Genomic DNA, 56547 nt, shown 5'->3' with positions numbered 1-56547 from the left:
AACAGGAACGAGTGCAGGTCGAAGGGCGCCATGACCAACTGCTTCAACGGTGGCAGCCGGTTCTGATTGGCCAGATGGTCAAAGACGAGATCCATGTCCGCCGTCAGGTCCGCATCCGCCGTCAGATAGCTTAGATCGGTGTAGAGCCGGGCCGTGCGTGGGTTGTAATTGCCAGTGGACAGGTGCCCGTAGCGCCGCAGGCGCCCTCCTTCGCGGCGCGTCACCAAGAGCATCTTGGCATGGGTCTTCAAGCCCACGACGCCATACACCACCTGCGCGCCGATGGACTCCAGCGCTTCGGCCCAGTTGATGTTGGCCTCCTCGTCAAAGCGTGCCTTCAGTTCCACGACTGCCGTCACCTCCTTGCCGCGACGCACCGCCTCACGCAGGAGCTCCATGAGTTCCGAATCCGAGCCCGTGCGATAGATAGTTTGCTTGATGGCCAGCACCTGCGGATCGTTGACCGCTTCGCGCAGGAATGCCAGCACTCCGTCAAAACTCTCGAAAGGCTGGTGGATGAGCAGGTCTCTGCGGCGCAGCTCCGCCATGATGGAGCTGGAGCGCGGCAATTGCACTGGCCATGCCGCGCTCCACGCAGGGAACAGCAAGGCTGGCACATTAATCAGTTCCACCATCTGCACCAACCGCACCAAGTTGACGGGGCCATGCACCCGATACAGCGCCGCGGCAGGCAGAGCGAACTGGGATTGCAGGAATTCGGCCAGAAATCGCGAGCAACCGGAAGAAACCTCCAGGCGCACCGCTTGACCGAAGTGCCGCTGCTGCAGTCCCTGCCGCAGGGCGGTGCGCAGGTTGCGCACGTCTTCCTCATCCACAGCGAGGTCCGAGTGACGGGTGACGCGGAACTGCGAAAATTCGTACACCTCGCGGCCCGGAAACAGGTCCGCCAGGTGCGTGCGGATGATGCTGGAGAGGCTGACGAACTGCATGCCCGTGGGCGCCACATGTGCGGGCAGGCGCATGATGCGCGGCAATACGCGCGGCACTTTGACAATGGCGATCTCGTTTTCACGCCCGAAGGCATCGCTGCCGCGCAGGCGCACGATGAAGTTCAGGGATTTGTTCGCCACTTGGGGAAATGGGTGCGCCGGATCCAACCCCACCGGAATGAGCAGCGGGCGCACATCGCGCTGGAAATACTCACGCACCCACCGCCGCTGCGCCGCCGTGCGCTCGCCATGCGAGACCATGCGTATGCCCTGCGCGGCAAACGCGGGAATCAGCGAATGGTTGTACAGGGCGTATTGCCGCTCGACCAGATCGTGGGCTTTGCGTGCCAGCGCCTCAAACGAATGCAGGCTGTAGCCTTGCTTGGCTTCACCACCGTCCGCCGCGGCAAGATGGGCAGCGGCACGTACTTCGAAGAACTCATCAAGGTTGGAAGAAACGATGCACAGGTAGCGCAACCGCTCCAGCAGCGGCACGTCTTCCCGCATCGCCCAGTCCAGCACCCGTTCATTGAAAGCGAGAATGCTGTGGTCACGGTCCAGCAACGGCACGCCACCCACGGGAACCGGCAGAGCGGCGGCGGCCCCCTTCTTTTCCACGCCGGTATCCGGTTCCTCGTCGATCTGGCGAGAGACAGCGGACGGAGTCACGGAAGAGGACATGGGAGCACACAGAAGAAGAAGTGACTGCCAGTATTCGCCATGCCAATGACAAATTCATGACATTGACTTGTTTCTGTCATGCGTTGCTCGGGATACCTTTCCGAAGGCGTACTCGTCAATGTCCCAGGAAGTGCTTCCGGTAGCGAGGGGGCAGATCCACCAGGCGCATCAGCATGGGCAGGTCGGCGGTGTTGAAATCCGGGTCCCAGGCAGGCGCTCCCAGAATCTTGGCACCCAGGCGCAAATAGCCCTTGATCAACGCTGGCGGCTCCACATCCATGCTGCTGTCCAGGTGCTCGACAGGCAGCGGCAAGCGGGGCAAGACATGGTATTCGATGGGCGCGAGATGCGTCTGGCGCAATTGGTGCCAGATGCTGGCGGCCACGTCGCCCGTGACAATGCCGCCGTGCAGCATCGGGATGCTGGCGCAGCCGATCATCGTGTCCAGCCGGTTGCGGGCCATGAAGTCCGCCAGTGCGCCCCACAGCGCAAGAATGACGCCACCATGGCGATGGTCGGGGTGAACGCAACTGCGGCCCAGTTCCACCATGCGCTCACGCAGGCCGCGCAGGCGCGTTAGGTCGAACTCAGTATCGCTATACGTGCTGCCCACGCGCTGGGCCTGCGCAGGCGTCAAGACCCGGTAGGTGCCGATCACTTGCCGCGACTGCGTGTCGCGCACCAGCAGATGCTCACAGTAGTCGTCAAAGAGGTCCACATCATGGCCGGGCAGCGCGGTCTGCAGACGTGCACCCATTTCCGAAGCGAAGACATCGAATCTCAACCGCTGCGCTTCGCGGACTTCATCGAGATGCCGCGCCCAGGCCACCTCCACACCGCCGTGCGGCGCTGCACCGTGGCCCACACCTTCCGCGCTGCGTGGGCGGTGAAGTGACCCCCTGGGAAGGGTCACGGGGCTCAAGGGCATGGTGGGGTTCGGCAAGTCGCTCATTGGGCACTCCTGATGTCGCAAGGACCACGCGTGCCTGCCCGAAGATGCCGGAGCACCGCATTCCTTGGACATGACTGTGCATACGGCCCGTGACGGCGCGGTGTCGCCTTCGTGGCGACTTTGTGTCATGGGACTAACCCTGCCAAAAAGAGATGGCCGAAAACGCCCCGCCGCGAATACAATTTGCTACAAATCAGGATTTCCAACGTCACCATCTTCGGACTGCTGTCCATGTCGCATCCGTCCACCGCCCTGGCGCAGGACCCAGGGCAGGTTTCTCCCGGGGCGATGCAGCGCGTCCTGCGCGAACAGCAGACCTTGCTGGACAGCGCGGGTGTTGGGATCGTGTTCATTCGCAACCGCGCTTTGGTGCGGTGCAACCAGCGCTGCGCCGAGATCTTCGGGCTACCCTCGCCCGAAGACGCGATTGGCCGAAGCAGCGAAGCCCTGCACCCAAGCCGGGGAGCGTTCCGCGAACTCGGCCGCGCCGCTTATCCGACCCTCGCGCGCGGTCAGGCGTATCGCACGGAGCGCCAGCTGAAACGCTGCGACGGCCAACTGTTCTGGGCGCACCTCACCGGGCGATTGATCAACTCCCGGGACAGCCGCGAAGGGTCCATCTGGATCATCGACGACATCGACGAGCAAAAGCGTGCTCAGGCGCAGTTGCAGGCGGCCTTGTGGGAAAAGCAGGTGCTGTTCGACAGTGCCATGGTGGGCATCGTCTTCCTGCAAGAGCGGCGCATGACACGGTGCAACCGCCATTTCGAGCAGATCCTGGGGTACGGCCCGGGCGAACTGGCAGGGTCCTCGTCGCGGCGGTGGTATTTGAGCGACGAAGACTGGCACGAAGCCGGGGTGCGCTGCTATGCGCCGCTGGTGCAGGGACAGGCCTTCGAAGGCCAGATGGTCTTGCGCACCCGCGATGGGCGCGCTATTGAATGTGAGGTACGCAGCAAGGCCGTCGATCCGTCGAATGTCGCGCAGGGCTCCATCTGGATCGTGATGGATGTGAGCGAGCGATTGCGCATTCAGAGGCAGCTCGCGGGCATGCATGGCGCACTGGAGCAGCAAGTGCGCGACCGCACGCGCGAGTTGCAGGAGACAGTGGGCAACCTGCACCGCGAGATCCAGGACCGTCAACGCGACCAGGAACGCATCTATTGGATGGCGCACTACGACGCGCTCACCGAACTGCCCAACCGCGTCCTTCTGGCCGAGCGCGGTCAGGACGCGATCCGCCAGGCGCAAGAGTCCGGTGCGCCCCTGGCCGTGATGTTCCTGGACTTGGACAACTTCAAGCACGTGAACGACTCGCTGGGCCATCGCATCGGCGATGCACTGTTGGTGGAAATCGCACAGCGCCTGCGCACCACGGTGCGGCAAAGGGACACCGTGGCGCGTCTAGGGGGTGACGAGTTCGTGCTCCTGCTGCCCGGCGCCAACGCGCAAGGCGCCGCGCGGGTTGCGGCCAAGATGCAGGAAGCAGCCCTGCAGCCGGTGCACATCCAGCACCATGAATTGTCGCTGGCCCTGTCCATGGGGATTGCGCTCTTTCCTGAGCATGGGAGCGATTTCGAGACCCTGATCCAGTCGGCCGATACCGCGATGTACCGCGCCAAGGCGGACGGACGCAATAGCTTCCGGTTCTTCACGCCCACGATGCAGGCGCAGTCGGCCCGAGCGCTGCAATTGACCAACGCGCTGCGGCGGGCTCTGGAGCGCAACCAGTTGTCGCTGCATTACCAACCCCAGGTGTCCATCGCGACGGGCCGGGTCTGCGGCGTGGAGGCGCTGCTGCGCTGGCATCACCCAGAACTGGGCGCGGTATCGCCGGCAGAATTTATTCCGGTGGCAGAAGACACTGGGCAAATCCTGCCCATTGGCGAGTGGGTGCTGCGCACGGCGCTGGCGCAGTTGCGCACCTGGCATAACCAGGGACTTCCGGCCCTGACGATGGCAGTGAATCTGTCCGCCGTGCAGTTCCGCCAGCCGCAGTTGCTGGAGCTGGTGGACCGGCTTCTCGCCGAGTACGGAGTGCAGCCCCACCTGCTGGAGCTGGAGCTGACCGAGAACGTGGCCGTCGCGGACCCCCACGCCGCGATCGCGACGATGGACCAGCTCCACGCCAAAGGCGTGCGCCTGTCGATGGATGACTTTGGTACCGGCTATTCGTCGCTGAGCCATCTCAAGCGATTCCAGATCTACCGGCTGAAGATCGACCAGTCCTTCGTGCGCGACCTGGACCATGACGGCAACGACCGCGCCATCGTCAGCGCCATCATCCGCATGGCGCAGGCGCTGGGCATGCGCACCACGGCCGAGGGGGTAGAAACCGCCCATCAGCTGACGTTCCTGCGCGAACAGGGCTGTGATGAAGCCCAGGGTTTCTATTTCAGCCGGCCCCTGGGGGCCCCGCATCTGCAGCAGTATCTGCTGCAGCGCCCAGCCTGAATGAACAGTCAAAAGTGCCTGTAGCGCCCGTCTATCAAGCGCAAGCAGCTACAGTACCAATAGCAAATCAACCCGCACGCGCCGCGTCTGCCATGCGTTGTGCGCAGCGGTTCGCCTGCTCGGCCTCACGTGCCTCCACCATCACGCGCAACAGTGGCTCCGTGCCGCTGGCGCGTACCAGCACGCGGCCATGGGCGCCCAATTCGGCCTCTGCGTCGCGGATGGCATCCGCGAGCACAGGGTTGGTTTTCCAGTCCTGTCCCGGGTTCAAGCGTACGTTGAGCAACACCTGGGGAAACAACGGCACGTCCGCGAGCAGCTGTGCCAGCGTTTTGCCGCTGCGCACGCACGCCTGCAACACCTGCAACGCGCTGATCAGGCCATCGCCCGTGGTGTGCCGGTCCAGCGCGAGCAGGTGGCCCGAGCCCTCCCCGCCCAACAGCCAATGCTGGCGCTGGAGTTCTTCCAGCACATAGCGGTCCCCCACCTTGGCGCGCATGAATTTCACGCCGCGCCGCTGCAGGGCCTCTTCCACGGCCATGTTGGTCATCAAGGTGCCGACTACGCCGGGCACATGCTCGTCGCGCGCCAGCCGGGCGGCAACCATCACGTAGAGCAGTTCGTCACCGTTGAAAAGCCGCCCCGCCGCATCCACCATTTGCACGCGGTCCGCGTCGCCGTCCAGCGCAATGCCGTAGTCAGCATGGTTGGCACGCACGGCCCGCACCAGCGCGTCCGGATGCGTGGCGCCCACTTGATGGTTGATGTTGAGTCCATCGGGCGCGCACCCGATCGCCAGGACCTCGGCCCCCAGTTCATGGAACACCTTGGGCGCGATGTGATAAGCCGCGCCATGTGCGGCATCCACGACGATCTTCAGGCCCCGCAGCGTGAGGTCGTTGGCAAAAGTGCTCTTGCAGAATTCGATGTAACGGCCGGCGGCGTCATCCAGCCGTCGCGTCTTGCCCAGCGATGCGGAATCGGCCCACACGGGCGGTTGCTCCAGGGCGGCTTCCACCTCTTCTTCCCATGCGTCGGGCAGCTTGGTGCCTTGCGCACTGAAGAACTTGATGCCGTTGTCGGGGTAGGGATTGTGGCTGGCGCTGATGACCACGCCCAGGCTCGCACGCTGGGCACGCGTGAGGTAGGCCACGCCCGGCGTGGGCAGCGGCCCCAGCAGCACGACATCCACACCCGCCGAGTTGAAGCCCGATTCCAGCGCGCTTTCCAGCATGTAGCCGGAGATGCGCGTGTCCTTGCCGATGAGCACCGTGGGACGCTCCTGCGTGCGGCGCAGCACACGCCCTACCGCATGTGCCAAGCGCAGCGCGAAGTCGGGGGTGATGGGCGACTGCCCCACCGTGCCGCGGATGCCATCGGTGCCGAAATACTTGCGGGTCATGAAATTCCTTGATTACTGGGAAATGGCGGCGCCGGTGTCCTGCTGCCGCATCGCGCTCCACACCGCCAGCGCCGCCACGGTCTCGCGTACGTCATGCACACGCACCACCCGCGCACCGCGCTCCACGGCAAGCACGGCCGCGGCAACGCTTGGTGCCATGCGTTCGTGCACAGGCAGGCCAGTGACGGAACCGATGGACGATTTGCGCGACCAGCCGGCCAGCAACGGGTAGCCCAAGGCCAGGAGCTCGGGCTGGCGGGCCAGCAGGGTGAAATTTTGCTCGACTGTCTTGCCGAACCCAATGCCATAGTCGAGTACGATGCGGGCCTTTTCCACGCCCAGCGCTTGCAGTTCCTGCGCTGAGCGCTCCAAAAAATAGAGCACTGACGGCACCACATCTTCCTCCATGGGCGTGGCCTGCATGGTCTGCGGGTCCCGGTGCATATGCATCAGGCACACGCCGCAGCGCGGATGGGCGGCGACGATCCCGGCCGCCCCTGGCTGGCGCAGCGCCCAGATGTCGTTGACGATGTCCGCCCCCAGGTCCAGCACCGCCTGCATGACCTGGGGCTTGTAGGTGTCGACCGAGACCGGCACCCCCAGGCGCACCGCCTCCGCCACCAGCGGCACGACGCGGGCCAGCTCTTGCTCCAGCGGCACCGCCGGGCTACCCGGGCGCGTGGATTCGCCGCCGATGTCCAGGATATCCGCGCCATCCTTGATCAGCTGCTCGCAGTGCCGCAACGCTCCCCGCGTATCGACATGCCGGCCGCCGTCTGAGAAGGAATCTGGGGTGACGTTGACGATCCCCATGACCTGGGGACGCGTGAGGTCCACGTCGAAACGTGTGGTTTGCCAGCGCATGCGTGAGTGAGTGAGAGCCGTGAAATACAGAAAACGGGGCGCGAGGCCCCGTTGTTCATGCCAAACCGCTGTCAGGCGGCGGAGGGCGCCGGGTCCGGCTTGACGGCCGGAGTGCCGCCGCTGGAACCATCACCACCCGAAGGAGGGGTGCGCGGCGTCCAGTCCTTGGGCGGGCGAGGCGCCCGGCCGGCCATGATGTCGTCCAACTGCTCGGCGTCGATGGTTTCCCACTCCAGCATGGCCTTCGCCATGGCGTGCATCTTGTCCTGGTTCTCTTCGATCAGGCGGCGTGCCAATCCGTACTGCTCGTCGATGATGCGACGCACCTCGGCATCCACCTTCTGCATGGTTTCTTCGGAGATGTTGGTGGTCTTGGTCACCGAACGGCCCAGGAACACCTCGCCTTCGTTTTCCGCGTACACCATGGGCCCCAGGGCCTCGCTCATGCCGTAGCGCATCACCATGTCGCGCGCGATGGACGTGGCGCGTTCGAAGTCATTGCTGGCGCCCGTGGTCATCTGGTTCATGAACACTTCTTCGGCAATGCGCCCGCCGAACAGCATGGCGATCTGGTTCAGCATGTACTCCTTGTCGTAGGAGTAGCGGTCCTTCTCGGGCAGGCTCATGGTCACGCCCAGCGCGCGGCCGCGCGGAATGATGGTGACCTTGTGCACCGGGTCGCACTTCGGCAGCAACTTGCCGATCAGCGCATGGCCTGCTTCGTGGTAGGCCGTGTTGCGGCGCTCTTCCTCGGGCATGACCATGGTCTTGCGCTCGGGGCCCATGATGATCTTGTCCTTGGCCTTCTCGAAGTCCTGCATCTCCACGGTGCGCGCATTGCGCCGTGCAGCCATCAACGCTGCTTCGTTGCACAGGTTGGCCAAATCTGCGCCGGACATGCCAGGCGTTCCGCGCGCGATGATGGCGGGGTTCACGTCCTGACCCACCGGGATCTTGCGCATGTGCACGCCCAGGATCTGCTCGCGGCCGCGAATGTCGGGCAGCGTCACATAGACCTGGCGGTCGAAACGGCCGGGGCGCAGCAAGGCAGCGTCCAGGATGTCGGGACGGTTGGTCGCAGCCACGACGATCACGCCCAGGTTGGTCTCGAAGCCATCCATCTCGACCAGCATCTGGTTCAGCGTCTGCTCGCGCTCGTCATTGCCACCCCCCAGGCCGGCGCCGCGCTGGCGACCCACGGCATCGATCTCATCGATGAAGATGATGCAGGGGGCGTTCTTCTTCGCGTTCTCGAACATGTCGCGCACACGCGCCGCACCCACGCCGACGAACATTTCCACGAAGTCGGAGCCCGAGATGCTGAAGAACGGCACCTTGGCTTCACCCGCGATGGACTTGGCCAGCAGCGTCTTGCCGGTGCCGGGTGGGCCGACCAGCAACAAGCCGCGCGGAATGCGGCCGCCCAATTTCTGGAATTTCTGCGGGTCTTTCAGGAAGTCGACGACTTCCTTCACCTCTTCCTTGGCCTCGTCGCAGCCCGCCACGTCCGCGAAGGTGACGGTGTTGTTGTTCTCGTCCAGCATGCGCGCCTTCGATTTGCCGAAGCTGAACGCGCCGCCCTTGCCGCCGCCCTGCATCTGGCGCATGAAGTACACCCACACGCCGATCAGCAGCAGCATGGGGCCCCAGCTGACCAGCAGGGTCATGAGCAGCGAGCCTTCCTCGCGCGGTTTGACGTCGAACTTGACGTTGTTGTTGATCAGGTCGCCCACGAGGCCGCGGTCGAGGTAGGTGGCCGTGGTGCGGATGCGGCGGTCATCATTGGTGATCGCCACGATCTCGGTGCCGCCCTGCCCTTCCTGGATGGTCGCGCTCTTAATGCGGTTGCTGCGCACCTCTTCCAGGAATTCCGAATAGCCGATGGTTCCGGCGCCCGCGCCCGCACGGGTGTCAAATTGTTTGAACACCGTAAAGAGCACCATGGCAATGACCAGCCAGACGGCGACTTTTGAAAACCACTGATTGTTCAAGCGGAACTCCAGATTCAGAAGTGGGAGGCCGGCCACGACACTGTCATGGAAACGTCCTAACGCAATTGGGGTTCATTTTAGGCGTTTCAACCCGCCAGCACCGCCCATTAACCCCGGCACAGGCCATGGTCAAGGCGCTGCGGTCAACCTTGACGCTTGAGCCCCATGCCCACCAGAAAGGTCTCCGATGATTTGTCGCGCGAGGCCTTGGGCTTCATCGGCTTGACCACGCGAAAGGTGTCCTTGAAGAGTTGCACCAGTTGGGAGTAACCGCTGCCGTGGAACAGCTTCACAACCAGTGCCCCCTCAGGCTTCAGATGGTGCACGGCAAAGTCCACCGCCAGCTCGATCAGGTGCGCGATACGCACGGCATCCACCGACTCCACGCCCGACAGATTGGGAGCCATATCCGACACCACCACATCCACGGGCCGCCCTTGCACGGCCTCCTGCAAGCGTGCCAGCACCTCCTCCTCCCGAAAATCCCCCTGTAAAAAGGTGACGCCTTCAATCGGCTCCATCGGCAGGATGTCCAGCGCGATGATGACGCCGTTGAGTTGCCCCACGGCAGCCCCGTCGGGCGACAGCCGCCGGCGCACATACTGGCTCCAGGCCCCCGGAGACGACCCGAGATCCACCACCACATGGCCGGGCTTGATCAGCCCGAGCTGTTCGTCGATCTCCTTGAGTTTGTAGGCGGCGCGCGCACGGTAGCCCTCCTTCTGGGCGAGCTTGACGTAGGTGTCGTTGACATGGTCGTGGAGCCATGCCTTGTTCACCTTCTTGCTTTTGGTCTGGGCTTTCATGGATAGATCGGTGCGCCGCCCCGGATCGGGGGACAGCAGTATGCCGGCCATTGCCGGGGCGTTGAGATAATACGGGTATGCCTCAAATTCAACTGACTCCCGCCGAGCGCCGGGAACACCGCGCCAATTCCCACCATCTGGACCCCGTGGTCCTGATCGGTGGCGACGGACTTACGGCCGCCGTTCAAAAGGAGATCGATGCCGCACTCAAGGCCCATGGCCTCATCAAGGTGCGCGTCTTCAACGACGACCGCGCCGCACGCGAAGAGATGTATCAGCAACTGGCCGATGCGCTGAACGCCGCACCCATCCAGCATATCGGCAAGCTGCTGGTGCTGTGGCGGCCCATTCCTGCGAAAGAGAAAGCCATCGACGAAGACCGCATGCCCGGTCCCCGCGATGTGAAGGTACTCAAGTTCAGCAAGCGCGGCGGCCAGCGCCCCGAGGTCAAGCAACTGCGTGTGCTGGGTAACCAGCGTTTGACGCCTGGCGGGCAGATCAAGCGTGCCAAGCCCAAGCAGAAGTCGGTGAAAAAACGCCAGGCCGATTGACCCTAGATCCCATGAACGCACCGCAGCAGCACCAGCGCCACATCCTTTGCATGAAGTGGGGCACGAAATATGGCCCCGAGTACGTCAACCGTCTTTACGCCATGGTGCGCCGCCACCTGAGTGGCGAGTTCAACTTCGTCTGCCTCACGGACGACGATGCAGGCATACGCCCCGAGGTGCAGTGCCTGCCCATCCCGCCGCTGAATCTGCAGCTGGCACCCGGCCAGCGGGACGGCGCCTGGAAAAAGCTCACGACCTTCGAGGCCGACCTGCACGGCCTGCGCGGCACAGCGCTGTTCCTCGACCTCGACGTGGTGATCGTGGGCGGGCTGGATCCCTTCTTCGAGCAGCCGGGTGAATTTCTCATCATCCACGACTACCCCCGTTTCTGGCGCTTTGGCCAGCGGATCACGGGCAACTCCTCGGTCTACCGCTTTGAACTGGGCGCGCATGCCGATGTGCTGGCGTACTTCCGCACGCACATGGACGAGGTGCAGGCCAACTATCGCAACGAGCAGGCCTTTCTGTCACGCTTCCTGCATGCCCAGGGCAAGCTGTCGTACTGGCCTGAAGGCTGGTGCCCGAGCTTCAAGTACGACGGCATTCCCGCGTGGCCGAGCAACTACTGGCGCGAGCCCTTCGTGCCCGAAGGCGCACGCATCATGATCTTCCACGGCGAATGCAATCCGCCGGATGCGCTGGAGGGACGGCGCAACAAGCGCTTTCACCACATCCAGCCCGCACGCTGGGTGGCGCGCCACTGGCACGAATGACGAGGTCGCCCCGCCACGAAGCGGGGCGGACAAAAACAGTCAGCGCCGAGGCGCCGGTTAGGCCGTCGGAACGCCGTGCAACGGCCGGCCCGTCAATCGCGTGAGGATCGCCAAAGGGCTCGCTTCCCGGTCATACGCATGCGACGCGGGCAGGTGCAATGTCTGCTCCAGCATGTATTGGCCGGACATGACCGCATGCGTGGCCTGGTCCGAAAAGCACACCCATACCGAACCCGCCGGAAACGGCACCGTTTCCTGCGGACTGGTGCGCTGGTACTCCAAGTCGCCCTTCATGCCGTCGTGCAGTTGCAGCATCAGGTGGTCGTACTCGCTGCGAAAGGACTTGGTCACACGCAGCGCCTGCAGCACCTTGGCCTGCCACGCCGAATACGGCTTGGCGCGTGGCAGGAACTTACGCGCCATGGCTTCGAAGGGCTCACCCACGCGCCACACACGGGGCGCCCCGTCGGGGTTGACGTTGGCAAACACGCGCAGGATGCGTTCGCCATAGTTGGGACGCGAGGGGAACGCATCCACGTGCAGCCGCCGGTCGTCGGCCCGCCAGGATTGCTGGCGGCTTTCCACCTGCATCGGCCGGTAGCTGGTGGGGGCCAGTCGCAGCGCAGAGGTGTAATGCGGCAGCAGCGCCTCGATCAAGCCCAGCGCCTGCGCCCGAAAGCGCGTGATCATGGCCGTCAACTGCGCCTGGGTGGCGGCGTCGCCCACCGCGCCCTTCAGGCTGCCGTCGACATTCAGGCTGATGTTGCGCGCACCAGGGTCGCGGATGTCGGGCCGCAGCAGGGCGCGCTCGTCAGGCTGCACCTCGAAGGCGAGGTTGGGAAAGAACAGCACCTTGCCGCCCTCCAGCGCAGCGCGCCAGGCGTCGGTCCCCGGTACCGACCAATCACGGGATTCGATGCGTACGACCTGGGATTCCATGCTCGCTCACCCTCCTTGCCTGGCAGTTTTCCACAACGTGATGCCCGCGCAGAGCCATTGCACCAGATACATGGCACTGCCCACGCTGTGCCACAGCCGCAGGTTCTGGCGCGCCACGATGCGCGGCGCCACGCCATATTGCACCAGCAAGGCCAGCAGCAGGCCGAGGATCACAAAAACCATAGCTGCTCGCGCCCACTGCTCCTCGGTTTCCGCGTGTTTTCTTTTGGAAAGCACCAACAGACAAGCGCAACACGCTATCGAAATATAAGTCTGCGCCTCGAACAAACGGGCTGCCATCTGCCCCGCCACACTCGGCGTGGGCAGGTAGACGAACAGCATCGGCACGGCCACGAAGCCCATGGCCGAGAGGCTACCCCACCACAGGGCCGCAGCCAGCACGGGCAGGCGTTCGCGCATGGCGTGCACCCTCAGATGTAGCTGACGGCCACCACTTCGTAGCGCCGCACGCCCCCAGGCGCCTGCACCTCGGCCGTGTCGCCCTCTTCCTTGCCGATGAGCGCGCGCGCGATGGGGCTGGAAACATTGATCAGGCCGTGCTTCAAGTCGGCCTCGTCCTCGCCCACGATCTGGTACTTCACGGCGTCGCCCGTGTCCTCGTCCTCCAGTTCCACCGTGGCACCGAAGACCACGCGACCGCCGGCGTCCAGCGCCGAGGGGTCGATGATCTGGGCCGCCGACAGCTTGCCTTCGATCTCCATGATGCGGCCTTCGATGAAGCCCTGGCGGTCCTTGGCGGCTTCGTACTCGGCGTTCTCGCTGAGATCGCCCTGCGCGCGCGCCTCCGCAATGGCGCTGATCACGGCAGGCCGCTCGACGGTCTTGAGGCGGTGCAGTTCCTCCTTGAGTTTCTCTGCGCCGCGCTTGGTGATGGGAATGGTGGCCATGGGTCAGTCTCCAGATTCCAGATGCAAAAAGCAAACCGCCGCGCGTTGCCGCGCGGCGGTCTCACAAATCAAGGGCGATTATGCCGCGTTTGCCGCGGCGGTCATCCCCTAAAACCCGGTGCCGCGCTCAGGCTGCAGCCGCCAGGCGGGCGTGCAGTTCCTGCACCGAATACACGTCCAGATTGTCGAGGTGCTTCATGCCTTCCACGGCCGCCTCGGCGCCGAAGATGGTCGTGAAGGTGGTCACGCGCGCCAGCAGCGAGCTGGTGCGGATCGCGCGCGAATCGGCAATCGCGTTGCGGCGCTCCTCCACTGTGTTGATGACCATGGCGATCTCGTCGTTCTTGATCATGTCCACGATGTGCGGGCGGCCTTCGGTCACCTTGTTGACCACCTGCACCGGCACGCCGGCGGCCTCGATGGCCGCGGCCGTTCCCTTGGTGGCCAGCAGCTCGAAGCCCATGGCCGCCAGGTCGCGGGCAATCGCCACCGCGCGCTGCTTGTCGGCGTTCTTCACGGTGAGGAACACCTTGCCCGAGCGCGGCAGGCGCGTACCCGCACCCAGTTGGCTCTTGACGAAGGCCTCGCCAAAGGTCTTGCCCACGCCCATGACTTCGCCGGTGGACTTCATCTCGGGGCCCAGAATGGTGTCCACGCCCGGGAACTTGACGAAGGGGAACACGGCCTCCTTCACGCTGAAGTACGGCGGCGTGACTTCTTTGGTGATGCCCTGGCTGGCCAGGGTCTGGCCGGCCATGCAGCGCGCCGCCACCTTGGCCAACTGGATGCCCGTGGCCTTGCTGACGAACGGCACCGTGCGCGAGGCGCGCGGGTTCACTTCCAGCACGTAGATCACATCGCCGTCGTCGGTTTCCTGAATTGCGAACTGCACGTTCATCAGGCCCACCACGTTCAGGCCATGGGCCATGGCCGTGGTCTGGCGCTTGATCTCGGCCACCGTCTCGGCCTTCAGGTAGTACGGCGGCAGCGAACAGGCGGAGTCGCCCGAGTGCACGCCAGCCTGTTCGATGTGCTCCATCACGCCGCCGATGAACACGGCACCGGAGGCATCGCGCACACAATCCACATCGCATTCGATGGCATTGGAGAGGAAGCGATCCAGCAGCACGGGCGAATCGTTGCTTACCTTGACGGCTTCGCGCATGTAGCGTTCCAGGTCGCGCTGCTCATGCACGATCTCCATGGCACGGCCGCCCAGCACGTAGCTGGGGCGCACCACCAGCGGGTAGCCCAGGGCAGCGGCCTTCTCCAGCGCCTCGGGTTCGGTACGCGCGGTGGCATTGGGCGGCTGGCGCAGGCCCAGGTCGCCCAGCAGCTTCTGGAAACGCTCGCGGTCCTCGGCGGCGTCGATCATGTCGGGGGTGGTGCCAATGATCGGCACGCCAGCGGCCTCCAGGCCCAGTGCCAGCTTCAATGGCGTCTGGCCGCCGTACTGCACGATCACGCCCTCGGGCTTTTCCTTGTCCACGATCTCCAGCACGTCTTCCAGCGTCAGAGGTTCGAAGTACAGGCGATCCGACGTGTCATAGTCGGTCGAGACAGTCTCGGGGTTGCAGTTGACCATGATGGTCTCGTACCCGTCCTCGCGCATGGCGAGGGCCGCATGCACGCAACAGTAGTCGAACTCGATGCCCTGGCCGATGCGGTTGGGGCCGCCACCCAGCACCATGATCTTCTTCTTCTTGGTGGGCTCGGCTTCGCATTCGTCCTCATAGGTCGAATACATGTAGGCGGTATTGGTGGCGAATTCGGCGGCGCAGGTATCCACGCGCTTGTACACCGGGCGCACATTCAACGCATGGCGCGCTTCACGCACAGCCTTCTCGTTGGTTTTGAGCAGCTTGGCCAGGCGGCGGTCGGAGAAGCCCTTCTTCTTGAGGGCGCGCAACGTGTCCGCATCCAGCGAGGCCAGCGCGCCATCGCCCTTCTCGGCCGTGAGTTGGTCCAGGTCGAGTTCGATCTTCACGATCTCCTCGATCTGCACGAGGAACCACTTGTCGATTTTGGTGAGGTCATGCACCTCGTCCACCGACAGGCCCATGGCGAACGCGTCACCCACGTACCAGATACGCTCAGGTCCCGGCTCGCCCAGCTCCTTCTCGAGCAGCTCGCGGTCCTGGGTCTTCTCATTCATGCCATCCACGCCCACCTCCAGGCCGCGCAACGCCTTCTGGAAGGACTCCTGGAAAGTGCGGCCCATGGCCATCACCTCGCCTACGGACTTCATCTGCGTGGTCAGGCGGCTGTCGGCCGCTGGGAATTTCTCGAACGCAAAACGCGGGATCTTGGTGACGACGTAGTCGATGGAGGGCTCGAACGACGCAGGTGTGGCGCCGCCGGTGATCTCGTTCTTCAGTTCATCGAGCGTATAGCCCACGGCCAGCTTGGCAGCGACCTTGGCGATCGGGAAGCCCGTGGCCTTGGAGGCCAGCGCCGACGAACGCGACACGCGAGGGTTCATCTCGATCACGATCATGCGGCCGTCCTTCGGGTTCACCGAGAACTGCACGTTGGAGCCGCCCGTGTCTACACCGATCTCGCGCAGCACTGCCAGGCTGGCGTTGCGCATGATCTGGTATTCCTTGTCGGTCAGCGTCTGCGCGGGTGCCACGGTGATCGAGTCGCCCGTGTGCACGCCCATGGGGTCGAGGTTCTCGATCGAGCACACGATGATGCAGTTGTCCGCCTTGTCGCGCACGACCTCCATCTCGTACTCCTTCCAGCCGAGCAGCGACTCTTCGATCAGCAGCTCGTTGGTGGGCGAGGCTTCCAGGCCACGCTTGCAGATGGTTTCGAATTCTTCCGGGTTGTAGGCGATCCCGCCGCCCGTGCCGCCCAGCGTGAAGCTGGGTCGGATGACGGTGGGGAAGCCCACGTTCTTCTGCACGGCCCAGGCCTCGTCCATGCTGTGGGCGATGCCGGAGCGCGCCGACCCAAGGCCAATGCGGGTCATCGCATCCTTGAACTTCAGGCGGTCTTCGGCCTTGTCGATGGCCTCGGGCGTCGCGCCGATCAGTTCGACCTTGTATTTGTGCAGCACGCCGTTGCGCCACAGGTCCAGCGCGCAGTTCAGCGCGGTCTGGCCGCCCATGGTCGGCAGGATGGCGTCGGGGCGCTCCTTGGCGATGATCTTCTCGACCGTCTGCCAGGTGATGGGCTCGATGTAGGTGACGTCGGCCGTGGCCGGGTCGGTCATGATCGTCGCGGGGTTGCTGTTGATCAGGATGACCTTGTAGCCCTCCTCGCGCAGCGCCTTGCAGGCCTGCACGCCCGAGTAGTCGAACTCGCAGGCCTGGCCGATGATGATCGGGCCGGCGCCGATGATGAGGATGCTTTTGATGTCTGTGCGTTTTGGCATGGTATGTCTGTCAATCGGTCGCTGGGGCGGAGGCTGGGGCGGCAGACACCGCTGCGGGGCGCCGCGTATTCAGCCTGTCCAGCAGCGCCTGGGCCCGCTCGGCGGGGAGGTTCTTTTGCATCAGCTGCAGCAGGCCGTCGCCCTGAACCAGGGGTCGCAACACTTCGGCTTCTGCCTCGTAGAACGTCACGTCCCACTCCTGCATGGCCTCTGCGAAGGTCGCATCGTCCCAGGTCTTGCCCTTGGCGATCAGCGTGACCAGGGGCATGGCCTTGTTCTCGACGAACGACTTCTTGTAGGGCTTTTGCTGCCAGCGTTCGGTGAACCACTCGCGGTGCATTGGAGGCAATGTCAGCACGCGCTTGTGAATGGCTTTCTCAAGCGCTGCAGCCGGGAAGCTGAAGAGTTTCATGGCGCCGGTTTCCTTTTGGGCTTACTGGGCCTTGGCGGCCTGCATCAGAGTGGTGAAGCGGTCGAACAGGTAGGCAATGTCGTGCGGACCGGGTGACGCCTCGGGGTGCCCCTGGAAACAGAAGGCCGGCTTGTCCTTGTGTTCCAGGCCCTGCAGCGTGCCGTCGAACAGGCTGATGTGCGTGGCGCGCAAGGTGGCCGGCAGCGATGCCATGTCCACCGCGAAACCGTGGTTCTGGCTGGTGATGCTTACCCGGCCGCTGTCCAAGTCCTTCACAGGGTGGTTTGCGCCATGGTGGCTGTTGTCCATTTTGAAAGTCCTGGCGCCACTGGCCAGCGCCATGATCTGGTGGCCCAGGCAGATGCCGAAGGTAGGCACGCCGCTGTCGATGATCTGCTTGACTGCCGTGATCGCGTAGTCGCAGGCCGCCGGGTCGCCCGGGCCGTTGGACAGGAACACGCCATCGGGATTCATGGCCAGCACCTCTGCCGCCGGGGTCTGCGCGGGCACCACGGTGAGCCTGCAGCCGCGTTCGGCCAGCATGCGCAGGATGTTCAGCTTCACACCATAGTCATAGGCCACGACGTGAAAGCGCGGGGCCGTCTGCGTGCCGTAGCCTTCGCCCAGCTTCCACTCAGTCTGGTCCCAGGCGTACGCGGCACGCGTGGTCACGACCTTGGCCAGATCCAGCCCGTTCATGTTGGGCGCCGCCTTCGCCGCGGCCACGGCTTCGTCGATGCGCGCCTGGGTCACGGCCTCGCCAGCCGCCAAGCCGACGATGGCGCCATTTTGCGCGCCCCGGGTGCGCAGCAGGCGGGTCAGTTTGCGGGTGTCGATGTTGGCGATGGCTACCGTCTTGGCACGCACGAGGTACTCGGGCAGCGTCTCGGTCATGCGGAAGTTGCTGGCCAGCAGCGGCAGGTCCTTGATGATGAGGCCTGCGGCGTGGACTTTTTCAGCCTCGATATCCTCTGCGTTGACGCCGTAGTTGCCGATGTGCGGATACGTCAGGGTGACGATCTGCTGGCAGTAGCTGGGGTCCGTGAGAATTTCCTGGTAGCCGGTGATGGCGGTATTGAAGACCACTTCGCCGACCGTGGTGCCGGCGGCACCGATCGAGTTACCGATAAAGACCGTGCCGTCTGCGAGCGCCAGGATGGCGGGCGGGAAGGTTCCCTTGAGAGACAAAAGCACTGGGTTCTCCGATGGTTTACGGGTCGCCCGGGAGCCGCAGGAACGGCGATGTTCCTGAAGGCTACTGCTTGTTGAAAATTGCTTTGGATGCGGCCGGGCGACTTGTTTGCGGGAAAGCCTCTCATTGTAGCGCGAGAGGCGCATGCTCACTGCGCACAGGACATTGGTCCCGCCAAGGATCCAAGCGGGCCAAAGAAGAAAGGGACCACCGTTTTCACGGTGGTCCCTTTGGGATAAATGGTCGGCGTGGCGGGATTCGAACTCGCGACCCCTTGCACCCCATGCAAGTGCGCTACCAGGCTGCGCTACACGCCGACAAGACTTGAATTCTATACCGAAAAATCAGACCGTAAGAAGAAGTGCGCGAATTTCTTCCAATTCTTTTCGCAGGGTCGCCGCGTTCAAAGGAATCGCCTGCGCGACGCTCATCCCCTCATTCGCACCCTGCGCAGGTACAGCCGCTTCCAGGCCGTCCGCATGCGGCGCACCACCATCGCGCAGGGCCTTGTCCGCATGGGCCAGCTCCTGCAGCCGGTTGCGCGCACCGCTGATGGTGAAGCCTTGGTCATACAGCAGGTCGCGAATGCGGCGGATCATCAGCACCTCATGGTGCTGGTAATAGCGCCGGTTGCCGCGCCGCTTCATGGGACGCAACTGCGTGAATTCCTGTTCCCAGTAGCGCAGGACATGGGGTTTGACGCCACAGAGCTCCGCCACTTCACCAATCGTGAAATAGCGTTTGGCCGGAATGGGTGGCAGCAAGGTGCTCATGGGAATGGCGCAAAAAACGGGCAAGACTGTGGAGCGTACTGCAGCCCCTTACCGACGGCCAGGATCTCTGGGCCAAAAACACCGGTTCGGGTCAACTACTTCAAGCTTTGTCCTGTCCCTGGATCTGCTCCTTGAGTTTGGTGCTGGCATGAAAGGTCACCACGCGTCGCGCCTTGATGGGGATGGCTTCGCCAGTGCGCGGGTTACGCCCCGGACGCGGCGCCTTGGTGCGGATCTGGAAGTTGCCAAACCCTGACAGCTTCACGTCCTGGCCGTCGACCAGGCTTTGCACGATCAGGTCGAAGAAGGCGTCCACCATGTCCTTGGACTCGCGCTTGTTCAGGCCGATGTGCTCGAACAACAAATCCGCCAGCTGCGCTTTGGTCAGCGCAGGCGATTCCAGGCTTTCTACGGCGAACTCCACCGGCCCCGGCTCCATCCCCAGAGTCATCGCAACCTCGCTCCTGTGTGGGTACCCAGCGCCTGCAGCACCGATTGCACTGCGGCTTCGATCTCAGCGTCCGTCAACGCGGCGGCGTCGCTGCCCAGCGTCAGGCGAATGGCCAGGCTCTTCTCGCCCTGCGCCAGAGCGCCCGCTGGCACGGCCTCGCCCGCACGCTGCGGCTGGGGCCGGAAGACATCGAACAGCACCGCGGAGCGCAGCAGATCGCCTGCCAGTGCACCGCCAATGGCACGCATCACCTCATCGTGCGAGACCCGCTCGGCCACAACCACGGCAATGTCCCGCTCCACCAGCTGGCGCTTGGCCACGGGGCGAAAGCCCGGCACCTTGCGCTGCAGCACGGCGTCCAGCTCCAGTTCAAACATCATCGGCGCAGCCGGCAGGTCCCAGGACTGGCGCCATTGCGGATGCAATTCGCCCACAAAGCCGATGGGGTGACCCTCCAGCAGCACGCGCGCGCAGCGGCCCGGGTGCAGTGCCGGATGCGCTGCTGGCTCGAACGTGGGGCGCAGCGGCGCGAGCAGCGCTTCCACATCACCCTTGGCATCGTAGAAGTCCACTGCCTTGTCCTTGCGGCCCCACTGCAGCGCATCGGCCGCACCATAGGCCAGGCCCGCGACCCGCATCGGCTGCGCGAAGCCTTCCACCGTGCGGTCGGTGTTCTGCACGCTCGCATCACGCAGGAACACCCGCCCCAACTCGAACACGCGCACGCGGCCGGCCTTGCGGTCCAGGTTGAACTTGAGCACCTGCAGCAAAGAGCCCAGCAGCGACGAGCGCATGACGCTCAGGTGGCTGGCGATGGGGTTGAGCAGCTTGATCGGCGCGGCGTTGCCGGCCAGTTCCTTTTCCCAATGCTCTTCGACAAAGCTGAAGTTGATGGTCTCCTGGTAGCCCAATGCCGCCAGTTCACGGCGCACCGCGAAGCTGCTGCGGCGCGATTCTGCGCGCAGCTTGGGCGTGATCGGCGCCAGCGGCGGGGTGGTGGGCAGGTTGTTGTAGCCCACCACGCGCGCCACTTCCTCGATCAGGTCTTCCTCCAGGCGCAGGTCGAAGCGAAATGACGGTGGCGTGACCGTCACGGCACCCTCTTCCTCCTGCAGCGGCAGGCCCAGGCGCCTCAGCGCATCCACGCACTGCGCCTGCGTGAGCGGCATGCCGATCACCTTGGCCGCACGCGCGATGCGCATGCGCACCGGTGTTTGCGCGGGCATGTTGACGCGCTGATCATCAATGGGAGCGCATGCCGTCTCTGGCGTACCGCAAATATCGACGATCAGCTGCGTGATGCGCTCGATGTGCTCCACGGTCAGCTCGGGATCCACGCCGCGCTCGAAGCGATGGCCGGCGTCGGTGGAGAAGTTGTAGCGGCGCGAGCGGCCGGCTACGGCCTCTGGCCACCAGAAGGCCGCCTCGACGTAGATGTTGCGCGTGTCATCCGACACAGCCGTGGCGTCACCACCCATGATGCCGGCAAGCGACTCCACCTCGCGCTCGTCGGCGATCACGCCCACCTTCTCATCGACGGTGACGGTGTTACCGTTGAGCAGCTTGAGTTGTTCGCCGGCCTTGCCCCAGCGCACTTCCAGGCCGCCATGGATCTTGTCCAGGTCGAAGATGTGCGACGGGCGGCCGAACTCGAACATCACGTAGTTGGAGATGTCCACCAGCGGCGAGACACTGCGCTGGCCGCAGCGCGCCAGGCGGTCCACCATCCACTGCGGCGTGGCGGCCTGGGTATTGACGTTGCGCACGACGCGGCCGGAGAAGCGCCCGCACAGGTCAGGCGCGCTCACGCGCACGGGCAAGCGGTCATCGATCGCGGTGGTCATGGTGGGGAACTGCGGCGCCTTCAGCGGCGCGCCCGTCAGCGCGGACACCTCGCGCGCGATGCCGTAGACACTCAGGCAATGCGCCAGGTTGGGTGTGAGCTTGAGCGTGAACAGCGTGTCGTCCAGGTTCAGGTACTGGCGGATGTTCTGGCCCAGCGGCGCGTCGGCCGGTAGTTCCAGCAGGCCGCCATGGTCCTCCGACAGTTTCAACTCGCGCGCCGAGCACAGCATGCCAAAGCTCTCCACACCGCGCAGCTTGCCCACCTTGATGAGGAACGGCTTGCCATCCTCGCCGGGCGGCAGCTCCGCGCCCACCATGGCGCACGGCACCTTGATGCCCACGCGGGCATTGGGCGCGCCACAGACGATGGTCAGCGGCTCGCCCTGCCCCACATCCACCTGGCACACGCGCAGGCGGTCGGCATTGGGGTGCTGCTGGGCATCCTTGATCTCGCCGACGACGATCTTCGTGAACGGCGGCGCGACGGGCTGCAGCTCTTCGACCTCCAGCCCTGCCATCGTCAGGGTGTCGGCCAGTTCTTGGGTGGTGAGCGGAGGGTTGCAGAACTCGCGCAACCAGGATTCGGGGAATTGCATAGTCAGACTTCTTTGGCGTGCTCTTGAAAAGAGAGCTGCTAGCGCTTGCTACCTATTGTTTTCCATATGAAAACATATTGAAGAGTAGGCTTAACAAGCGCTGGCAGCTCACTTTTTTGCATTACTGGAACTGCGACAGGAAACGGATGTCGCCGTCGAAGAACAGGCGCAGGTCGTTCACGCCGTAGCGCAGCATGGTCAGTCGGTCCGGCCCCATGCCGAAGGCAAAGCCGATGAAGCGTTCGGGGTCCAGCCCCATGTTGCGCACCACGTTGGGGTGCACCTGGCCGGAGCCCGCCACCTCCAGCCACTTGCCGGCCAACGGGCCCGACTGGAACTGGATATCGATCTCGGCGCTGGGCTCGGTGAAAGGGAAGAAGCTGGGGCGAAAGCGCAGCACCAGGTCGTCGCTTTCAAAGAAGGTCTTGCAGAAGTCCGTGAACACGACCTTCAGGTCCTTGAAGCTCACGTTCTCGCCGATCCACAGGCCTTCACATTGATGGAACATGGGCGAGTGCGTGGCGTCGGAGTCCACGCGGTAGGTGCGGCCCGGAGCGATCACGCGGATCTCGGGCATGGCCTGGCCGGCGTCGATCAGGCCACGGTGTTTCTTCACATGCTGCACGGCGTAGCGCACCTGCATCGGGCTGGTGTGCGTGCGCAGCAGGTTGGGGGCTTCGGGTGTGCCGCCTTCCACGTAGAAGGTGTCGTGCATGGACCGGGCGGGGTGGTCCTCGGGCGTGTTCAGCGCCGTGAAGTTGAACCAGTCGGTCTCGATCTCAGGGCCGTCCGCCACCTCGAAGCCCATCGAACCGAAGATCCGCTCGATGCGCTCCAGCGTCAACGACACGGGATGCAGACCGCCGCGGCCGCGCTGGCGGCCCGGCAGCGTCACATCCAGCGCCTCGGCCTTGAGCTGTGCCTGCAGCTCGGCGTCCGCCAGCTCCTGGCGGCGTGCGGCGAGGGCTGCCTCCACGGCCTGCTTGGCCACGTTGATGGCGGCGCCGCGGGTTTTCTTCTCCTCGGGCGAGAGTTGCGCCATGCCCTTCATGAGCTCGGTCACGCGGCCTGACTTGCCCAGGAACTGCGCCTTGGCGTTCTCCAGTTCGGCAGGGGTTGCGGAACGCGCGAACGACTCGCGCGCGTTCGTCACCAAGGAATCCAACTCGTTCATATCGACTCTTGAAAAAGAAACAAGGGCTAGTGCCTTTTCAAGCCCTAGCCCTTGTTGTTTGCGCGCTAGTAGCTATAAAATTTATAGCTACCAATCGTGAACTCAAGCAGCCAGCTTGGCCTTGACTTGCTCCACGATGCTGCCAAAGGCAGCCTTGTCATGCACCGCGAGGTCGGCCAGCATCTTGCGGTCGATCTCGATGGATGCCTTCTTCAGGCCGTTGGCGAACTGGCTGTAGGTCAGGCCCAGTTCACGGGCAGCGGCGTTGATACGGGCGATCCACAACTGGCGGAACACGCGCTTCTTGGTGCGGCGGTCACGGTAGGCATATTGCCCCGCCTTCATCACCGCCTGCTTGGCGATGCGGAAGACGTTACCGCGGCGACCACGGAAGCCCTTGGCAAGGGCGAGGACCTTCTTGTGACGGGCGCGGGCCGTTACACCACGTTTGACGCGAGGCATGTGTTTTCTCCTTGTTCGTCAGTTGATTACAGGCCAGCGGAGGGCAGCATCTTTGCGATGGAACCCATATCGCCTTCATGCACGTTCACAATGCCACGCAGGTGGCGCTTGTTCTTCGTGGTCTTCTTGGTCAGGATGTGGCGCTTGAAAGCTTGGCCACGCTTGACCGTACCGCCTGGACGAACGCGAAAACGCTTCTTCGCGCTGCTCTTGGTCTTCATCTTGGGCATGTGAATGCTCCTGTTGGTTGTGCTCGTGAGGCGTTTGCACACCGCTGTGCAACCTTGTTGGCCCCGAGCCACTTTTTCAAACGACGCGCCTTGCGGCGCGCCGTGCGGCGGCACTTGCATGCCGCCTATCGGCCGGCACCCTTTCTTAGGGGGCGCCCGCCAAATCTCCTTGCTTACGCAGCGTTGTCGCCAGCGGCGGGAGCGCTTTCGGCGGCAGGTTTACCTGCCGGCTTCTTGCGGGCCGGCGCGATCATCATGATCATTTGGCGACCTTCCAGCTTGGGAAACTGCTCCACCAAAATGGTGTCGCCCAGGTCATCCCTCAAGCGGTTGAGCAATGCCAGGCCCAGCTCCTGGTGCGTGATCTCGCGGCCACGGAAGCGCAGCGTGATCTTGCACTTATCGCCCTCCGCCAGAAAACGGCGGATGTTGCGCAGCTTGATGTTGTAGTCGCCATCGTCCGTACCAGGGCGGAACTTGACTTCCTTGATCTCGATGACCGTCTGCTTGGCCTTGGCTTCGGCCGCCTTCTTCTGCTCCTGATACTTGAACTTGCCATAGTCCATCAGGCGGCAGACCGGGGGATTAGCCGTGGCTGCAATTTCAACCAAGTCAACATCCAGCTCGCCCGCCATGCGCAGGGCCTCTTGCAGGCTGACGATGCCCAGGGGCTCGTTGTCCGGACCGGACAGGCGCACTTCAGGCGCCATGATTTCACGGTTCAGTCGATGCTTGCGCTCCTCGCGCTGGCGACGGTCACGAAATTCGGTAGCGATGGCTCTCACCTTCAATTAAAAAGCTACGAAAAGCGTAGCAGCTTACGCACCAGGGATGCGCTTCAAGCGATGATTCAGACTTTGGAGGCAATGTCCTGCGCGATCAGATCGACGAATGCGTCGAGGGACATCACGCCGAGGTCTTTGTTACCCCGGGCACGCACTGCCACAGCCCCTGCAGCCTTTTCCTTGTCGCCGGCGACGAGGATGTAGGGCAGCTTTTGCAGCGAATGCTCCCGTATTTTATACGTAATCTTCTCGTTACGCAGATCAGTCACCACCCTAAGGCCTTGATTCGGCAACGCTTTTTGCAGCTTTGCGGCGATTTCACGACAGTAATCGGACTGTGCATCGGTGATATTGAGCACCGCCACCTGTACGGGCGCAAGCCATACGGGCAAGGCCCCGGCGTGTTCTTCGATCAGGATGCCGATGAAGCGCTCCAGGCTGCCCACGATGGCGCGGTGCAGCATCACCGGCCGATGGCGCCCGCCATCCTCGCCCACGTACTCTGCATCCAGCCGCTCGGGCATCGAGAAGTCCACCTGCATGGTGCCGCACTGCCACTGCCGTCCGATCGCGTCCTTGAGCGTGTACTCGATCTTCGGGCCATAGAAGGCGCCATCGCCGGGAGCGATCTCGAATTCGCAACCCGACGCGCGCAGGCTTTCCATCAGCGCATGCTCGGCCTTGTCCCAGCTCTCGTCGGAACCGATGCGTGCCTCGGGGCGCGTGGCCACCTTGTAGATGATGTTGTGGAAGCCGAAGTCCTTGTAGACCTTTTGCAGCAACGCTGTGTAAGCCGTGCATTCGGTCAGGATATGGTCTTCCGTGCAGAAGATGTGACCATCGTCCTGCGTGAAACCGCGCACGCGCATGATGCCGTGCAGGCCACCCGTGGGCTCGTTGCGGTGGCACTGGCCGAACTCGCCGTAGCGCAGCGGCAGGTCGCGGTAGCTCTTGATGCCCTGCTTGAAGATCAGGATATGGCCCGGGCAGTTCATCGGCTTGAGAGCGTAGTCGCGCTTCTCACTCTCAGTGGTGAACATGTTGTCGCGGTACTTGTCCCAGTGTCCCGTTTTCTCCCACAGCGTCTTGTCCAGGATCTGCGGGCCCTTGACCTCCTGGTAGCCGTTGTCGCGGTACACGCGGCGCATGTACTGCTCCACCTCCTGCCACAGCGTCCAGCCCTTGGGGTGCCAGAACACGGTACCAGGCGAATGCTCGTCGATGTGGAACAGGTCAAGCTCACGGCCCAGCTTGCGATGGTCGCGCTTCTCGGCCTCTTCCAGCATGTGCAGGTACTGCTGCAGTTCTTCCTTCGTGGCCCATGCCGTGCCATAGACGCGCTGGAGCATCTCGTTGCGGTGGTCGCCGCGCCAATAGGCGCCCGCCACCTTCATGAGTTTGAAGAACTTGAGCTTGCCGGTGCTGGGTACGTGGGGGCCACGGCACAGGTCTTCAAAGCCGCCCTCGCGGTACAGGCTCACGTCCTCATTCGTCGGGATGCTGGCAATGATCTCGGCCTTGTAGTGTTCGCCCAGGCCCTTGAAGTACGCCACCGCCTCGTCCCGAGGCAATACACGGCGCACCACTGGTTCATCCTTCGCAGCCAGTTCCGCCATGCGCTTTTCAATGGCGGCCAAGTCTTCCGGCGTAAACGGACGCTTGTACGAGAAGTCGTAGTAGAAGCCGTTTTCGATCACCGGCCCGATGGTCACCTGCGCATCGGGAAACAGTTCCTTGACCGCATAGGCCAGCAGGTGGGCCGTGGAGTGGCGGATCACCTCCAGGCCGTCGGCATCCTTGGCCGTCACGATGGACAGCGGGCTGTCTTGCGTGATCCGGTAGCTGGTATCCACCACCTTGTCCCCGATCTTGCCGGCGAGCGCCGCTTTGGCCAGGCCCGAACCGATGGAGGCAGCCACCTCCGCCACAGTCACGGGACCAGCAAACTCTCGCTGGGAACCGTCGGGAAGCGTAATGTGAATCATGGAAATCCTTATCGAGTCTTTTCGGTAGGTGAGCCGCGCTTGACTGAGGTTCAGAAAGCAAAAAGCGCGGTACAGGTCCGCGCTTTTATGGGGGCGAGAGAAATCTCTTGCAGGCGCGAACGGCCAGCCTCAGCGGCTGGAACAGATCTCCGTCGTAGTTCGCGGTGTCATAACCAGATTGCCTTTCTCGCCCTTGTTGGTGAACAGATGTGGCATTTTACCCTGCAGCAATAGAAAAGCCCGAGGCGGGGGCCCCGGGCTTCTCGCATCAACCAAGAAGATCAGTGGAACTGCTCTTCTTCGGTGGAGCCGGTCAGCGCCTTCACGCTCGAAGAACCACCCTGGATCACGGTGGTCACGTCGTCGAAATAGCCTGCGCCCACCTCCTGCTGGTGCGACACGAAGGTGTAGCCCTGCTCACGTGCGGCGAACTCGGGCTCCTGCACCATGTTCACGTAGTGCTTCATGCCTTCGCCGCGGGCATAAGCATGGGCGAACTGGAACGTGTTGTACCAGTTGATGTGGATGCCGGCCAGCGTGATGAACTGGTACTTGTAGCCGAGTGCGGACAGCTCGTCCTGGAACTTGGCGATGGTCTTCTCGTCCAGGTTCTTCTTCCAGTTGAAGGACGGCGAGCAGTTGTACGACAGCAGCTTGCCGGGGCACTTCGCATGCACGGCCTGGGCGAACTCGCGGGCAAAACCCAGGTCGGGCGTGCCGGTCTCGCACCACACCAGGTCGGCGTAGGGGGCGTAGGCCACACCGCGGCTGATGGCTTGCTCCAGACCATTCTTCACGCGATAGAAGCCTTCCTGCGTACGCTCGCCCGTCAAGAACGGCTTGTCGTTGGCGTCGTGGTCGCTGGTGATCAGGTTGGCGGCCTCGGCATCGGTGCGGGCCAGCACGATGGTGGGCACGCCCATCACGTCGGCAGCGAAACGGGCAGCGATCAGCTTTTCGATGGCTTCCTGTGTGGGCACGAGGACCTTGCCGCCCATGTGCCCGCACTTCTTCACGGCAGCCAGTTGGTCTTCGAAGTGCACGCCGGCCGCGCCAGCGGCAATCATGTTCTTCATCAGTTCGAAGGCGTTCAGCACGCCGCCGAAGCCGGCTTCGGCGTCGGCCACGATGGGCAGGAAGTAGTCGATGAATTCCTTGTCGCCGGGATTGATACCGCGGCCCCACTGGATCTCGTCAGCACGCTTGAAGGTGTTGTTGATGCGGCGCACCATCGTGGGCACCGAGTCATAGGCATACAGCGACTGGTCGGGGTACATGGTCTCGCTGGTGTTGCCGTCAGCGGCCACCTGCCAGCCCGACAGGTACACGGCTTCCAGGCCCGCCTTGGCTTGCTGCATGGCTTGGCCGGCGCTGATGGCACCGAAGGCATTCACATAGCCCTTCTTGGCGCCGCCATTGATCTTGTCCCACAGCTTCTCTGCGCCACGCTTGGCCAGCGTGTATTCGGGCTGGAGGCTGCCGCGCAGACGCACCACATCGGCGGCTGTGTAGCCGCGCTTCACGCTCTTCCAGCGGGGATTCTGGGCCCAGTCCTTTTCCAGGGCTGCGATTTGCTGCTCACGGCTCAGTTGTGCGTTCAGGGAATCTGGCATGTTGCTCTCCAAGAGATGAAGGAATGGGCGGGTACCGCTCCCGGGACCCTTGGACACAACTTTAAGTCTTCTATAAGACCACATCAATCTCTTATGTCTTATATAAGAGATAAATTTAAGTCATAAAAATCAATGGCTTATGCGCTCCATATCTCTATATGAAAATTCATTTCTCGTATCGAGAAATTTTTCCGCAACGCAACAAACAAAATTTTCGCAATGAGAAATTAGACTTTCTCCATGCGAAATAGGAGGCCTGGTGAGTTCCTTTCCATGAGTGCCCCGCGCTCATGCATGATGGAGCCTCCGTTCGGAATCTTCATCAGATGCCAAACCGCCCCACCGCATACCTTTGCCTGGCGCTCAGCATGATGCTTGTGGGTGCCTACGTGGCGCTCTCCAAGCCGCTGGCCGCGGCGTTCCCCGTGCTTTTGCTGGCGTGGTTGCGTTTCGGTATCGGCGCAATGGCCATGCTCGGATGGTTGAAGAAGCCGCACCAGGAGCCACCTCTGACGCGGCAGACCCAAGGCCTGCTTTTTCTGCAGTCGCTGCTGGGCAACTTTCTGTTCACCGTTTGCATGATCTACGGCGTGAGCCTCACCAGCGCGACCTCTGCCGGGGTGATCATGGCGACCATCCCCGCATGTGTGGCGGTCATGAGCTGGCTGTTCCTGCGTGAACAGGTGGCGACCCGCACCTGGGTGGCGGTGGCCTGCGCAGTGGCGGGTATTGTGCTGTTTGCGCTATCCAAACCAGAGCACTCCGCACACGCCAGCAATGCCCTACAGCCCGAAAATGCCAAAAACTTGCAATGGCTGGGCTATGCCCTGCTGCTGGCCGCATCGCTGTGCGAGGCCGCCTATTCCGTCATCGGCAAGAAGCTCACCGGCGCGCTGGGGCCACGGCGCATCACGGCGCTGATCAACCTGTGGGGCTTCATGCTCTCGATGCCTTTCGGGCTGTATTTCGCCCTGTACTTCGACTTCACGGCCGTACGCTGGCCCACTTGGTTGCTGCTGGTGTTCTACGCCATGGCAGCATGCATGTGGAGCGTGTGGCTGTGGATGACCGGCCTGAAGACCGTCCCCGCCGCGCAGAGCGGCGTATTCACCGTGCTGCTGCCGGTGAGCGCAGCGCTGGTGGGTGTGCTGGCGCTGGGCGAGCGCTTCACGACCATGCAGTTCATGGCCTTTGGCATCGCACTGGCCAGCGTCGTACTGGCCACGATGCCCGCACGGCTGCCGTGGCGCACCGGCCGCGATATGCGCGCCTGACCGGCGGCGTTACAGCGCGCGGTCGCTGATCACAATGCCGTCGGCATCCGCATACAGCCAGTCGCCCGGCCGCACCCACACGCCCTGTACCTGCACCGCCACGTCAGAAAGCCCTTCGCCCCGCTTTTCGGTGGGCAACGGCATGAGTGCGAGTGCGCGGATACCCACGCGTTCGGCATTCAGTTCTGCCACGTCGCGCACGCAGCCATTCACGACGATACCGGCCCAGCCATTGCGCGCCGCGCTGGCTGCCAGATTGCCCCCCACCAGCGCGCGACGCAGCGAAGCTCCAGCGTCCACCACCAACACGCGCCCGTTGCCCGGGGAATCCACGGCCGCCTTGACGAGCGTGTTGTCCTCGAAGCACTTCACCGTGCTCACGGGGCCGCTGAAAGCGGGCAGCGCTCCGTAGCTCTGGAACACGGGCGGCAGCACGCGGAACGCGCCACTGTCGTCACCCTTGTGGGCGTCGCAGAGATCGCAGGTGCTGATGGCCGGGGTCGGGTGTGCGGGCATGGAAGGGAAGCCTTTCTGTGCATAAAGGGGGATGGTGCGCCGCAGCAAGCTGCGGTGGCGCATTCTCGCGCGTGCCGGCAGTTGGCCGCCAGAGCAACAAATCGAGGCAAAAAAGAGGCAGCTCGCCTTGGAAACCGGTTTTTTTCCCAGTAGCATCACCGCTGCCAGTGGAGCTGCGGCGTTCGCTGGTGACATATTTCATTTCCAACAAGGAACAACCCAACATGGCAACTGCAAAGACCGCGTCCGCAGCACCCGCAAAGAAGCGCACCCCCAACGCCGCTTTCATGAAGCCCCTGACCCCCAGCCCCGCTCTGGCGGCCGTGGTCGGCGCCACCCCGCTGCCGCGCACGGAGATCATCAGCAAGCTGTGGGTGTACATCAAGGCGCACAACCTGCAGGACGCCTCCAACAAGCGCATGATCAACGCGGATGCCAAGCTCAAGGAAGTGTTTGGCAAGCCCCAGGTCTCGATGTTCGAGATGGCCGGCCTGATTGGCAAGCACGTCAAGTAATCTGCCCTGCCAGGCACTCTTCGAGAGCCAGGCAAACAAAAACCGGCATGCGCATGCCGGTTTTTTTTCGCCTGCAAGGCACTCGGCAATGGTTTCTTACACGGCAGTGGGGCCAATGACTGCAAATGCGATGAATTCGCATTTATAATCAATTCATCGTCCATAGCCAGCCACGACTGCCTGCACCATGATCGTCTGTGTTTGCCACCGCGTTTCCGACCGGGAGATTGCACGCCATGCGCGCGCAGGTATGAGCTTCGATGAGATTCAGTTCGAGTTGGGCGTCGCCACCCAGTGCGGCCGCTGCGAAGACTGTGCCCGCGATGTCGTGGCGCAGTGCTGCGCATCGCAACCGGTGGCCGCCCTGTACAAGGACACCGATCCCACAGCCGTCCAGCTTGCCACCCTCATCCCGGAAGGCAAGGCATGCAACTGTTCTACGCACTCGCAGGAAGTCTGATCATCGTCATATGCTCGGTCTGGTGGATCCTGCATAAATAGACCGCCTATTCAAGGCTTTTTTGGCCTTCCGACCAAGCTGGACAAGCGCCAGCAGCTATCATTTTTATGTCCTCTGACCGATACGGCTCCCCCGGGGGCTTGAGCCGCAATGCCGTGATCGCAGGCTCCGTGGTGGTGCTGCACGTGGCCGGCCTGTGGGCCCTGCAGTCGGGTCTGGTGCGCAAGACGGCGGAGATCATCATCCCTGCTGAGGTGTTGAGCGAATTCATCGCGCCGCCCGCGCCTCCGGCCCCACCGGCCCCTCCCGCTCCGCCGCCGCCCAAACCAGCCCCGGCGCCGCCTAAACCCGTGGCGCCCAAGCCGCGCCCCGCTCCCATGCCCGTGGCGGTCCCCGACCCCACACCCGCCCCCGGCGCGCCCACGGGCGTCGTTGAGCCTCAGCCCCCGGCCCCGCCGGTTGCGGCCGCGCCCGTCGCCGCACCGGCGGCCCCCGCAGCTCCACCGGCGCCGGCCGCACCCAGCATCGAGTTGCCCTCCAGCGACGCGAGCTACCTGAACAACCCCAAGCCCGTCTACCCCGCCGTGAGCAAGCGGCTGGGAGAACAAGGCAAAGTGATGCTGCGCGTGCTCATCGGCACCGACGGACTGCCGCAGAAAGTGGAAGTCAAGCAGTCCAGCGGTTTCGAGCGCCTGGACCGCCAGGCCATCGACGCCGTCATGCGCTGGCGCTTCGTACCCGGCAAACGCAACGGAGTGCCAGAAGCCATGTGGAATCTGGTCCCGATCAATTTCGTTCTCCAACAATAAGTCTCGCAGGAGTTTTCATGGAATCGCATTTCGGCATTGCCAATGTCTGGGTACAGGGCGACTTCGTCACCCGTGCCGTCGCTGTGCTGCTCATCGGCATGTCGCTGGCATCGTGGATCGTCATCATCATCAAGGCGCTGGACATCCTGAAGTTCAAGAAACACGCCCGCCAGGCACGCGATTTCTGGCACAGCGAAGACTTCGCCGCCGGCCTGACCAAGCTGGGCTCCGACCCGAGCAACCCCTTCCGCCACCTCGCATTGGAAGGCCGCGAAGCCACGCAGCACCACCGCAACACGCAGGCCCATCTGCATGACAGCCTGGACGTGAGCGACTGGGTCACGCGCTGCCTGCGCAACTGCATCGACGAGTTCACGGCGCGCGTGCAGTCGGGCCTGGCCATCCTGGCGTCCGTGGGCTCCACGGCGCCATTCATCGGCCTCTTCGGCACCGTGTGGGGTATCTACCATGCGCTGGTGGCCATCGGCGCCTCGGGCCAGTCGACCATCGACAAGGTGGCCGGCCCGATCGGCGAGGCGCTGATCATGACCGCGCTGGGCCTGGCCGTGGCCATTCCCGCCGTGCTGGGCTACAACGCCCTGGTGCGGGGCAACAAATCCATCCTGCACAGCCTCAACAGCTTTGCGCACGATCTGCACGCCTACTTCGTGACCGGCGCGCGCGTTTCGGTACACGGCGAAGCAGCCAAGGTGCTGCCCATCAAGAAAGGCTGATGCGCCATGGCTTTCGGAACCCAGGACGATGCCGACGAGGTGATGAACGAAATCAATATGACGCCGCTGGTGGACGTCATGCTGGTGCTGCTCATCATCTTCATCATCACCGTGCCGGTGATGAAGCACGCGGTGCCGGTGGACCTGCCGCGTGCGTCCAACGAGCGCGAAATCATCAAGCCCGAAACCATCCGCCTGTCGGTGACGGCCGACGGCAAGTACCACTGGAACGAGACCACGATCGGCGACGACGAGCTGGAGCCGCGCCTGCAGGCCGAGGCCCGCAAGGACCCGCAGCCGGACCTGCACATCCGCGGCGACAAGGACGTGCGCTACGAGCGCGTGGCGCAGGCGATGTCGGCGGCGCAACGCGCGGGCGTGCGCAAGATCGGCTTCGTGACCGAACCGACGCCCTGACGCACCACGGCCGCGCCGGCGCGCCGGCCTTCACAGCTGCCGCCCCACGGGCGGCGCAGCACCGTCGCCAGCGCCACCTGCGGGGGCTGCCTCTTGCATCTGGATACGAATCGACAGGAAATTTTCAGCCCCGGATGCTTGATCTTTAATTGAGAATGGTTATCATTTGATAACCGTAACGCACCGAGACTTCACCATGCATGCCAGCCTGACCGCACCGTCCGCACTGACCGCACCCCGCATGTTCGCAGTGCCCGCCGATTCCAGCCCGGCGTCCCACGCCGAAGGCCGCGCCGTCGACAGCAGCACTCTGCTGCGCGGCCAGAAGGCCGTGGCCATCGTGCACAACGGCGCCGTCTACCGGCTGCAGGCCACCAAACTCGGCAAGCTGATCCTGACCAAATAAGTTTCATCGTGGGGCGACTCCAGGACCTCGGTCCGAAGGGTCGTATTGGCCAGCCAACGGGCATGCCCGCGTAGCCAGGCTTTTTTTCCCTGCACACCCATGAAAAAACCGGCCCACGCGCCGGTTTTTCTGTTGGAACCCAATATGTTTTTGGCCTCCAGCGCCCTTCCAACAAGCGCTAGCAGCTATCAAAACAATAGTAATCCAGTCCCGATGAGTGCTTACAGCCCGATCGCCGCAATCCCCGCGCGCGCAATCTGCGCGTCCTCATGGGACTTCACGCCGCTCACGCCCACGGCGCCCAGGCACTGGCCGTTCTTCATGATGGGTACGCCGCCTTCCAGCATGCCCTGCAGTGCAGGCGCGCTCAGGAAGGCCGTGCGGCCGCCGTTGATCACGTCTTCATAGCCCTTGCTCTCGCGGCGGCCCAAGGCGGCCGTGTGGGCCTTGGCCGGCGCAATGTGCGCGGACACCGCTGCGGCCCCGTCCAGGCGCTGCAGCCACAGCAGATGTCCGCCGTCGTCCACGATGGCGATGGTCACGGCCCACTGGTTCTTCAGGGCCTCGGCCTCGGCGGCGGCGGCGATCAGCTTGACGTCGGAGAGTTCAAGTTCGGGTTTGGTCTTCATGAGGCAGTCCTGCAGGAGGTGGGTGGATGCGCCCGGCCAGCCGGCAGGGCGCGCAACGGGAAAACGAAAAGCATAGTGCCAGCGGGCCCGCCCAGTGCCCCGCCGCAGGGCAAAAGAATGCAACCCATAAAGTACGGGATGGTGCGCGGGTATTGCATTCGGCGCCAAAAGCCACCACCTAGAATCATTCGGGTCTGCGCTGTGCAGGCCAACCAGGAGAGAAACCAGATGAACCCAGAAATCACCAGTGTCGGCTCCGCGGGCTATGGCATCTCGCAGGAGCAGCGCCACCGCGTGCTGCGCAACACATACTGGCTGCTGGCGCTCAGCCTGCTGCCCACCGTGCTGGGCGCCTGGATCGGCGTGGCCACGGGCATCACGCAGTCGCTGCGCGGCGGCCTGGGGCTGATCGTGTTCCTCGGCGGCGCCTTCGGCTTCATGTTCGCTATCGAGAAAACCAAGCGCTCGGCCGCGGGCGTGCCGGTGCTACTGGCCTTCACCTTCTTCATGGGCCTGATGCTATCGCGCCTGATCGGCATGGTGCTGGGCTTCAAGAACGGCACCGACCTCATCATGACGGCCTTCGCCGGCACGGCGGGCGTGTTCTTCGTCATGGCCAGCCTGGCCAGCGTCATCAAGCGCGACCTGTCGGGCATGGGCAAGTGGCTGTTCGTGGGCGCGCTGGTGCTCATGGTGGGCGCCATCATCAACGTGTTCGTCGGCTCGTCGGCGGGCATGATGGCCATCTCGGTGGCAGCGATCGGCATCTTCAGTGCCTACATGCTGTACGACCTGAAGCAGATCCTGGACGGCGGCGAGACCAACTACATCAGCGCCACACTGGCGCTGTACCTGGACATCTTCAACGTGTTCCAGAGCCTGTTGGCCCTGCTGGGCATCATGGGCGGCGAGCGCGACTGAACGGCCTTCCCACCGCACATGCGTCGCAAGGCCCCGATTTCCGGGGCCTTTTTCACATCCGCTTGGCTGACAGCCTCAACTTGACGGCACGCCTGCCGATAACCCCTGTACATGCTGCCTCGCCACCCCCCCCTCCTTGCCGCCGGCGCTCGCGCCGCCCTGATCGCTGCCGCGCTGCTGCCGCTGGCGGGCTGTGAGATTCCCGGTATGGGGCCGGACCCGCGCGTGGCCCAGCGTGAGGCCGAGGCCAAGGCCATCGGTGGCGCCTGCCGGCATGCGCTGCGCGGGCTGGAGGACTGCTTCACGCTGAACCCCAAGGCCCCCAAGGCCCAGGTGTTCGCGGGCTGGAAAGACATGGATCTGTACATGCGCGAGAACAAAATCGAGGGCACGGCCTCGGTACTCACGCAGTTGGAGAAAAAGCCCGCCAGTCGCCGCGCAAGCGACGAAGAGGCGGACCTGCAGACCGAGGGTCGCACCTCCCGCAACCGCAGCTGATGCTATCCAAACGATAGCTGCTGGCGCTTGCTAGGCAAGCGCCCCTGGCCAAAAACGTCTTGAGCCACCGCGGGCGTCAGCCCCGCTCGAACACTGCCATGCTCTCCACATGGGCCGTGTGCGGAAACATGTTGACCACCCCCGCCGCCACGCAGCGGTAGCCCGCCTGGTGCACCAGCAGGCCCGCGTCCCGCGCCAGCGTGGCCGGGTTGCAGCTCACGTAGACGATGCGCCGGGGGGGCTGCCAGCCTTCGTGCCCAGCGGGCAGCGGCGGCGCGTCCTCGGCACCGATGCGCGCCTGGTGGATGTCCGCCAGCGCCTTGGACAGGGCGAACGCCCCCTCGCGCGGCGGGTCCACCAGCCATTTGTCGGAGGCGCCATCGGCAATGAGCATCTCAGGCGTCATCTCGAACAGGTTGCGCGCTACAAAGCTGGTAGCTGCCAGCGCAGATCCATCCTGCCTTTGGGCCTGATTTGACTGGTAATTCTCGCGCGAACGCGCCACCAGCGCCTCACTGCCCTCGATGCCCAGCACCTCGCGCGCCTGGGTGGCGATGGGCAGCGTGAAGTTGCCCAGGCCGCAGAACCAGTCGATCACGCGCTCGTCCTTGCGCGCGTCCAGCAGGCGCAGCGCGCGCGTGACCAGCACGCGGTTGATGTGCGGGTTGACCTGCGTGAAGTCGGTGGGTTTGAAGGGCATGGTGATGCCGAAGTCGGGCAGCCCATAGGCGAGCGGCTCGCCGCCCTCGTCCAGCAGATGCACCGTGTCCGGCCCCTTGGGCTGCAACCACCATTGCACGCCATGCGCGGCGGCAAAGGCGCGCAACTTGTCTTTGTCCTCCGGGGACAGCGGCTCCAGGTGGCGCAGCACCAGCGCCGTGACCGTATCGCCGCAGGCCAGCTCGATCTGCGGGCAGGTGTCGCGTGCGGCCATGCTGCCGATCAGGGCGCGCAGCGGCATCAGCATGGCGTCCACATGCGGCGGCAGGATCTTGCAGGTCTCCATGTCGGCGATGTAGCGGCTCTTGCGCTCGTGAAAGCCCACGAGCACCTTGTCCTTCTTGGGCACGTAGCGCACGGACAGGCGCGCGCGGTAGCGGTAGCCCCAGGCAGGGCCTTCAATGGGGCGCAGGATGGTCTCGGCCTTCACTTTCCCCAGGTGCCAGAGGTTGTCTTCCAGCACGCGCTGTTTCACGGCCACCTGGGCCGCCACGTGCAGATGCTGCATCTTGCAGCCGCCGCAGGCGCCCGCGTGCAGGCCGAAGTGCGGGCAGCCGGGCTGTACGCGCTGGCTGGACTGGCGGTGGACTTCCGTGAGGCTGGCCTGCTCCCAGTTGTTCTTCTTGCGGTGGGTGTTGGCACTGACCAGCTCGGTGGGCAGTGCGCCGTCGATGAACACCACCTTGCCATCGGGCTTGCGCGCGACGCCTTGGGCGTCCATGTCCATGGCGGTGACTTCGAGCCAGCCGGGGGGAAGATCCGTGGAGGTGGGCGGTGGTGGGCTGAATTCTGTGGGGTCGCTCATGCCCCGATTGTCTCAGGCCGGCCCACCCCTGCCGCCGCGCGGGCGGCTTTCAGCTGCGGCTGGCGCGCGGCGCACGGGGCGCGGTGGGAGCGCCTGCAGCGGCATCCTTGCGGACCGCAGCCACATTGGAAGGCAGGCGGTTGACTTCCACCTCGCAGCCATAGTTGTTCAAGGAAAACACCAGCGTGCCGCCGGGCGCGACCTGGGGCAAGGTTTCGTGCAGGTTGCGCGACAGGTCCACAGGGGGGGTCTGCGAGCGGTAGATGACCTGCTGGTCTGCGCCATAGATCACGTAGCAAGTAGCCCACGCACCCGGCGCAAACAGTCCGGCAATCATGGCGGCGGCCGAGGCCGTGGCAAAGCGAATGGCTCGCATGAGGGTTCCCTTCCTTCTTGTGCTGTGAATGCGGCGCATTATTGCGGAGTTTGCACCCGCCCCGGTAAGCGGCTGTTCCCGGCCCCGTGTTGTCGGTTTCATGGAACTTTTGCTGCGGCCCTGCGTTGAAAGAGGCAATGCGCCCCCTGAGCCACCTTGAAGAGAGCGACTGCATCGCCCGCGCCCAGCGCGGCGAGGTCGCGGCGTTCTCCGAACTGGTGGCCCGCTACCAGGACCGCATCTACCGTTTTTTGTTCCGCATGACGCGCTCGCAGGAGGATGCGCGCGAACTCGCCCAGGAGACTTTCTTGAACGCCTACCAGGCACTGCCCCGCTGGCGGCCGGACGCACAACTGTCCACCTGGCTGTTTCGCATCGCGCGCAACCAGGCGTTGGACCTGTTGCGCCGCGCGCAGCGTGTCGCGTTCGTGGAACTGGACGAGACCCTGTCCGAGCAGGTGCCGGCGGACACGCCCACGCCCGAGGCTGCACTGCAGGCCCGCCAGCGCATCGAAGCGCTGGAAGGCGCGCTGCAGCGGCTCTCGGTGGAGCACCGCGAGATCCTGCTGCTGCGCGACATCGAAGACATGGCCTACGAGGACATCGCCGAGGTGCTGGGCATCAGCCTGGGCACCGTCAAATCCCGCATTGCCCGCGCACGCGCCGGGCTGCTGCAACTCATGCCACGCTGAACGCAAGGAGCCGCCATGAACTGCCCTCGCACCGAAGACCTTTCCGCTTTGATCGACCATGCGCTGCCCGCGCATGCGCAGGTCGCGCTGCAGCAGCACCTGCACGCCTGCCCCCTGTGCAGCCAGCACCTTGCCGCATTGCAGACGCAGCGCCAGCAATTGCTGGCCCTGCCCTCGCCCGCGCTGGGTTTCGACCTGGCGGCGCAATTGCAGGACCGCCTGGCGCAGGACCTGGCGCAACGCCCCACCCGGTCCCGGCGCACCGGCTGGAGCCTGCTGGGCTGGATGCCCACGGGCCTCGCCGCGGGGGCCGCGCTGGTGTCCGGTGTCTGGCTGGGGGGGTTGCTGCTGGGCACGGGCGCGGCCCTTCCGGCTGCCAGCCCTGCCATGGCGCGCGTGTTCGACCCTGTGCCGCCAGGCGGGCTGTGCGCCGCCGCCGAAATCTGCCGTTTGCCGAGAACCCTGCCATGAAAAACCCTGTCTGGATTCGCACCCTGCTGGCGATCTCGCTGGCGCTCAACCTGGGCGTGGTTGCCGCACTGGTGCTACGCCCTGCGCCGGACACGGTGCCCGAGGGCGGCGCGCCTCCCGTGGTCCACCTGCCCGAGTATCTGAAGCTCACCCCCGAACAGCGCGCGCGCTGGGAAGGAATGGAAACCCCCTTCCTCCATGACCTGTCGTCCAACTGGAGTGACATACGCCGCCACCGCGAAGCCCTGGTGCGCCACATCTTTGCTGACGCACCAGAGCGCACCGCCATTGACGCCGAGCAGGCCGCCATCGCCCGCCTGCAGGCCACGCAGCAACAGCGCGTGATTGACCAACTCTTGGCCGAGCGCGCCATGCTGGACGATGCCCAGCGCACGCGGCTGCTGCAATTGCTGCTGACCCGCTATGCAGAAGAAGCCACCGAGGAGGAAATGCTGCACCGCAAGTGAACGCCGAGATGAGAGAAGGAAAAAGGTGCAAATAAGATGGAACATTGAGGCACCCCCTTCGTTGAAGTAGGCAAGGCAGCCACACATTCCCTTGAGCGGCTGCCTTGATGGTTCAACTTTTCAACGGAGCATTCTCATGAACACCTTCACCGCACTGCTGCTGTCCGCCGCCCTGGCATCCCCGCTGGCCGTTTACGCCGCCGACGCACACAACCATGGCGGCAGTGCCGAAACCCACCAACTGCAGCTCAACGCCGGCAAGAAGTGGGAAACCGACGCGCCGCTGCGCAAGGCCATGACGGCCGTGCGCGGATCGGTCACGCAGATCCTGCCCACCGCTCACTCGGGCAAGGCCACGCCGGCCGATTACGACGCCTTCGCCAACACCGTCAACCAGCAGGTCGCCTACATGGTGGAGAACTGCAAGCTGCCGCCCGCCGCCGATGCACAGCTGCACATCGTCGTGGCCGACCTGATGGCCGGTGCCGAGGCCGCGCAAGGCAAGCACGGCGAGGACAAGCGCGCCGAGGGCGTGGTCAAAGTGGCCCAGGCCTCCAATACCTACGGCAAGTACTTCAGCCACAGCGGCTGGAAGGCCATCCCGCTGTCCCACTAAGGGGCAGACCGCCAGTACAGGAGGGGCGGCTGCACACCCCGGTGCATGCCAGCCCCCTTCCAAGCATTCATCTGCTGTGAGCGCCCCTTTGCGCCCCCTTGCGCAAGGGCGGGATATGCACGCTCCGGCAAACCAACACAGGATATTGAACATGACGGGTCGCCGACCTCCTCTTTTCTCCGTGATCGCAAGCGTGGCTGCCGTCGCAGCACTCGGTCTGCCAACGATGGCATTTGCCGGCTACTGGCACCCTGCCAACAACGAAGCGGGCGTGGTCGTTCACCCCGAGCACTTCAAGAGTGATCGGACCCGTGAGCAAGTCAGGGCAGAAACCGTGACCGCAGTGCGACAGGACCGCCTGTCCTACGGGGAAAGCAGCTTTCCGGAACCTGCTCCCTCAACGGCTTCGACCAGGACCCGCCAGCAGGTGATCGATGAGATGCGCAACGAAACATCGACACAACACAGGCAACGCCAATCGCTGTACCCGGCGGGCTGAGGGGAAACACAACGCCCGCACGACGCGGGCGTTGCGTCTTCCGTACCGAGGGGCTTCAACCCAGGTACAGGTGGTTGGAGTGCTTGACCTCTTCCATCACCGCGTAGGTGCGCGTCTCGCGCACGCCGGGCAACTGCCACAACACGGCGCCGGCGAACTGGCGGTAGGCATTCATATCGGCGCAGCGCGTCTTGAGCAGGTAGTCGAAACCGCCGGCCACCATGTGGCATTCCATGACCTCGGGATGCACCTGCACCGCCGCCTTGAACTGGTCGAACACGTTGGGCGTGGTGCGGTCCAGCAGCACCTCCACGAACACCAGCATGCCCGCGCCCAGCTTGAGGGGATTGAGCCGCGCCTCATACCCCAGGATGTAGCCTTCGCGCGTGAGCCGCTGCACGCGCGCGAGCACGGCAGTGGGCGACAGCGCCACGGTCTCTGCCAGCTTGAGGTTGGAGATGCGTCCATCGTCTTGCAGGATCTTCAATATCCTGCGATCGATGCGATCCAGATCAGTGGGGAATTGGCCGGTCATTGAGCAAAAATTCGGTGGTGCTTGCCGATTTTAGTGATTCATTCGCCATTCACCCAAGGATGATGCGGCCCATGACACACGCCGCCCACTTTTCCCCTCGCCCCCGCGACACCGACCCGCTGCGCCTGGCGGTCACCCAGGCCTGCCGCCCGCCCGAGCCTGAGGCACTGGCGCCGCTGCTGACGCAGGCGCGCCTGCCCGCTGCCATGGCGCAGGACATCCAGGCGCGTGCCCTGCGCCTGGCGCAAGGGCTGCGCCAGCGCGAACATGCCAGCGGCCGGTCCGGCCTGGTACAGGGGCTGCTGCAGCAGTTCGCGCTGTCCTCGCAAGAAGGCGTGGCGCTGATGTGCCTGGCAGAAGCGCTGCTGCGCATTCCCGACGCGGCCACGCGCGACGCGCTGATCCGCGACAAGATCGGCACGGGCGACTGGGCCGCGCACCTGGGCAAGAGCCCGTCGCTGTTCGTCAATGCGGCCACCTGGGGCCTGCTGCTCACCGGACGGCTGGTGACCACGCACAGCGAAGGGGGCTTGAAGGATGCGCTACGCCGCATCACCGCACGCGGCGGAGAGCCGCTGATCCGCAAGGGCGTGGACGTCGCCATGCGCATGATGGGCGAGCAGTTCGTCACCGGCGAGACCATCGAACAGGCGCTGGGCAAGGCGCGCACCCTGGAGGCACGCGGCTTCCGCTATTCCTACGACATGCTGGGCGAGGCCGCGCTCACGGGGCACGACGCCGACCGCTACATGCAGTCCTATGTGGACGCCATCCACGCCATCGGCCGCGCCAGCGCGGGCCGCGGCGTGTACGAAGGGCCCGGCATCTCCATCAAGCTCAGCGCGCTGCACCCGCGCTACGCCCGCGCGCAGTGGCAGCGCGTGATGGACGAGCTGTACCCGCGCGTGCTGCAACTGGCGGAACTGGCGCGCGGCTATGACATCGGCCTGAACATCGACGCCGAAGAGGCCGACCGGCTGGAACTGTCGCTGGACCTGCTGGAGCGCCTGTGCCATGCGCCGTCCCTCGCGGGCTTCAAGGGCATCGGCTTCGTGATCCAGGCCTACCAAAAGCGCTGCCCGCGCGTGATCGACTACTGCATCGATCTGGCGCGCCGCAGCGGCCACCGCCTGATGATCCGGCTGGTCAAGGGCGCGTACTGGGACAGCGAGATCAAGCGCGCCCAGGTCGAAGGCCTGGCGGACTACCCCGTGTACACGCGCAAGGCGCACACCGATATTTCCTACATCGCCTGCGCACGCAAGCTGCTGGGCGCACCCGACGCGGTGTACCCCCAGTTCGCCACGCACAACGCGCAGACGCTGGCCACCATCTATGAGCTGGCGGGCCCCGCGGACTATCGCCCCGGCCAGTACGAGTTCCAGTGCCTGCACGGCATGGGCGAGCCGCTGTACGAGCAGGTGGTGCCCGAGCGCCCCTGCCGCATCTACGCCCCGGTGGGTACGCATGAAACGCTGCTGGCGTACCTGGTACGCCGCCTGCTAGAAAACGGCGCCAACACCTCGTTCGTGAACCGCGTGGCCGACGCCACGCTGCCGCTGGAGGCGCTGATCGACAACCCCGTGGACACGGTGGATGCCGAGGCCCGCGCGGAAGGCGGCGCCGGCCTGCCGCACCCGCGCATCGCGCTGCCCCCGCAGCTCTACGGCCCGGCGCGTGCCAATTCGCAGGGCCTGGACCTGGCGGCCGAGCCCACGCTGCAGTGCGTGGCCGACGCGCTGGCCGCCAGCGCCGCCACGCCGCTGGAAGCCACACCCCTCATCGCCGCCGGCGCTCCCGCCGGCCCGCGCGTCCCGGTGCGCAATCCTGCCGATGCCACCGATGGGGTCGGGCAGGTGCAAGAAGCCACCACCGCCGATGTGGACGCCGCGCTGCAGGCTGCCGCCGCGGCGCAGCCCGCCTGGGCTGCCACGCCACCCGCAGAACGTGCACGGCTGCTGCGCGCCGCGGCCGATGGGCTGGAACGCGATATGCCCGCCCTGCTGGCCCTGCTGATGCGCGAAGCCGGCAAGACCTGCGCCAACGCCGTGGCCGAGGTGCGCGAGGCGGTGGACTTCCTGCGCTACTACGCCGCGCAGGTGGATGGGCACTTCGACAACGCCACCCACCCGCCGCTGGGGCCGGTCACCTGCATCAGCCCCTGGAACTTCCCGCTGGCCATCTTCATGGGCCAGGTGGCCGCCGCACTGGCCGCGGGCAACGTGGTGCTGGCCAAGCCGGCAGAGCAGACGCCCCTCATTGCCTGCCAGGCCGTGCGCCTGCTGCACCAGGCCGGCGTGCCTGCCGCCGCCGTGCAGTTGCTGCCCGGCCGCGGCGAGACGGTGGGCGCGACGCTGGTGGGCGACGCGCGGGTGATGGGCGTGATGTTCACCGGCTCCACCGAGGTGGCGCGGCTGCTGCAGCGCAGCCTGGCCGCACGGCTGGACGCCGGCGGCCGGCCCATTCCGCTGATTGCGGAGACAGGCGGGCAAAACGCCATGGTCGTGGACTCCTCCGCCCTGCTGGAGCAAGTGGTCGCGGACGTGCTCACCTCGGCCTTCGACAGCGCGGGCCAGCGCTGCTCCGCCCTGCGCGTGCTGTGCGTGCAGCGCGACTGCGCGGACCGCCTGCTGGAGATGCTGCGCGGCGCCATGCAGGAACTGCACATGGGCAACCCCACGCAACTGGCGGTGGACGTAGGCCCGGTGATCGACGAGGAGGCGCGCGCCACGATCGCGCGCCACATCGAGCGCCTGCGCGCCAGCGGCCGGCCGGTGTTCCAAAGCCATGCCGGTGGGCAGGGCACGGCGCATGGCACCTTCGTGCCGCCCACGCTGATCGAGCTGAACAGCATCACCGAGCTGGAGCGCGAGGTCTTCGGCCCCGTGCTGCACGTGGTGCGCTACGAGCGCGGCGAGCTGGACGCGCTGCTCGCGCAGATCAGCGCCACGGGCTACGGCCTCACCCAGGGCCTGCACACCCGCATCGACGAAACCGTGGCCCAGGTGCTGGCCCACAGCACGGCCGGCAACGTCTATGTGAACCGCAACATGGTGGGCGCCGTGGTCGGCGTGCAGCCTTTCGGCGGCGAGGGCCTGTCGGGCACGGGCCCCAAGGCAGGCGGCCCGCTGTATCTGTTGCGTCTGCTGTCGCGCCACCCGGCCAACGCCACGCACGGCGCGCTGGCGGCGACGGCCGTGCAGGTGCCCGACGCCAGCGCACAGCCCGCGCTGCTCGCCCCGCTGTCGGCGCTGGAGCACTGGGCCCAGGCGCAAGGCAACGCAGCGCTGGCACAGGCCTGCGCGGCCCAGGCGCAGGCCAGTTGCGCGGGCCTGGCCTGCACCCTGCCCGGCCCCACCGGCGAGCGCAACACCTATCGGCTGCTGCCGCGCGAACGCGTGCTGTGCCTGGCCGACACGGACGAGGCGCTGCTGCTGCAGTTGAGCGCGGTGCTGGCCGCGGGCGCGCTTGCGCTCTGGCCGCAGGACGCGCAGGCCCTGTGCGCCACGCTGCCGCGCGAGGTGCAGGCGCGCATCGCCCTGGTGTCCGACTGGCGCGGCGATGGCCTGGGCTACGACGCCGTGCTGCACAGCGGCAGCCCAGAAACGCGCCGCGTGGAATGCCAGCGCGTGGCCCTGCGTCCCGGTCCCATCGTGGGCGTGACGGCGGTGGACGGCCCCGCCGATGCGCTGCAGGCGCCCTTGCGCCTGTTGCTGGAGCGCGCGGTCAGCATCAACACCACGGCGGCAGGCGGCAATGCCAGCCTGATGACCATGGCGTGATGCCAGAGAAAATTGGCCTCTAGCGCTTATCCATCAAGCGCCAACAGCTATATAAACAATAGCAATCAATCCGCCAGCGGCCACTCGCCCAGCACCTCGTAAGGGCCGGGCGAGCCGCGCAGGTTGTGCAGCAGCACGAAGCGGCGCACCGTCCATTCCAGCGGCGGCACGGGTTGCTCGGGCACGGCCTGGCGGCTGTAGCACAGCGTCATGTGCGGGGTGATGTGCGGCGCATGGGGCACGCCGTCCAGCCCCCGCACCTGCGACCACAGCGCCGCGTGCAGCGCCTCGTACAACGCGATGAAGCCCTGCTGCCCGTCGGCGGGGCCGCAGAGCACGCAGGGCCGCTTGGCCTGCGGCGCGCGGCGAAAGCTCAACACCCGATCGAACCGCAACGAGAACGCCCTCGCCCGCACCTGCTGCGCCGCGTCGCGCGCCCACTGCAGATGCCGCGGCGACAGCGCATGCTCCCACCCCAGCGATAGCAGCGTGGCGTGCAGGCGCTGCGCGCGCACCTGCGCCTGCAGGTCGTGCCGCGTAATCAGCGTCTGCGCCAGATCGGCCGCAGCCTGCGCCGCTCGGGGCTCGGGCAGCACGGCAAAGAAAAGATGGTGGTTGGGGCGTGGCGCATCGGGCTCCACGCCGGCGAGCGGCAGTTGGTGAGCGTCCATGCGCCCCACTGTAGCGCCGCCCCTTGCCTTTGTGGGTAACAGGCACTCCGCCGGCGCGGGCAATAACCGATATTTTTAATCGGAATGGCGGCAATTGAGGCACATCGCCTCACCGCCCATTCATCGGCAATTTTCGGATTTTGGTACCTAGGATGGCATTCGTATGCCAAGCCCAGAAGGCTGACTTTCCGCGGGGCCCGGAACCCGCACGTATGGCCGTTTTGCGGCTGCTCCACATTCCATACGCAATTGCTCGGGATTATTTAATATTTCATTAATTTTCAATTAATAAAATAAAAAAGTTTAACCAAAATAATCCAAGAATAATATCAACAAAGTCATTTGACGTTAATCAAATAGATAATCGAGATACGGGGAGAATAATGCATCTACGCAGTAAATATTCAAAGGTATTTATGTCAAAAAGTACCCCCTCCCCCACCGCCTGCGCCGCGCCGCAACCCGGCAAGCGCACCTTCCTGCAAGAACTCGTCGGCCTGGCCACCGCCTTTGGCCTGGCCGGCGCCAGCCAGGCCGCCACACCCTTCGCGCCGGGCCAGCCGCCGCGCCGCCCCGGCATGGAGGGCAAGCGCTTCGGCATGCTGGTGGATCTGCGCAAGTGCATCGGCTGCCAAGCCTGCACGGTGAGCTGCTCGGTGGAGAACCAGCCGCCCATCGGCCAGTTCCGCACCACGGTGCTGCAGTACGAGATCGACAAGGACGACGGCAGCGCGCCCGCCATGGTCAGCCTGCCGCGCCTGTGCAACCACTGCGACGAGCCGCCCTGCGTGCCCGTGTGCCCGGTGCAGGCCACCTTCCAGCGCACCGACGGCATCGTGCTGGTGGACAACGAGCGCTGCGTGGGCTGCGGCTACTGCGTGCAGGCCTGCCCGTACGACGCGCGCTTCATCAACCACGAGACGCAGACCGCCGACAAGTGCACCTTCTGCGAGCACCGCCTGGAGGCTGGCCTGCTGCCCGCCTGCGTGGAAAGCTGCGTGGGCGGCGCGCGCGTGATCGGCGACCTGAATGACCAGGGCAGCGAGATCAACCGCCGCATGGCCGAACACAAGGAAGACCTCAAGGTGCTCAAGCCCGGCATGAACACTGCGCCGCGCGTGTTCTACATCGGCCTGCCCGATGCGTTCGTCAACGGCGTGGACGGCCAGGCCAGCGTGCGCCTGCTGTCCGACCACTGAACCCCAAGGAGCGCACCATGCAAATCATCGAACTCCTGACCCCGCACTACGAGGCGGCCTGGCTGCCCTGGGCCGTGCAGTACTTCTTTCTGGTCGGCGTGGCCACCGGCGCCGCCATCCTGGCCGCGCTGTGCGCCTGGGGCAAAGACGGCGGCACGCTGCAGCGCCTGCTGCCCGCGGCCGTGCTGACGCTGGCCGTCAGCGCCATCGCCGCCCCCGTGTCGCTGCTGGCCGACTTGCACCAGCCCGCGCGCTTCTGGCACTTCTATGCGCACTTCACGCCCTGGTCGTGGATGTCGGTCGGCGCGCTGCTGCTGCCCGTGTTTGTCACGCTCAGCGTGGCGATGTGCGCCGCCTGGTGGCTGGGCAAGACCGGCTGGATGCGCCTGCTGGCACCGCTGCTCGTGCTCTCGGCGCTCACCATTTCGGTCTACACCGGCGCCGAGATGATGGTGGTGCGCTCGCGCCCGCTGTGGAACACGCTGTGGGTGCCCGTCAACCTGGCGCTGACCGGCTGGCTGGCCACCGTGGGCGCGGCCTTCGTGCTGGAGCGCTTCCTGCCCGCCACGCTGCGCCCCGGCGCTGAAGCGCTGCAGACGCTGCGCGGCATGGGCCTGGCGCTGGCCGGCGCGCTGTTGGTGGTGGCGCTGGCCTGGGCCGCGAGCGGCATGGCGGGCGACAGCCCCTCGTTCAACGCCGCGCTGCGCCTGTGGAACGACTTCCCCGTGTGGCGCCTGACGATGGTCGGCTCGGCCATCGGTGGTGCCGCTGTGCTGGGGGCGCTGCTGCGCGGCCGCCACCGCCTGCATGCCAAGGGCTACACCCTGGTGCTGGGTCTGGGGCTGGCCGCCGCCGCCTGGGCCTTCCGCTGGGCGCTGTTCATGGGTGTGCAGGGCGTGCCGAAGTTCGGCGCCGGCCTGTACCTGTACCACATGCCCCTGGGCGGCGACGGGCTGCTGGGCATGGTGGGTGTGGCGGGCCTGTGCGTGGCACTGGTCGGGCTGGCGAGCTGGGCGCTGGAGCTGTTCCCGGCCCGCAAGGCACCCACGGCCACTGCCGCCTGAAATTCATAGACAAATCGGCCTTTAACGCAATATCAGCAAGCGCGAGCAGCTATCAATACTGAAGTGATACCCGCTGGCGCTGCCCTTGAAGGTACAGACCATGACTGACAAGAAACCGCATTCCTCTCCCGAGACCGAGGCCCACCCCGACGCCAACCGCCGCCGCCTGCTGCTGCGCGGCGGCGCGGTGGCCGGTGGCCTGGCGGCCTTTGCCGCCGGCTACGGCGAAACCGTGGCCAAGGGCGCCAAGGGGCTGGTGACCGGCACGTCCGGCACCGCCACCAAGAGCGCCACGCGCGGCAATTCGCTCACGCCCGAGTTCCGCATCGACCCCGTGACCGGCCAGCTCACTACCCAGCCGGGCCAGGTGGTCAGCCCCAGCAGCTGCCTGGGCTGCTGGACGCAGTGCGGCGTGCGCGTGCGCGTGGATACCGAGCACAACAAGATCGTCCGCATCGCCGGCAACCCCTACCACCCGCTGGCCACCACGCACCACGCACCCATGGAAACGCCCGTGCGCGAGGTGTACGCCCTGCTGGGCGGCGACAACGGTCTGGAGGGCCGCGCCACCAGCTGCGCGCGCGGCTCCGCCATGCTGGAGCACCAGACTGCGGCCCACCGCGTGCTCACCCCGCTCAAGCGCGTGGGTCCGCGCGGCTCCGGCCAGTGGAAGGCCATCTCGCTGGAACAGCTGGTCAAGGAAATCTGCGAGGGCGGCGACCTGTTCGGCGAAGGCCCTGTGGAGGGCCTGGCCGCCATCCGCGACGTGCAGACGCTGATCGACGCGGAGAACCCCGAGTACGGCCCCAAGGCCAACCAGTTGCTGGTGACCGACGCCTCCAACGAAGGCCGCACCCCGCTCATCAACCGCTTTGCGCGCCAGTCCTTCGGCACGGTGAACGTGGCCAACCACGGCGCCTACTGCGGCCAGACCTACCGCGTGGGCACGGCTGCGGCCCTGGGCAACATCCCCGGCATGCCGCACGGCAAGCCGGACTGGAAGAACTCGCGCTTCGGCCTGTTCCTGGGCACGGCGCCGGCGCAGTCGGGCAACCCGTTCCAGCGCATGGGGCGCGAGCTGGCCGAGGCCCGCTCGCGCGACGACAACACCTACCGCTACGTGGTGGTGTCGCCCGTGCTGCCCATGTCGTCCAGCCACGCGGCCGGCGACAACAACCGCTGGCTGCCCATCAAGCCCGCCACCGACCTGGCGCTGGCCATGGCGCTGATCCGCTGGATCATCGACAACGAGCGCTACGACGCCAAGTACCTCACCCAGCCCGGCCCGGCCGCCATGGCCGCCGCCGGCGAGGCGAGCTGGAGCAACGCCACCCACCTGCTCATCAACGACCCCAAGCACCCGCGCTACGGCCAGTTCCTGCGCGGCGCCGACCTGGGCCTGCCCATGCCCGAGCCGGTGGACGAGAAGACCCCGGCCGAAGACGTGTACGTGGTGCAGGTGGCCGATGGCAACGGCGGCTTCAAGCTGGTGCCCCACACCGTGGCCCAGCCGGCCGAGCTGGTGGTAGAGCGCGAATTCACGCCCCTGAAGGCCGCAGGCGCCACCGAGGAGCCCGCGCCGATTGCCGTGTGCACATCGTTCGTCAAGCTGCGTGAGGAAGCGCGCCGCAAGACGCTGCAGGAATACTCCGACCTGTGCGGCGTGCCGGTGAAGGACATCGAAGACCTGGCGCGCGAATTCACCAGCCACGGCAAGCAGGCCGTGGCCAACTCGCACGGCGGCACCATGAGCGGCGCGGGCTTCTACACCGCCTACGCCATCGCCATGCTGAACAACCTGATCGGCAACCTGAACGTCAAGGGCGGCTGGGTGCTGGACGCCGGCCCGTTCGGCCCCTTCGGCCCCGGCCCGCGCTACAACTTTGCGCAGTTCGAGGGCGCGGTCAAAGCCACGGGCGTGGCGCTGTCGCGCACGCGCTTTCCGTACGAGAAGACCAGCGAGTTCAAGCGCAAGAAGGAAGCCGGCCAGAACCCCTACCCCGCCAAGGCACCGTGGTACCCGGCGCCCGGGGGCCTGAGTAGCGAAATGCTGGCCGCCGGCCTGCTGGGCTACCCCTACCCGGTGAAGGCGTGGATCAACCACATGAGCAACCCGGTGTATGCCATCTGCGGCTTCGAGAACACGCTGGTCAGCGCCCTCAAAGACCCGAAGAAGCTGCCGCTGTTCGTCTCGGTCGATCCGTTCATCAACGAGACCTCGGCCCTGGCCGACTACATCGTGCCCGACACCGTCACGTACGAAAGCTGGGGCATCGGCGCCCCCTGGGCCGACGTGATCGCCAAAAGCAGCACCGTGCGCTGGCCCACCGTGGAGGCGGCCACCGCCAAGACGGCCGACGGCAAGCCGGTGAGCTTTGAGAGCTTCGTCTTCGCCGTGGCCAAGCAGCTGCAGCTGCCCGGCTTTGGCAAGGGTGCGATGAGCACCAAGGACGGCGAGCCGCTCGACCTGGAAAGCGCTGAAGACTTCTACCTGCGCGGCATGTGCAACATCGCCTACCAGGCCGGCAAGCCGGTGCCCGAAGCCAGCGACGACGACATCGCCCTCACCGGCGTCAGCCGCTGGATGCCCGAAGTGGAAAAGCGCCTCAAGCCCGAGGAAGTGCGCCGCGTGGCCATGGTGATGAGCCGCGGCGGGCGCTTCGACAAGATCGACGACGCCTGGAAGGGCGAGCAGATCAAGGCCGCCTACAAGTTCCCCGTGCAGCTGTGGCACGAAGGCCTGGCCAAGATGCGCCACTCCATGACCGGCGAGCGCTACGTGGGCTGCCCCACCTGGTTCCCCACCCGCTTTGCCGACGGCAGCAGCATGCGCGAGCGCTTCACCGAGCAGGACTGGCCGCTGACCATGAGCAGCTACAAGTCCAACCTGATGAGCAGCATGTCGATTGCCGCCAGCCGTCTGCGCCAGGTGCACCCACACAACCCCATCAGCCTGAACAAGGAAGATGCGGCCAAGCTGGGTATCGCCAATGGCGACCGCATCGAGGTCAGCACCCCCGGCGCCAAGCTGCAGGGCGTGGCCCTGGTGCGCAGCGGCATCGCCCAGGGCGCCCTGGCCATCGAATACGGCTACGGCCACAAACAGTTGGGCACCGCAGTCCATACCGTGGACGGCAAGCCCATGGCCCACAACCCGCAGCACGGCAACGGCGTGAACCTGAACGCGCTGGGCTTTGCCGACCCCACCCGGCCCGCCAAGGACAACGTGTGGATCGACTGGGTGTCGGGGGCCGTGGTGCGGCAGGGGTTGCCGGTGAAGGTGCGGAAGGTGTGATGCCTGCCGGGTGCTGAGCACCGGGCGCTTGCGGGCGCGGGTGCACTGAATGAAAAAGCCCATCGCAATTGCGATGGGCTTTTTTTATCAGCAGGAGCTTTCGACCCATTGCGGTCATCCAGATTTCAATCTCATCGTCGGAGAGCAGTCTGCCTTTCAAATCGGGGCAAGCTCGCCAGCTTACGTTCAACGCAGGCTTGCTTCCGTCGCCGTTACAGTTGCCCCCAAACACCAAAAGGGGAGCTATGACAATGAGCGGAGGTCCGGTCCGAATCCTTACGGAGCCAAGTGCTGCTATGGCGCTCTTGAGCGAGGTCGTGCAGGCAGCAGACAGCGACCGAGACGCGCTAGGATTTTTCTCGCGCAGCGTCTATGCAGACTTCTGTCGCAAAGGGCAGTTGTTTGTGGCCGTCGAGAGTGACGGTCGTGACGAGACATATGCGGGTCATCTGTTGTTTGACCTCCGCTTCCCCAAAGCGCACGTGCGGCAGATCTATGTTCCTAAGGCCAATCGCAGTCGAAACATCGGTCGGACGCTGCTCGATGCCTTGAAGACCATGTTGACGGAGGCGCAGTTCATTTCGATTCATGCCCGGGTTGCTGAAGACCTCAAAGACGCCAACGTGTTCTGGGAAGCGCAGGGGTTCTACGCCCAACGCGTGGAACCAGGAGGGGCTAGTCGCAATCGCATGATCGTGGTTCGCGCCCATGAACTCGACACCCCTCAGCTCTTTGCGCCCAGCGGGATCAGCGCTGTCGACCCACTCGGCCTGGATGCCTTGGAGGGTGGGGGTAAACCGCTCTATCTTCTGGACTTGAACGTGCTTTTCGATCTCGGGCCTCGCCGGCCTCGGCACGAACTAGCCATGAGCGTCTTCAGGGCCGAGCGGATGCGGGCATGTTCGCTGGCGATCAGCAGCGAGATTGAGACGGAGCTGCGCCGCACCGCTCACGACGGAAAGACGGATCCGATGCTCTCGTTCGCTGGCACTCTTGCGAAGTTCTCGACTCCACCCGACGACGAGTGGGGGCGCCTTTCGCCAATGCTTGCCGAAATCGTGTTTCCCCAGCGCCATGCGTCGGGCACGCTGTCGGAGAACGACAGGTCTGACCTGCTACACCTCGCAACGGCTATTCACCACGGCCTGCCAGGGCTCATCACCAGCGACGGGCGAATTCTTGAGCGGGCACCTGAGCTCAGAAGGCGGTTTGGGGTGGACGCCATTTCGCCTGAGCTGTTTCAGGTCGAGCCCGACCACACCGCGAGCCCTGTAGTGCACGAGGCCCATAGTGCGGACATTATCGAAGTGCAACCCGCATCGGCAGGCGATGCAGCGGCAGTTCGGAGTCTGTTGACGAACCTTGGCCTCGACACTGCGACCCAGGTCAACGAATGGGCCGCAACTGAGGCCGGCAGTTCGGCATGCTTGCGCCACGTGGCGCGATGCAATGGCGTCGTCGCAGGCTATCTAGTAATGCCGACGAGCGTTCGAGGACAGGAAATTCGGGCTTTTGCGGCGGTCGCCGAGAACCAGAGAGACGCACACGAGATTGCCCAGACCTTGCTCCGACACGTTCTGAGCATCGTGAAGCCAGGGGATGTCGGCCGGGTGCGGTTGAGCTGTCCTCCGCGTCAAGCCACGCTTCGCGAAGTCGCGGCAACCTTCGGCTATGTGGCGTCCTCATCGACGTCGGATGACCTTCAGAAGATCGTCGCCAAAGGGCGTATGACGGAACGGAACTGGGATATCGGACGCGAATCGTTGGCGGCAGTGAGCAAACTACGTTTGCCAGACACGCCCCCACCGTTTCGACACGTCGATCAGCAAATTTCAGTGATTCGACCGGACGGCCAGAAAGTCTTGATCCCGCTTTTCAAGCTGGAGTCCCTGCTGGCGCCGATGCTCATGTGCTTGCCAGGTAGAGAGGGTGTGATGGTCCCCCTGCGAAAGCAATTTGAGGAGCATCTCTTGGCGGACTCACCACAGGACTCCTTCCTCCCCCTGGGAAAGGCCCAGCTCGCACCGTTGCGCCATTACCTGAGCGACAAGAAGACGCTGAAGAACTACTCGCGCGGTGATTTGATGTTCTTTTACGAGCCCGTGAAGAATGGAGGTGCCGGTGCCGTCATAGCGGTTGGTCGTGTACTACGTGCCTATCTTCGCGATGAGTCTGCCATGCAGGCCGATGACTTGGCCCCCTCAGTGCTGGATAGCAGCCAACTCTCCAGCATCGGGGTCGCGAAGACCAAGACCATCACGGTATTCGACAATGTGTTGCGCCTGCCCAGGCCTGTCCCGCTGCATGAGCTCAGGGCTTTGAACTGCGGCGAGGCCCACCAACTGATTACTTGCCAACGACTGTCTTCCGAGCAGGTTCAGGCGATCGTAGAAAAAGGCCTTTGATGCAACCGAACCAGCATGTGCTCATATCACTTGACGAGCGCCATGCAAACAACATCCTCGCTGGTACTAAGCAAGTGGAGCTAAGGCGCAGAACCATGCACGTTGAGCCAGGCTCGACGGTTTGGTTCTATGTGAAAAAACCTGTAGGTGCAGTCGTTGGCTTTGCGACCGTAGGCACGACCTACTCGGCCGCGCCGAGCACCGTCTGGCGCAAATACAGCTCCGTCTCAGGCCTCAGCAAGTCCGAGTTCATGAGCTACTTTGACGGGGTGGCTGTGGCGTCGGCTATGGGGCTGTCTGGCGCCAAAAAATTGAAGAAACCCGTCACGCTTGAAGCCCTTCGGACAGCCATGCCGGGTTTCCATCCACCGCAGTTCTACTGTCGACTTGAGACCAATTCACCGGTCAGGCGGCGCCTTCTAGCAGTGACCGTCTAGGGTTGCACAGGCAACCTATTGGTCGTCCCGGGGCACGCGCTATCCGTACGCCTATTACGTTTAGGCTCAGAACTGTCACGACGCAAGCATCAGGTCAACGTACGAGATGCCGTCCTCAGCGCTGCGCTGGCCGAAGGTTGGAGACGTGTCCCGACGACAAGCAGTTGAATACCGTTCGAGGCAAGGTCTCAGCTAAGCGGGCATCAGGCCAGACCGTGTCGAAGAACAATAAAACCAGAAGATCAACCGGCCGCGGGACGCCGGTTTGTTGAGCTGCACCGATTGAACCGCCACGAAGCCGCCGGTCATCAGCAGCCGCTTCTGGCCGCAAGCTGCTCCACAGCTTTCGAAGCGCAGTCTTTGCTCAGCGCTTCCTGAGCATTTCACTGAAAAAATCAACCTTCCCTTCAAGCCGATTCGGGAAATCAAACCCTCCGGATTTATCAGCCAAATTGGCCGCCAAGGCCCTTTAGATAAGCGCTAGCAGCTACCACATTCATAGCATCCAGCGCCTTTCGCTTTCGGTATCACGGGCACGCGTGCTGCCCCACCTCCGAACCCAGCCCCTCACCCCACTTGCCACCACCGTGGCAACAACTCGCGCACCTCGGCACGCTGAAAGCGGTCGTCCATCAGCACCACCACGCCCTGGTCGTGCTCGGTGCGGATCACGCGGCCGGCGGCCTGCACCACCTTGCGCAGGCCGGGGTACAGGTAGGTGCAGGCATAGCCCTGGCCAGGGCCCATCACCTCGTCCAGTGCACATTGCATGGCGTCGTTCACCGCGTTCACCTGCGGCAGGCCCAGCGTGGCGATGAAGGCGCCGATGAGTCGGGTGCCCGGCAGGTCTACCCCTTCGGCAAAGGCGCCGCCCAGCACGGCCAGGCCCACGCCCTGGCCGCCCTCGGTAAAGCGGGCGAGGAAGGCGGCGCGGCTGGCGTCGTCCATCTCGCGCGTTTGCTGCCATTGGGGCACCTGCGGGTGGCGCTGGGCCAGGGTGGCGGCCACGCGCTGCAGGTAGTCGAAGCTGCTGGCAAAGCACAGGTAGTTGCCGGGCTGGTGCGCGTACTGCGCGGCCACCAGATCGGCGATGGGGGCGAGCGAGGCCTCGCGGTCGCGCCAGCGGGTGGAGATGTGCGGGGCCACGCGCACCTGCAACTGGTGGGCGGCAAAGGGGGCGGCCACGTCCAGCCAGGCGGTGTCGGGCGGCAGGCCCAGCAGGTCGCGGTAGAACTGCGGCGGGCTGAGCGTGCCCGAGAACAGCACCGTGGCCTGCGCCGCCGCGTGGCGCGCGGCCAGGTGCGGCGCGGGCATGACGTTGCGGATGCACAGCGTGGTGGCGGGTGTGCGGGCCCGGCCGCTGCGGCTGCGCGGTGGCGTGGCGGTGCGCTGCAGGTCGAACAGCGCATGCGGGCCGAACTGCTCGGCCAGGGCCTGGAAGTGCAGCAGCGACCAATAGAACGCCAGCACCGCGTCGCCCGGCGGCAGGGGTTGGTCAGCCTGGGCCTCTGCCATGGCGCCCACGGCGCGCTGCACCGCGCCCAGCAGCGCGGGCGGCACGGTGGCGTGGGCCTGGTAGCTGGGCGTGGCGGCGATGGGGAGCGCGGGTGCGGTGGCGCCGGCGTGCGATGCGCCGGGTGCGCCTGGCGTGCCAGCGTCTTCTGCGGCCTGGCCCACGGTCTTGCCCAGCGCATTCCACTGGCGGTGCAGCGCGTCGAGCGCCTTCTTCACGGGGCCGGTGGCGGCCTGGCGTGCGGCGGCTAGCTCGAAGGGCGAGAGCGGCGCGGTGTACATGCTGCGTGCGCGCTCCAGCAGGTTGTGGGCCTCGTCCACCAGCACGGCCACGCGCCAGCCCTGCTGCTGCGTGAGGGCGTAGAGCATGGCGGCGCTGTCGTAGTAGTAGTGGTAGTCGGCCACCACCACGTCGGCCCAGCGCACCAGCTCTTGCGACAGGTAGTAGGGGCAGATGCCGTGCTGCAGCGCCACGCTGCGCACGGCGGGCGCATCCCACGGGGCGGGCTGTTGCACGGCGGCGGCGCGGGCGGCGGGCAGCCGGTCAAAGAAGCCACGCGCCAGCGGGCAGGCATCGCCATGGCAGGCGCTGCCGGGGTGTTCGCAGGTTTTGTCGCGCGCGTGCAGGTCCAGCACGCGCAGCGGCGTGCCGGGCGCGTGGGGTGCCAGTGCCCCCTGCAACTGGGCCAGCGCGTGCAGCGCCAGGCCGTGGCCCGTGCCCTTGGCGGTGAGGAAAAACAGCTTGTCCAGCCCGCTGGGTGCGCGGGGCGCGCTCTCTTTTTTGATGACTTCCGTATCCCCGCTGGCCACCGCATCGGCGGCGGCGCCGGATGCGGCAGCGGCCGGAGCCGGCCCGCCCTGCCCTGGCGCGGCTATCGCCGGGGGCACCATCGCCGGGGGCGCCATAGCCGGGGGCGCCATCGCCTTGAGCAGCGGGAACAGCGTGCCCAGGGTCTTGCCGATGCCGGTGGGCGCCTGGGCCAGCAGGCAACGCCCGGCGGGTGCGCTGGCACCCTCTGCGTTGGGGTGTGCGGTGCGGTACACGGCCACGGCCAGATCGCGCTGCCCGGCGCGAAACGCGGGCAGCGGAAAGCGCAGCCGCGCCAGGGCGGCGTTGCGCTGCTGGCGGTGCGCGGCCTCGCTGTGCGCCCAGGCCAGGTAGCGCTGGCACTGCGTGGCAAAGAACGCCTGCAGCGCGGCGGCGGTGTGTTCCTGCACCAGCACGGTCTCGGCATGGGTGGTGGCATGCACGTAGACCAGCGCGAGCTTGAGCCCCGCCAGCCCGCGCGCCTGGCACAGCAGGTGGCCGTACACCTGGGCCTGGGCCCAGTGCAGCGCGCAGTGGTGGGGGCGCACGCTGTCCAGCGTGCCACGGTAGGTCTTGATTTCTTCGAGCTGGCCCAGCGCCGCGTTCCAGCCATCGGCACGGCCGCGCACCATCAGGTGGTCATAGCTGCCGCTCAGCGGCACCTCGGCCTCGTAGCCTGCGCCGCGGCGCTGCTGCACCGCACGGTGGCCCTCCATGCCTTCGAGCGCGCTGGGGGCGGGGGTGAAGCGCAGGTCCAGGTCACCCGTGCGGGCCGTGAACTCGCACAGCGCGCGCACGGCCACCACGTGGGGGCGCGGGGCGGCCGTCATGCCGCGCCGCACCACT

The 56547-nt window shown here is 65.0% G+C and carries 52 protein-coding genes and 1 tRNA gene (2 of these 53 only partly in view); 23 read left to right on the top strand and 30 right to left on the bottom strand.

All coding sequences use genetic code 11. From position 1 onward, the window contains the following. Together ppk1 and QY917_RS03720 are read right to left on the bottom strand one after the other, a co-directional pair. On the bottom strand, positions 1 to 1631 hold the 5' portion of the coding sequence (gene ppk1 / locus QY917_RS03725; RefSeq protein WP_123676408.1) for a polyphosphate kinase 1. Its footprint begins 541 nt before the window's first position; only the first 1631 of its 2172 coding nucleotides appear in the window; it begins with the start codon at positions 1629 to 1631; its stop codon lies off the left edge, out of view. A gap of 115 nt (positions 1632 to 1746) precedes the next feature. Next, positions 1747 to 2583 carry a GNAT family N-acetyltransferase gene (locus QY917_RS03720; RefSeq protein WP_123676409.1) on the bottom strand — a complete coding sequence of 279 codons (837 nt, stop codon included), beginning with the start codon at positions 2581 to 2583 and terminating at the stop codon, positions 1747 to 1749. Between the two features lie 231 nt (positions 2584 to 2814). Here QY917_RS03720 and QY917_RS03715 point away from each other — a divergent pair, with 231 nt between their 5' ends. Beyond that, a complete protein-coding gene (locus tag QY917_RS03715) occupies positions 2815 to 5037 on the top strand; it encodes an EAL domain-containing protein (RefSeq protein ID WP_123676410.1) in 2223 nt (740 codons plus the stop codon). Between the two features lie 67 nt (positions 5038 to 5104). On the opposite strand, the gene glmM is transcribed toward QY917_RS03715, so the two are convergent. From glmM to QY917_RS03695, 4 genes are all read right to left on the bottom strand, one after another. Next, positions 5105 to 6439 (bottom strand): phosphoglucosamine mutase, encoded by a 1335-nt coding sequence (gene glmM, locus QY917_RS03710; protein ID WP_123676411.1) that lies wholly within the window; start codon positions 6437 to 6439, stop codon positions 5105 to 5107. 12 nt (positions 6440 to 6451) lie between these two features. After that, positions 6452 to 7303: a dihydropteroate synthase gene (folP, locus tag QY917_RS03705; protein WP_123676412.1), complete on the bottom strand. Its 852-nt coding sequence runs from the start codon at positions 7301 to 7303 to the stop codon at positions 6452 to 6454. 71 nt (positions 7304 to 7374) lie between these two features. Beyond that, entirely contained in the window at positions 7375 to 9294 is a 1920-nt protein-coding gene (ftsH, locus tag QY917_RS03700) for an ATP-dependent zinc metalloprotease FtsH (RefSeq protein WP_123676452.1), read from the bottom strand. 143 nt (positions 9295 to 9437) lie between these two features. Beyond that, positions 9438 to 10100, bottom strand: a complete 663-nt coding sequence (locus tag QY917_RS03695) for an RlmE family RNA methyltransferase (protein WP_015913064.1) — start codon at positions 10098 to 10100, stop codon at positions 9438 to 9440. Positions 10101 to 10177: 77 nt separating this feature from the next. Here QY917_RS03695 and QY917_RS03690 point away from each other — a divergent pair, with 77 nt between their 5' ends. Both QY917_RS03690 and QY917_RS03685 read left to right on the top strand, forming a co-directional pair. Beyond that, positions 10178 to 10651 carry a YhbY family RNA-binding protein gene (locus tag QY917_RS03690; protein ID WP_123676413.1) on the top strand — a complete coding sequence of 158 codons (474 nt, stop codon included), beginning with the start codon at positions 10178 to 10180 and terminating at the stop codon, positions 10649 to 10651. An 11-nt stretch (positions 10652 to 10662) separates the two neighbouring features. Continuing rightward, a complete protein-coding gene (locus QY917_RS03685; protein WP_123676414.1) occupies positions 10663 to 11424 on the top strand; it encodes a glycosyltransferase in 762 nt (253 codons plus the stop codon). Positions 11425 to 11481: 57 nt separating this feature from the next. On the opposite strand, the gene QY917_RS03680 is transcribed toward QY917_RS03685, so the two are convergent. The 16 genes from QY917_RS03680 to aceA form a co-directional block, all read right to left on the bottom strand. Then, positions 11482 to 12363: a Kdo hydroxylase family protein gene (locus QY917_RS03680; protein WP_123676415.1), complete on the bottom strand. Its 882-nt coding sequence runs from the start codon at positions 12361 to 12363 to the stop codon at positions 11482 to 11484. Between the two features lie 6 nt (positions 12364 to 12369). Then, positions 12370 to 12783 (bottom strand): DUF4149 domain-containing protein, encoded by a 414-nt coding sequence (locus QY917_RS03675; RefSeq protein ID WP_011805594.1) that lies wholly within the window; start codon positions 12781 to 12783, stop codon positions 12370 to 12372. Positions 12784 to 12794: 11 nt separating this feature from the next. Further along, the gene (gene greA, locus QY917_RS03670; protein WP_011805595.1) at positions 12795 to 13271 is read right to left on the bottom strand and encodes a transcription elongation factor GreA; all 477 of its coding nucleotides are present in this window, start codon (positions 13269 to 13271) and stop codon (positions 12795 to 12797) included. A gap of 127 nt (positions 13272 to 13398) precedes the next feature. Next, complete coding sequence (gene carB, locus QY917_RS03665; protein ID WP_123676416.1) at positions 13399 to 16650, bottom strand: carbamoyl-phosphate synthase large subunit; 3252 nt, start codon at positions 16648 to 16650, stop codon at positions 13399 to 13401. A gap of 10 nt (positions 16651 to 16660) precedes the next feature. After that, the gene (locus QY917_RS03660; RefSeq protein ID WP_011805597.1) at positions 16661 to 17062 is read right to left on the bottom strand and encodes a hypothetical protein; all 402 of its coding nucleotides are present in this window, start codon (positions 17060 to 17062) and stop codon (positions 16661 to 16663) included. A 21-nt stretch (positions 17063 to 17083) separates the two neighbouring features. After that, positions 17084 to 18256 (bottom strand): glutamine-hydrolyzing carbamoyl-phosphate synthase small subunit, encoded by a 1173-nt coding sequence (gene carA / locus QY917_RS03655; protein ID WP_162844556.1) that lies wholly within the window; start codon positions 18254 to 18256, stop codon positions 17084 to 17086. Between the two features lie 238 nt (positions 18257 to 18494). After that, positions 18495 to 18571: transfer RNA gene (locus QY917_RS03650), tRNA-Pro, on the bottom strand. A 27-nt stretch (positions 18572 to 18598) separates the two neighbouring features. Next, positions 18599 to 19027: a MerR family transcriptional regulator gene (locus QY917_RS03645; RefSeq protein WP_015913049.1), complete on the bottom strand. Its 429-nt coding sequence runs from the start codon at positions 19025 to 19027 to the stop codon at positions 18599 to 18601. Positions 19028 to 19127: 100 nt separating this feature from the next. Next, entirely contained in the window at positions 19128 to 19478 is a 351-nt protein-coding gene (locus QY917_RS03640; protein WP_011805600.1) for an integration host factor subunit alpha, read from the bottom strand. Next, the gene (gene pheT / locus QY917_RS03635; RefSeq protein ID WP_123676418.1) at positions 19475 to 21919 is read right to left on the bottom strand and encodes a phenylalanine--tRNA ligase subunit beta; all 2445 of its coding nucleotides are present in this window, start codon (positions 21917 to 21919) and stop codon (positions 19475 to 19477) included. Before pheT ends, QY917_RS03640 begins: the two co-directional genes overlap by 4 nt. A gap of 121 nt (positions 21920 to 22040) precedes the next feature. After that, positions 22041 to 23093: a phenylalanine--tRNA ligase subunit alpha gene (pheS, locus tag QY917_RS03630; protein ID WP_123676419.1), complete on the bottom strand. Its 1053-nt coding sequence runs from the start codon at positions 23091 to 23093 to the stop codon at positions 22041 to 22043. Between the two features lie 102 nt (positions 23094 to 23195). Further along, positions 23196 to 23555: a 50S ribosomal protein L20 gene (rplT, locus tag QY917_RS03625; RefSeq protein ID WP_005795139.1), complete on the bottom strand. Its 360-nt coding sequence runs from the start codon at positions 23553 to 23555 to the stop codon at positions 23196 to 23198. A gap of 26 nt (positions 23556 to 23581) precedes the next feature. Then, the gene (gene rpmI, locus QY917_RS03620; protein WP_011805603.1) at positions 23582 to 23785 is read right to left on the bottom strand and encodes a 50S ribosomal protein L35; all 204 of its coding nucleotides are present in this window, start codon (positions 23783 to 23785) and stop codon (positions 23582 to 23584) included. A gap of 173 nt (positions 23786 to 23958) precedes the next feature. Next, positions 23959 to 24570, bottom strand: coding sequence for a translation initiation factor IF-3 (gene infC / locus QY917_RS03615; RefSeq protein ID WP_083766753.1), 612 nt, complete (start codon positions 24568 to 24570; stop codon positions 23959 to 23961). Positions 24571 to 24635: 65 nt separating this feature from the next. After that, positions 24636 to 26555, bottom strand: coding sequence for a threonine--tRNA ligase (gene thrS, locus QY917_RS03610; RefSeq protein WP_123676420.1), 1920 nt, complete (start codon positions 26553 to 26555; stop codon positions 24636 to 24638). A 281-nt stretch (positions 26556 to 26836) separates the two neighbouring features. Next, positions 26837 to 28168, bottom strand: a complete 1332-nt coding sequence (gene aceA / locus QY917_RS03605; RefSeq protein WP_015913044.1) for an isocitrate lyase — start codon at positions 28166 to 28168, stop codon at positions 26837 to 26839. A gap of 326 nt (positions 28169 to 28494) precedes the next feature. Between aceA and QY917_RS03600 the strand changes: the two genes are divergently transcribed. Then, positions 28495 to 29442, top strand: coding sequence for a DMT family transporter (locus QY917_RS03600; RefSeq protein WP_302078624.1), 948 nt, complete (start codon positions 28495 to 28497; stop codon positions 29440 to 29442). A gap of 9 nt (positions 29443 to 29451) precedes the next feature. Here the strand turns inward: QY917_RS03600 and rraA are convergent, their stop codons facing one another. Continuing rightward, entirely contained in the window at positions 29452 to 29958 is a 507-nt protein-coding gene (gene rraA / locus QY917_RS03595; RefSeq protein WP_123676453.1) for a ribonuclease E activity regulator RraA, read from the bottom strand. A gap of 224 nt (positions 29959 to 30182) precedes the next feature. Here rraA and QY917_RS03590 point away from each other — a divergent pair, with 224 nt between their 5' ends. The 6 genes from QY917_RS03590 to hemP all read left to right on the top strand — a co-directional run bounded on the left by QY917_RS03590 (position 30183) and on the right by hemP (position 33299). After that, positions 30183 to 30473, top strand: a complete 291-nt coding sequence (locus QY917_RS03590) for an SWIB/MDM2 domain-containing protein (RefSeq protein WP_011805609.1) — start codon at positions 30183 to 30185, stop codon at positions 30471 to 30473. A 187-nt stretch (positions 30474 to 30660) separates the two neighbouring features. Next, positions 30661 to 30933: a bacterioferritin-associated ferredoxin gene (locus QY917_RS03585; protein WP_015913041.1), complete on the top strand. Its 273-nt coding sequence runs from the start codon at positions 30661 to 30663 to the stop codon at positions 30931 to 30933. Between the two features lie 107 nt (positions 30934 to 31040). Then, positions 31041 to 31742 carry an energy transducer TonB gene (locus QY917_RS03580; RefSeq protein ID WP_123676422.1) on the top strand — a complete coding sequence of 234 codons (702 nt, stop codon included), beginning with the start codon at positions 31041 to 31043 and terminating at the stop codon, positions 31740 to 31742. Positions 31743 to 31759: 17 nt separating this feature from the next. After that, a complete protein-coding gene (locus QY917_RS03575) occupies positions 31760 to 32476 on the top strand; it encodes a MotA/TolQ/ExbB proton channel family protein (RefSeq protein WP_011805612.1) in 717 nt (238 codons plus the stop codon). 6 nt (positions 32477 to 32482) lie between these two features. Further along, positions 32483 to 32893, top strand: a complete 411-nt coding sequence (locus tag QY917_RS03570; RefSeq protein WP_123676423.1) for a biopolymer transporter ExbD — start codon at positions 32483 to 32485, stop codon at positions 32891 to 32893. Positions 32894 to 33089: 196 nt separating this feature from the next. Continuing rightward, entirely contained in the window at positions 33090 to 33299 is a 210-nt protein-coding gene (gene hemP, locus QY917_RS03565) for a hemin uptake protein HemP (RefSeq protein ID WP_011805614.1), read from the top strand. A 221-nt stretch (positions 33300 to 33520) separates the two neighbouring features. Here hemP and QY917_RS03560 read toward each other — a convergent pair whose 3' ends face one another. Further along, entirely contained in the window at positions 33521 to 33928 is a 408-nt protein-coding gene (locus QY917_RS03560; RefSeq protein ID WP_011805615.1) for a heme-binding protein, read from the bottom strand. 228 nt (positions 33929 to 34156) lie between these two features. Between QY917_RS03560 and QY917_RS03555 the strand changes: the two genes are divergently transcribed. Both QY917_RS03555 and QY917_RS03550 read left to right on the top strand, forming a co-directional pair. Continuing rightward, the gene (locus QY917_RS03555; RefSeq protein ID WP_011805616.1) at positions 34157 to 34849 is read left to right on the top strand and encodes a Bax inhibitor-1/YccA family protein; all 693 of its coding nucleotides are present in this window, start codon (positions 34157 to 34159) and stop codon (positions 34847 to 34849) included. Positions 34850 to 34960: 111 nt separating this feature from the next. Next, positions 34961 to 35347: a hypothetical protein gene (locus QY917_RS03550; RefSeq protein ID WP_011805617.1), complete on the top strand. Its 387-nt coding sequence runs from the start codon at positions 34961 to 34963 to the stop codon at positions 35345 to 35347. A gap of 76 nt (positions 35348 to 35423) precedes the next feature. On the opposite strand, the gene rlmD is transcribed toward QY917_RS03550, so the two are convergent. Next, positions 35424 to 36872 carry a 23S rRNA (uracil(1939)-C(5))-methyltransferase RlmD gene (gene rlmD / locus QY917_RS03545; RefSeq protein WP_015913036.1) on the bottom strand — a complete coding sequence of 483 codons (1449 nt, stop codon included), beginning with the start codon at positions 36870 to 36872 and terminating at the stop codon, positions 35424 to 35426. A gap of 49 nt (positions 36873 to 36921) precedes the next feature. Continuing rightward, entirely contained in the window at positions 36922 to 37248 is a 327-nt protein-coding gene (locus QY917_RS03540; RefSeq protein ID WP_015913035.1) for a hypothetical protein, read from the bottom strand. 137 nt (positions 37249 to 37385) lie between these two features. On the opposite strand from QY917_RS03540, the gene QY917_RS03535 reads away from it, so the two are divergent. From QY917_RS03535 to QY917_RS03515, 5 genes are all read left to right on the top strand, one after another. Beyond that, complete coding sequence (locus QY917_RS03535; protein ID WP_015913034.1) at positions 37386 to 37940, top strand: sigma-70 family RNA polymerase sigma factor; 555 nt, start codon at positions 37386 to 37388, stop codon at positions 37938 to 37940. Between the two features lie 15 nt (positions 37941 to 37955). After that, positions 37956 to 38411, top strand: coding sequence for an anti-sigma factor (locus QY917_RS03530; RefSeq protein WP_041836015.1), 456 nt, complete (start codon positions 37956 to 37958; stop codon positions 38409 to 38411). Beyond that, complete coding sequence (locus tag QY917_RS03525) at positions 38408 to 38878, top strand: Spy/CpxP family protein refolding chaperone (protein ID WP_123676424.1); 471 nt, start codon at positions 38408 to 38410, stop codon at positions 38876 to 38878. The genes QY917_RS03530 and QY917_RS03525 overlap by 4 nt, the downstream gene beginning before the upstream one ends. A gap of 136 nt (positions 38879 to 39014) precedes the next feature. After that, the gene (locus QY917_RS03520; RefSeq protein WP_123676425.1) at positions 39015 to 39494 is read left to right on the top strand and encodes a hypothetical protein; all 480 of its coding nucleotides are present in this window, start codon (positions 39015 to 39017) and stop codon (positions 39492 to 39494) included. A gap of 151 nt (positions 39495 to 39645) precedes the next feature. Beyond that, entirely contained in the window at positions 39646 to 39993 is a 348-nt protein-coding gene (locus tag QY917_RS03515) for a DUF4148 domain-containing protein (RefSeq protein WP_123676426.1), read from the top strand. Between the two features lie 55 nt (positions 39994 to 40048). On the opposite strand, the gene QY917_RS03510 is transcribed toward QY917_RS03515, so the two are convergent. After that, a complete protein-coding gene (locus QY917_RS03510) occupies positions 40049 to 40528 on the bottom strand; it encodes an Lrp/AsnC ligand binding domain-containing protein (protein ID WP_011805624.1) in 480 nt (159 codons plus the stop codon). Between the two features lie 71 nt (positions 40529 to 40599). On the opposite strand from QY917_RS03510, the gene putA reads away from it, so the two are divergent. Continuing rightward, positions 40600 to 44310, top strand: coding sequence for a trifunctional transcriptional regulator/proline dehydrogenase/L-glutamate gamma-semialdehyde dehydrogenase (gene putA, locus QY917_RS03505; RefSeq protein WP_123676454.1), 3711 nt, complete (start codon positions 40600 to 40602; stop codon positions 44308 to 44310). Positions 44311 to 44375: 65 nt separating this feature from the next. Here putA and QY917_RS03500 read toward each other — a convergent pair whose 3' ends face one another. Next, positions 44376 to 44981 (bottom strand): 2'-5' RNA ligase family protein, encoded by a 606-nt coding sequence (locus tag QY917_RS03500; RefSeq protein WP_123676427.1) that lies wholly within the window; start codon positions 44979 to 44981, stop codon positions 44376 to 44378. Positions 44982 to 45397: 416 nt separating this feature from the next. Between QY917_RS03500 and dsrO the strand changes: the two genes are divergently transcribed. From dsrO to QY917_RS03475, 5 genes are all read left to right on the top strand, one after another. Continuing rightward, entirely contained in the window at positions 45398 to 46180 is a 783-nt protein-coding gene (dsrO, locus tag QY917_RS03495; RefSeq protein WP_123676428.1) for a sulfate reduction electron transfer complex DsrMKJOP subunit DsrO, read from the top strand. 17 nt (positions 46181 to 46197) lie between these two features. Beyond that, positions 46198 to 47244 (top strand): NrfD/PsrC family molybdoenzyme membrane anchor subunit, encoded by a 1047-nt coding sequence (gene nrfD, locus QY917_RS03490; RefSeq protein WP_123676429.1) that lies wholly within the window; start codon positions 46198 to 46200, stop codon positions 47242 to 47244. Between the two features lie 100 nt (positions 47245 to 47344). Continuing rightward, the gene (locus QY917_RS03485) at positions 47345 to 50539 is read left to right on the top strand and encodes a tetrathionate reductase subunit A (RefSeq protein ID WP_123676430.1); all 3195 of its coding nucleotides are present in this window, start codon (positions 47345 to 47347) and stop codon (positions 50537 to 50539) included. A gap of 296 nt (positions 50540 to 50835) precedes the next feature. Beyond that, a complete protein-coding gene (locus QY917_RS03480; protein WP_302078614.1) occupies positions 50836 to 52944 on the top strand; it encodes a GNAT family N-acetyltransferase in 2109 nt (702 codons plus the stop codon). Beyond that, positions 52944 to 53381, top strand: a complete 438-nt coding sequence (locus QY917_RS03475; RefSeq protein WP_148061010.1) for a transcriptional regulator — start codon at positions 52944 to 52946, stop codon at positions 53379 to 53381. The genes QY917_RS03480 and QY917_RS03475 overlap by 1 nt, the downstream gene beginning before the upstream one ends. Positions 53382 to 53948: 567 nt before the next feature. On the opposite strand, the gene QY917_RS03470 is transcribed toward QY917_RS03475, so the two are convergent. Both QY917_RS03470 and QY917_RS03465 read right to left on the bottom strand, forming a co-directional pair. Then, positions 53949 to 56531 (bottom strand): ATP-dependent DNA helicase, encoded by a 2583-nt coding sequence (locus QY917_RS03470; protein WP_123676455.1) that lies wholly within the window; start codon positions 56529 to 56531, stop codon positions 53949 to 53951. Further along, a protein-coding gene (locus QY917_RS03465; RefSeq protein ID WP_123676432.1) for a VRR-NUC domain-containing protein crosses the window boundary here: on the bottom strand, positions 56528 to 56547 show its end. The gene runs 1666 nt beyond the window's last position; only the last 20 of its 1686 coding nucleotides appear in the window; the start codon falls outside the window, past its right edge; the stop codon is at positions 56528 to 56530. The genes QY917_RS03470 and QY917_RS03465 overlap by 4 nt, the downstream gene beginning before the upstream one ends.

The organism is Diaphorobacter sp. C33 (assembly GCF_030503915.1).
Taxonomy (GTDB): Bacteria; Pseudomonadota; Gammaproteobacteria; order Burkholderiales; family Burkholderiaceae_C; genus Diaphorobacter; species Diaphorobacter nitroreducens.
This window is presented reverse-complemented; position numbering and strand designations above follow the sequence as displayed.

Bases quoted from the DNA above. Each gene is read 5' to 3' on its own strand.
- QY917_RS03720 (WP_123676409.1), bottom strand. From the start codon at position 2,583: ATGAGCGACTTGCCGAACCCCACCATGCCCTTGAGCCCCGTGACCCTT.
- QY917_RS03715 (WP_123676410.1), top strand. From the start codon at position 2,815: ATGTCGCATCCGTCCACCGCCCTGGCGCAGGACCCAGGGCAGGTTTCT.
- glmM (WP_123676411.1), bottom strand. From the start codon at position 6,439: ATGACCCGCAAGTATTTCGGCACCGATGGCATCCGCGGCACGGTGGGG.
- folP (WP_123676412.1), bottom strand. From the start codon at position 7,303: ATGCGCTGGCAAACCACACGTTTCGACGTGGACCTCACGCGTCCCCAG.
- QY917_RS03695 (WP_015913064.1), bottom strand. From the start codon at position 10,100: ATGAAAGCCCAGACCAAAAGCAAGAAGGTGAACAAGGCATGGCTCCAC.
- QY917_RS03690 (WP_123676413.1), top strand. From the start codon at position 10,178: ATGCCTCAAATTCAACTGACTCCCGCCGAGCGCCGGGAACACCGCGCC.
- QY917_RS03685 (WP_123676414.1), top strand. From the start codon at position 10,663: ATGAACGCACCGCAGCAGCACCAGCGCCACATCCTTTGCATGAAGTGG.
- QY917_RS03680 (WP_123676415.1), bottom strand. From the start codon at position 12,363: ATGGAATCCCAGGTCGTACGCATCGAATCCCGTGATTGGTCGGTACCG.
- QY917_RS03675 (WP_011805594.1), bottom strand. From the start codon at position 12,783: ATGCGCGAACGCCTGCCCGTGCTGGCTGCGGCCCTGTGGTGGGGTAGC.
- greA (WP_011805595.1), bottom strand. From the start codon at position 13,271: ATGGCCACCATTCCCATCACCAAGCGCGGCGCAGAGAAACTCAAGGAG.
- carB (WP_123676416.1), bottom strand. From the start codon at position 16,650: ATGCCAAAACGCACAGACATCAAAAGCATCCTCATCATCGGCGCCGGC.
- QY917_RS03660 (WP_011805597.1), bottom strand. From the start codon at position 17,062: ATGAAACTCTTCAGCTTCCCGGCTGCAGCGCTTGAGAAAGCCATTCAC.
- QY917_RS03645 (WP_015913049.1), bottom strand. From the start codon at position 19,027: ATGAGCACCTTGCTGCCACCCATTCCGGCCAAACGCTATTTCACGATT.
- QY917_RS03640 (WP_011805600.1), bottom strand. From the start codon at position 19,478: ATGACTCTGGGGATGGAGCCGGGGCCGGTGGAGTTCGCCGTAGAAAGC.
- pheT (WP_123676418.1), bottom strand. From the start codon at position 21,919: ATGCAATTCCCCGAATCCTGGTTGCGCGAGTTCTGCAACCCTCCGCTC.
- pheS (WP_123676419.1), bottom strand. From the start codon at position 23,093: ATGAACGAGTTGGATTCCTTGGTGACGAACGCGCGCGAGTCGTTCGCG.
- rplT (WP_005795139.1), bottom strand. From the start codon at position 23,555: ATGCCTCGCGTCAAACGTGGTGTAACGGCCCGCGCCCGTCACAAGAAG.
- rpmI (WP_011805603.1), bottom strand. From the start codon at position 23,785: ATGCCCAAGATGAAGACCAAGAGCAGCGCGAAGAAGCGTTTTCGCGTT.
- thrS (WP_123676420.1), bottom strand. From the start codon at position 26,555: ATGATTCACATTACGCTTCCCGACGGTTCCCAGCGAGAGTTTGCTGGT.
- aceA (WP_015913044.1), bottom strand. From the start codon at position 28,168: ATGCCAGATTCCCTGAACGCACAACTGAGCCGTGAGCAGCAAATCGCA.
- QY917_RS03600 (WP_302078624.1), top strand. From the start codon at position 28,495: ATGCCAAACCGCCCCACCGCATACCTTTGCCTGGCGCTCAGCATGATG.
- rraA (WP_123676453.1), bottom strand. From the start codon at position 29,958: ATGCCCGCACACCCGACCCCGGCCATCAGCACCTGCGATCTCTGCGAC.
- QY917_RS03590 (WP_011805609.1), top strand. From the start codon at position 30,183: ATGGCAACTGCAAAGACCGCGTCCGCAGCACCCGCAAAGAAGCGCACC.
- QY917_RS03585 (WP_015913041.1), top strand. From the start codon at position 30,661: ATGATCGTCTGTGTTTGCCACCGCGTTTCCGACCGGGAGATTGCACGC.
- QY917_RS03580 (WP_123676422.1), top strand. From the start codon at position 31,041: ATGTCCTCTGACCGATACGGCTCCCCCGGGGGCTTGAGCCGCAATGCC.
- QY917_RS03575 (WP_011805612.1), top strand. From the start codon at position 31,760: ATGGAATCGCATTTCGGCATTGCCAATGTCTGGGTACAGGGCGACTTC.
- QY917_RS03570 (WP_123676423.1), top strand. From the start codon at position 32,483: ATGGCTTTCGGAACCCAGGACGATGCCGACGAGGTGATGAACGAAATC.
- hemP (WP_011805614.1), top strand. From the start codon at position 33,090: ATGCATGCCAGCCTGACCGCACCGTCCGCACTGACCGCACCCCGCATG.
- QY917_RS03560 (WP_011805615.1), bottom strand. From the start codon at position 33,928: ATGAAGACCAAACCCGAACTTGAACTCTCCGACGTCAAGCTGATCGCC.
- QY917_RS03555 (WP_011805616.1), top strand. From the start codon at position 34,157: ATGAACCCAGAAATCACCAGTGTCGGCTCCGCGGGCTATGGCATCTCG.
- QY917_RS03550 (WP_011805617.1), top strand. From the start codon at position 34,961: ATGCTGCCTCGCCACCCCCCCCTCCTTGCCGCCGGCGCTCGCGCCGCC.
- rlmD (WP_015913036.1), bottom strand. From the start codon at position 36,872: ATGAGCGACCCCACAGAATTCAGCCCACCACCGCCCACCTCCACGGAT.
- QY917_RS03540 (WP_015913035.1), bottom strand. From the start codon at position 37,248: ATGCGAGCCATTCGCTTTGCCACGGCCTCGGCCGCCGCCATGATTGCC.
- QY917_RS03535 (WP_015913034.1), top strand. From the start codon at position 37,386: ATGCGCCCCCTGAGCCACCTTGAAGAGAGCGACTGCATCGCCCGCGCC.
- QY917_RS03530 (WP_041836015.1), top strand. From the start codon at position 37,956: ATGAACTGCCCTCGCACCGAAGACCTTTCCGCTTTGATCGACCATGCG.
- QY917_RS03525 (WP_123676424.1), top strand. From the start codon at position 38,408: ATGAAAAACCCTGTCTGGATTCGCACCCTGCTGGCGATCTCGCTGGCG.
- QY917_RS03520 (WP_123676425.1), top strand. From the start codon at position 39,015: ATGAACACCTTCACCGCACTGCTGCTGTCCGCCGCCCTGGCATCCCCG.
- QY917_RS03515 (WP_123676426.1), top strand. From the start codon at position 39,646: ATGACGGGTCGCCGACCTCCTCTTTTCTCCGTGATCGCAAGCGTGGCT.
- QY917_RS03510 (WP_011805624.1), bottom strand. From the start codon at position 40,528: ATGACCGGCCAATTCCCCACTGATCTGGATCGCATCGATCGCAGGATA.
- putA (WP_123676454.1), top strand. From the start codon at position 40,600: ATGACACACGCCGCCCACTTTTCCCCTCGCCCCCGCGACACCGACCCG.
- QY917_RS03500 (WP_123676427.1), bottom strand. From the start codon at position 44,981: ATGGACGCTCACCAACTGCCGCTCGCCGGCGTGGAGCCCGATGCGCCA.
- dsrO (WP_123676428.1), top strand. From the start codon at position 45,398: ATGTCAAAAAGTACCCCCTCCCCCACCGCCTGCGCCGCGCCGCAACCC.
- nrfD (WP_123676429.1), top strand. From the start codon at position 46,198: ATGCAAATCATCGAACTCCTGACCCCGCACTACGAGGCGGCCTGGCTG.
- QY917_RS03485 (WP_123676430.1), top strand. From the start codon at position 47,345: ATGACTGACAAGAAACCGCATTCCTCTCCCGAGACCGAGGCCCACCCC.
- QY917_RS03480 (WP_302078614.1), top strand. From the start codon at position 50,836: ATGGCGCTCTTGAGCGAGGTCGTGCAGGCAGCAGACAGCGACCGAGAC.
- QY917_RS03475 (WP_148061010.1), top strand. From the start codon at position 52,944: ATGCAACCGAACCAGCATGTGCTCATATCACTTGACGAGCGCCATGCA.
- QY917_RS03470 (WP_123676455.1), bottom strand. From the start codon at position 56,531: ATGACGGCCGCCCCGCGCCCCCACGTGGTGGCCGTGCGCGCGCTGTGC.